Origin of the sequence: Streptococcus sp. FSL R7-0212 (genome assembly GCF_038007985.1) — a bacterium.
Classification (GTDB): domain Bacteria; phylum Bacillota; class Bacilli; order Lactobacillales; family Streptococcaceae; genus Streptococcus; species Streptococcus parauberis.
Map to the genome: position 1 here is coordinate 1 of NZ_JBBOYF010000001.1, position 57,671 is coordinate 57,671.

The following is a 57,671-nucleotide window of genomic DNA, read 5'->3' on the forward strand; positions in this document are numbered from 1 at the left end:
ATGACAGAAAATGAACAAATTTTTTGGAATCGAATCTTGGAATTAGCTCAAAGCCAATTAAAACAAGCAACATATGAATTTTTTGTTCTAGATGCACGCTTAATAAGTGTTGATAATCAAATTGCGACTATTTATTTAGAACGAATGAAAGAATTATTTTGGGAAAAAAATCTTAAAGATGTTATTCTCACCGCTGGCTTTGAAGTCTATAACCAACAGATATCAGTCCAATATGTTTTTGAAGACAGTTTAGAAAATGAAATTATAACTGAATTACCAGGAAGGATGACACCTAGTAGTCAAACAATATCTAGGTTACCTGCTATTAATCCTGATTTAAATCCCAAATATGGATTTGATAATTTCATTCAAGGTGATGAGAACCGTTGGGCAGTAGCAGCGTCAATTGCTGTTGCTAATACTCCTGGGTCTACTTATAACCCATTGTTTATTTGGGGAGGTCCTGGATTAGGTAAAACTCATTTGTTAAATGCTATTGGTAATTCTGTTTTGCAGGATAATCCGCATGCTCGAGTAAAGTACATATCAGCTGAAAACTTTATTAATGAATTCGTAACTCATATTAGACTTGATAAAATGGATGAATTAAAAGAAGTTTTTAGAAATTTAGACTTACTCCTTATTGATGATATTCAGTCACTTGCTAAAAAGACTTTAGCAGTTACCCAAGAAGAGTTCTTTAATACCTTCAATGCTCTTCATAACAATAATAAACAAATTGTATTAACTAGTGATAGAACTCCTGATCATCTTAATGACTTAGAAGAAAGATTAGTTACGCGTTTTAAATGGGGTTTAACTGTTAATATTACGCCTCCTGATTTTGAAACACGGGTCGCTATCTTAACTAATAAAATTCAAGATTATAGTTTTACTTTTCCACAATCAACAATTGAATATTTGGCTGGTCAATTTGATTCGAGTGTTCGTGACCTAGAAGGGGCACTTAAAGACATTAGCTTGGTGGCCAATTTCAAACAAATTGATGTTATCTCTGTTGAGTTGGCTGCGGAAGCTATTCGGGCAAGAAAACAAGATAGTCCAAATAAAATTAGAGTCATTCCAATTGAAACCATTCAAGAGCAAGTTGGCAAGTTTTATGATGTCACAGTTAAAGAAATTAAGGCTACAAAGCGGACTCAGGACATCGTTTTAGCCAGACAGGTAGCTATGTATCTGGCACGTGAAATGACAGATAATTCCTTACCGAAGATTGGTAAAGAATTTGGTGGTCGTGACCATTCAACTGTTCTTCATGCTTATAATAAAATCAAAAATATGATTGTCGATGATGAAAGTCTCCGGATTGAAATTGAAACAATTAAAAACAAGATTAAATAAGCTTGTGGATAAGTCACTGAAAAGTGACAGACTTATTAACATTTTATGAACAGGCTTTAAGTCAAAGTATTTCTTATTTCAGCATAGTTTTCCACCTTATACACAAGACCTACTATTACTACTAACTATTATACTTAATAACTAAAGGAGTTTCCATGATTCAATTTTCTATTAATCGTTCCCTTTTTATCCAAGCATTAAATGCAACTAAAAGAGCTATTAGCAGTAAAAATGCTATTCCAATTCTTTCTACTATTAAGATTGAAGTTAACCAAGAAAATATTACATTAACTGGTTCTAACGGACAAATCTCTATTGAAAATACTATTCCTGTAAGTAATGAAAATGCTGGTTTATTAATTTCTTCTACTGGTTCTATTTTGTTAGAAGCAAATTTCTTCATCAATATCATTTCAAGTCTTCCTGATGTTTCTTTAGATTTTAAAGAAATCGAACAACATCAAGTTGTTTTAACTTCTGGTAAATCTGAAATTACCCTTAAAGGAAAGGATGTTGAACAATATCCTCGTTTGCAAGAAGTTTCAACAGATAATCCACTTGTATTAGAAACAAAATTATTAAAATCAATTATTTCTGAGACTGCTTTTGCTGCAAGTTTACAAGAAAGTCGTCCAATTCTGACAGGTGTCCACATTACTTTAAGTAATAACAAAGATTTCAAAGCGGTAGCTACAGACTCTCATCGGATGAGCCAACGTCTCCTATCACTTGAAAAATCAGCTAACAATTTTGACGTTGTCATTCCTAGTAAGTCATTAAGAGAGTTTTCTTCTGTTTTTGGTGATGACATTGAAACTGTAGAAATCTTCTTTTCACCAAGTCAAATTTTATTTAGAAGTGAACACATTTCTTTCTACACAAGACTTTTAGAAGGAAATTACCCTGATACTGATCGTCTTTTGATGAATCAATTTGAAACAGAAGTTGTTTTCAATACGCAATCTCTTCGTCATGCAATGGAACGTGCGCATTTGATTTCTAATGCTACTCAAAATGGAACAGTTAAACTTGAAATTGCAGCTAATGAAGTTACAGCACACGTTAATTCTCCAGAAGTTGGTAAAGTTAATGAAGAATTAGATACTGTTGAAAAATCAGGTAATGATTTAACGATTTCATTTAATCCAACTTATTTGATTGAATCTCTAAAAGCACTTAAAAGTGATACTGTTCGTATTCGTTTCATTTCGCCAGTAAGACCATTTACACTGACACCAGATGATAATCAAGAAGGCTTTATTCAATTAATTACCCCAGTTAGAACTAACTAAAGAAAAACTCCTACTAAGGAGTTTTTTTTGGTATGATAATTACAAAAGAAATCTTTACAAGGGAGTTAAGATGTATCAATTAAATTCTTTAGTAGAAATGAAAAAACCTCATGCATGTATTATTAAGGAAACAGGTAAGAAAGCTAATCTGTGGAAAATTATTCGCCTAGGAGCAGATATTAAGATTCAGTGTACAAATTGTGATCATATTGTTATGCTTAGTCGACATGATTTTGAACGAAAGTTAAAAAAAGTGATGCAACCATAAAAAGCTTGTTTAAGTCACTGTTTAATAACGGTTTGCTACTTATGGTTGCTTAAAAAAGTGCTAGATTTTCAAGAGAATACTTATTATGATAGAGTTATCAACAGAAAGGAACATCTATCGATGAATAAGTTTTCAGAGCAGTTAAAACATTTTCGTCTTGAAAAAAATTTTTCACAAGATTATTTGGCAGATCAATTATTTATTTCTAGACAAGCTATTTCAAAATGGGAAAATAATGAAGCATATCCAGATATGACAAATTTAATTAAACTATCTACTATTTTTGAAGTCAGTTTAGATCAATTAATATTGGGGAAAAAACCAGAAAAAACTGTGGAGCGGATTGTTGAGAAGAAGACCCTTAATATTAAATCTCTTATCATAAATTTTTGGTTAATTTTTGGCAATTTATTAGTAGCCATATTTATATTACATGTGATTTATCTTTTTCTTGATTATTTAGGAATAGTTCCTCATTTCTTAGAATAATTATTTTGGTAATTGATAATTTAGTCTGTCATTTGACAGGCTTTTTCTTATATTTTTATGCTATAATAATACTGATTGAAATTTTGAACGGAGATTATTCATTTATGGCTTTAACAGCTGGAATTGTCGGTTTACCTAATGTTGGTAAATCAACTTTATTTAATGCAATTACAAAAGCAGGAGCAGAGGCTGCTAATTATCCTTTTGCAACGATTGATCCTAACGTTGGTATGGTTGAAGTACCTGATGAACGTTTAGATAAATTAACTGAACTGATTACACCTAAAAAAACAGTTCCAACAACTTTTGAATTCACAGATATTGCTGGTATTGTTAAAGGTGCCTCAAAAGGTGAAGGATTAGGTAATAAATTTTTAGCTAACATCCGTGAAGTAGACGCTATTGTTCACGTGGTTCGTGCTTTTGATGACGAAAATGTTATGCGTGAACAAGGTCGTGAGGATGCATTTGTGGATCCTCTTGCGGATATTGATACTATCAATCTAGAACTTATTTTAGCAGATTTAGATTCAATCAATAAACGGTATGCGCGTGTTGAGAAAATGGCCCGTACTCAAAAAGATAAAGAGTCACTTGCTGAATTTAATGTTTTACAAAAAATTAAACCAGTCCTTGAAGATGGTAAATCAGCTCGTACAATTGAATTTAATGAAGAAGAAGCAAAAGTTGTAAAAGGTCTATTCTTATTAACAACTAAACCAGTTCTTTATGTAGCTAATGTGGATGAAAATCGAGTTGCTGATCCAGATGATATTGATTACGTTAAACAAATTCGTGAATTTGCTGAGACTGAAAATGCAGAAGTGGTGGTTATTTCCGCACGCGCAGAGGAAGAGATTTCAGAACTTGATGATGAGGATAAGGCAGAATTTTTAGAAGCTATTGGTCTTACAGAATCGGGTGTGGATAAATTAACACGCGCAGCTTATCATCTATTAGGCTTAGGAACTTACTTTACAGCTGGTGAGAAGGAAGTTCGTGCATGGACATTTAAACGTGGTATTAAAGCTCCACAAGCTGCGGGTATTATTCACTCTGACTTTGAGCGAGGATTTATTCGTGCAGTAACAATGAGTTATGATGATTTAATGGCTTATGGTAGTGAAAAAGCTGTTAAAGAGGCAGGTCGTTTACATGAAGAAGGAAAAGAATATATTGTTCAAGATGGCGATATTATGGAATTCCGTTTCAATGTGTAATTGATAAAGAAATAAGTCAGAAGGTTGGAAGTTAATTCCAGCCCTTTTACTATTTATAGAAAGAGTATATTATGGTAAAAATGATTGTTGGTCTAGGAAATATTGGATCAAAATATGATATGACAAAACATAATGTTGGGTTTATGGCAATTGATAGAATTGTTAAAGATTTAAATATTAATTTTTCTGAAGATAAAAATTTTAAAGCTTTAATTGGTTCAAGCTTTCTTAATCAGGAAAAAGTCTATTTTGTTAAACCAACAACTTTTATGAATAATAGTGGTATTGCTGTCAAAGCTCTCCTAACTTATTACAATATTGCCATTGATGATTTAATAGTAATCTATGATGATTTGGATATGGAAGTCGGCAAAATAAGATTCCGTCAAAGAGGATCAGCAGGCGGTCATAATGGGATTAAGTCAATTATTGCTCATATTGGTAGTCAAGAATTTGACCGTATAAAAATTGGAATTGGTCGTCCTCAAAATGGGATGACTGTTATTAATCATGTCTTAGGAAAATTTGATAAAGATGATGCCATTACCATCGACTTAACACTAGATAAAGTTACTGATGCTGTTGATTTCTATTTGAAAGAAGCAGACTTTGAAAAAACTATGCAGAAATATAATGGGTAGCAATGAATATATTAGAATTAGTAAGTAAAAATAAAGCCATTCAATCATGGTTTTCTGGAACTAGAACTTTAGGTCGACAATTAGTAATGGGCTTATCTGGTTCCAGTAAAGCTCTAGCTATTGCAGCCAATTTTATTGATCAACCAGAAAAAATTGTTATTGTGACAGCAAGTCAAAATGAGAGTGAAAAATTGAGTAGTGATTTAGCTGCCCTTTTGGGAGAAGAAAATATTTTTCAATTTTTTTCTGATGACGCTGTTGCAGCTGAATTTGTTTTTTCTTCTTTGGATAGAGCTATTTCAAGAATTGAAGCAATCAATTTCTTAGTTAATCAAGAACAATCTGGTATTTTAGTAACTAATGTTATTGGATTACGAACTTTATTACCAAATCCAAAGGTCTATCAACATAGTCAATTAACATTTGAAGTAGGTATGGAATATAGCCTCGCTCAATTAGTTAAACAATTGACTAATATTGGTTATCAAAAAGTTTCGCAAGTGATTAATCCAGGTGAATTTAGTCGCCGTGGAGATATTCTTGATATCTATGAAATCACCGAAGAAAACCCCTACCGGATTGAATTTTTTGGTGATGAAGTAGATGGCATTCGACAATTTGATAGTGAGAATCAAAAGTCTATTCTGCAAAAAGAATTAATCACGATTATTCCTGCAAGTGATGTCATTCTTGAGGAAAAAGATTATGCGCGTGGTATTGAAAAGTTAGAAGCTGCAATAAAATTAGTTAATGAAGAAACAAAATCGTATCTCCATGATCTAATTTCTGTTTCAAAAGATGGATACCGTCACAAAGATCTTCGACAATTTTTATCTGTTTTTTATGAAAAGGAATGGACTCTTTTAGATTATATACCAAAAGGGACCCCACTCTTTTTCGATGATTTTCAAAAGATATTAGATAAAAATGCTAAATTTGATTTAGAAGTAGCCAATCTTTTAACTGATCATTTACAACAAGGTAAAGCAATTCCTAGTTTAAATTATTTTGCTGATAACTATCGTGATTTTCGAAATTACAAACCAGCGACATTTTTCTCTAATTTTCATAAAGGTCTTGGAAATATAAAATTTGACAAATTGCATCAGTTGACACAATATGCGATGCAAGAATTCTATAATCAATTCCCACTTTTGGTTGATGAAATAAAAAGGTATCAAAAAGCACAGGCTACTGTACTTGTTCAAGTAGAGTCACAACAAGCCTATGAAAAATTACTAAAAAATCTAGAAGATTATGATTTTACTTTACCTTTAGTTGACATTAATGCTATTGAAACTAAGCAGGCTCAAATGGTTATTGGTCAAATTTCAAGTGGCTTTTATTTTGCTGATGAAAAAATCGCTTTAATTACAGAACATGAAATTTATCATAAACGGATTAAGCGTCGTGTTCGTAAATCCAATATTAGTAATGCCGAACGTCTAAAAGATTATAATGAATTAGCTATAGGTGATTATGTTGTTCATAATGTTCATGGGATTGGTAAATTTTTAGGGATTGAAACCATTGAAATTCATGGTGTCCATCGAGATTATGTAACTATTCAATATCAAAATTCAGATCGTATTTCTTTACCAGTCGAACAAATTGAGAGTTTATCAAAATATGTTTCTGCTGATGGCAAAGAACCTAAAATTAATAAACTCAATGATGGTCGTTTTCAAAAAACCAAACAAAAAGTTACTAAACAGGTCGAAGAAATTGCTGATGATTTATTGAAATTATATGCTGAACGAAGTCAGTTAAAAGGCTACCAATTTTCACCAGATGATGAATTACAGGCATCTTTTGAAGATAATTTTGCTTTTGTTGAGACAGATGATCAAATCAGATCAAGTAAAGAAATTAAAAGGGACATGGAAAGTAGTCATCCTATGGACCGATTACTTGTTGGTGATGTTGGCTTTGGTAAAACTGAGGTTGCCATGCGTGCGGCTTTTAAAGCAGTCAATGATCATAAGCAAGTAGCAATCCTAGTGCCAACTACTGTACTTGCTCAACAACATTATGAAAATTTTAAAGAGCGTTTCGAAGATTATCCAGTTGAAGTTGATGTTTTAAGTCGTTTTAGAAGTAAAAAAGAACAAACAGCAACTTTAGATAGATTAGCTAAAGGGCGTGTGGATATTATTATTGGGACACACCGTCTCCTATCAAAAGATGTTATCTTTTCTGATTTAGGCTTGATCGTCATTGACGAAGAGCAACGTTTTGGTGTTAAACATAAAGAAAAATTAAAAGAGTTAAAAACTAAAGTCGATGTATTAACCTTAACAGCAACGCCTATTCCAAGAACTTTACACATGTCTATGCTTGGTATCCGGGATTTGTCAGTTATTGAGACGCCTCCAACCAATCGTTATCCTGTCCAGACTTATGTGATGGAAACTAATCCTGGGATTGTCCGCGAAGCAATTATTCGAGAAATGGACCGTGGGGGACAAGTTTTCTATGTTTACAATAAGGTTGACACCATCGATAAGAAAGTTGCACAGCTGCAAGAGTTGGTTCCAGAAGCAACAATTGGTTTTGTGCATGGACAAATGAGTGAAATCCAATTGGAAAACACCTTGATTGACTTTATAAGCGGTGATTATGATGTTTTAGTGGCGACGACAATCATTGAGACAGGGGTTGATATTTCAAATGTAAATACTCTCTTTGTCGAAAATGCCGACCATATGGGGCTTTCCACTCTTTATCAGTTGCGTGGTCGCGTTGGCCGTTCCAACAGAATTGCTTACGCTTATTTGATGTATCGTCCAGATAAAGTCTTAAGTGAAATTTCAGAGAAACGACTTGAGGCGATTAAAGGCTTTACGGAATTGGGGTCCGGCTTCAAAATTGCCATGCGTGACTTGTCCATTCGAGGAGCAGGTAATATCTTAGGTGCTTCGCAGAGCGGCTTCATTGATTCCGTAGGGTTTGAAATGTACTCACAACTTTTAGAAGATGCTATTGCTAATAGGCAGGGCAAAACAAGTGTTCGTAAAAAAGGGAATGCGGAGATTAATCTACAAATTGATGCCTATTTACCACTTGAATACCTCAGCGATGAGCGTCAAAAAATTGAAATCTATAAACGGATTCGAGAAATTGATAATCGTCAAGATTATACAGAATTACAAGAAGAATTAATTGACCGATTTGGTGAATATCCAGATCAAGTTGCCTATTTATTAGAAATTGGTCTCTTAAAAGCCTTTATGGATCAGGCTTTTGCTGAATTAGTCGAAAGAAAAGATAATCAAGTGACAGTCCGTTTTGAAAAAGCATCACTCAAATACTATATGACACAGGATTATTTTGAAGCTTTATCAAAAACAAGCTTAAAAGCAAGAATCAGTGAAAATAATGGTAAAATTGATATAATTTTTAATGTCAAAAATGTGAAAGATTACAGCATTTTAGAAGAAATGATGTTATTTGGAGAAATGTTAAGTGAAATTAAAAATCGAAAAGAGTCAAAATCTGACCAGTAAATCAAGCTTAGCAATTACCATCAGTGGTTTTTTAGCTAAAATCCTTGCGGCTATTTACCGAGTACCCTATCAAAACCTAGTTGGTGATAGGGGCTTTTATGCTTATCAACAAGTTTATCCTATCTTAGCAATCATAAGTGCTTTAAGTTTGACAGCTTTTCCAAATGTGATTGCTAGTATTTATCAAAAAAGTAAAAAAACAGATTTATATCTGTTATTTAAATTTCAAGTACTATCAAGTCTGATTTTAGCTAGTCTTTTGTTACTTGCTAATCAGCCTTTAGCTAGAATTATTGGCAGTATTGAATTGGCACCGAGTATTATCCTAACTGCTTTTGTTTTGTTAACAGTTCCATTCATGTCTTTTTACAGAGGTTTAGCTCAAGCACATGGTGATATGATACCAACTGCCGTTAGTCAGGTGTTGGAACAGAGTGTTCGTGTCATTATCATTATTTTAGCTGCTTTTGCTTATTACCTTTTTGATTGGAATGTCTATTTTACAGCAAATGTAGCAGCTTCAGGTAATTTATTGGCCAGTCTAGCTATATTAGCTTACTTTGTCTGGAAGTCACCAACAACCCTCTTATTCCTCTTCAAAAAGCATAAAACCTCATTTAAGAATTTAGGACAAATTGGTTGGGCTGCGACAGTTTTTATCCTTTTCACCGTCTATCTCTTAATCTTTCAATTTCTTGATGCGTTATTTGTGAAGCAATCATTGCAATCCAGTGGCTTAACATCAATTCAGGCAGAAATTACCAAAGGTATTTATGATCGTGGGCAGCCTTTACTACAATTTGGATTGATATTCTCGAGCGCCTTTTTCACTACTTATTTACCTAAATTGTCAAAAAGTTATCATCAAAAAGATGCTAATTATGAAGAAGATAGTCAGACATTCTTTGATTTTATTACTTATCTCAATCTGACTTTAACAGCTGGCTTTATGTTAATTCTTCCGGCGATGAACATGGTTTTATTTGAAGATAAAAAGGGTAGCGTAGCTTTGGAAGTATACTTGCTGATGATTTTATTAGCTAGTCTCATCCAGTATTGCCACCAAAAATTCTTTATTGAAAATCATCAAAAGAGATCTTTCATCATCCTTGTGTGTGGTTTGATACTGAAACTGCTTTTAACGCCTATCATGACCTTCCATTTTGGCATCATTGGCGCGTCCTTGTCAGGGGTTATTCCACTTTTTATCATTCTCCTTTTATATATCAAAGTAAGTCGTGTAAGAATTAGAAGTTTAAAAAATATCAGATATTTTCTTGCTTTAAGCTTAATGCTTATTGTTGTGGCAATCAGCCAAGGCTACTTACCACAAGAAGAACGATTAGATAGTCTGTTAAATATTTTTATTTCGACAGGCCTAGGGCTTCTTGTCTTTATTCTGTCCAGTATTAAGCTAAAGGCCTTCAGTCAGAATTTATGGTCCTATCTACCATTTAAGAAAGAAAAGTGATAGAATAAAATGGACTGTGAGGTAAATTATGAGATTAGATAAATATTTAAAAGTATCCCGTATCATCAAACGCCGTCCTGTTGCAAAAGAAGTTGCAGACAAAGGAAGAATTAAGGTTAATGGTGTACTAGCAAAAAGTTCAACAGATTTAAAAATAAATGACCAAGTTGAAATTAGATTTGGTAATAAAATATTAACTGTCCGTGTCTTAGAAATGAAGGATAGCACTAAAAAAGAAGACGCTACCAAAATGTATGACATTATTAAAGAAACAAGGGTAGAAAGCAATGAAGAAGCCTAGTATTGTTCAATTAAATAATCAATACATCCATAGTGAAAAGTTAAAAAAACGTTTTGAAGAAGAAGAAGACAAAAAACGCAATCGATTTATTGGTTGGATTTTAGTGGTAATGATTTTTCTTTTTATTCTTCCAACATTTAATTTGGTAAAAAGTTATGTTGGTTTGGAACAACAAAATCAACAAATTATCAAATTGAAAAAAGAATATAAAGCTTTGGAAAAAAGTACCAAAAAAGAACAAAGTTTTGCAAAGCAATTAAAAGATGACGATTACGTCAGAAAATATGCGCGTGCAAAGTATTATCTATCTAGGGAAGGGGAAAAAATTTATCCTATTCCAGGATTATTACCAAAATAATATGGATGATATGATTAAAAAAATCGAAACATTTTTAGCCTATTCTGATCAAAAATTAGAAGAGTTACATGCTGAAAATCAAAAACTAAAAGAAGATACCTATCAGGAAAATAAATAAGGGAAAGGAGATAAAATGAAGAAATTACTAGCTATTTTTGTAATATTTTTTTTCATGTCTCCAATTCCAATTATTTCTACTGAGAAGACGCTTCACTTAAGTAAAGAAAAAATTTTTCAATTAGGTCAATCAGTGATTACCAAGGTCACTTATTTTAATTCAATACCTAGTAATCCTAATGTTTTCTCGGAAGTAAATAGTTACAAAGATTTAGAATTAAGTCAATTTGCTAAAGTAATTGTTCCCAATGAAGATTTCAAAATTACAGATTTACTGATTAATGCTAACGGGAAACCCGTCTTTCATTTAACTGATGGTAATTACATTGAAGCTAATAAGCAATTGATTTTTGATGACACCTTAATCAATCAACTAGAAGTCAATCAAGATTTTTGGACACAACCAAATCTTACAGTATATGATCAACCTTATGTTAAGGGAATTCCAGCTTCTAAAAAGACAATTGACAGTTATCAGAAAGTCCATGCTAGTAAGCTAGCACAAACACAACAAGGTAATTATTATTATATTGATGATAAAGGTTGGGTTTCTGCTAGTGGCTTGTCGACCTCAGATAACCGGATGATTAAAGTTCAAGAAATGCTTTCTGAAAAATATAATAAAGATAATTACTCTGTTTTTGTGAAACAGATTAATACACAAGCAAGTGCAGGAATTAATGCTGACAAACAAATGTATGCAGCTAGTATTGCTAAATTAGGAACTTTATATTTTGTTCAGGAAAGAGTCAATAATGGACAATTAAGATTTGATAGCAAATTTAAGTATGTCGATCAAGTCAATCATTTTAATGGTGACTATGATCCTTCAGGTTCCGGTCAAATTAGTAAAAAAGCTGACAATAAAGAATATAGTGTAGATAACTTATTACAAGGTGTTTCCCAGCATTCAGACAATGTGGCTACTAATATTTTAGGATATTATGGTGCTGATAAATATACTTCAAATTTTTCTACCCAAATGCAAGCTTTATCTGGAGCACCATGGGATATGGAAAAACGCAATTTATCTTCACGACAAGCAGCTAGTGTAATGGAAGCTATCTATTATCAAAATGGCAAGATAGTATCTTACTTATCCCATACTGATTTTGATGATCAACGTATTTCTAAAAACATCAAAGTTCCAGTAGCTCATAAAATTGGAGATGCTTATGATTATAAGCATGATGTCGCCATTGTTTATGCTGATTCTCCATTTATTCTTTCTATTTTTACTGATAAGTCAGATTATGATGATTTAAGTAAAATTGCCGATGACGTTTACTCTATATTAAAATGACATATCAAAAAATTTATAATTATATCAAAAATAAAGGCTTATTCGACCAACATCAACGGGTATTAATAGCAGTATCTGGTGGAGTAGATTCAATGAATTTACTGCACTTTTTGCATGTTAACCAGAAAAATTTGGAGATTAATATTGCAATTGCACATGTCAATCACAAACAACGTTTGGAATCTGATCAAGAAGAAGCCTATCTCGAATCTTGGGCAAAAAAAAATAATATTCCTTTTTATCAAACAGCTTTTTCAGGTCATTTTAGTGAAAGCAAAGCCCGTGATTTTCGTTATGCTTTTTTTAAGAAAATCATGGAAACTGAAAATTATTCTGCCTTGGTGACAGCTCATCATGCTGACGATCAAGTTGAAACAGTCTTTATGCGTCTGCTCAGAGGAACGAGATTAAGACACCTTTCTTCTATTAAAGAGTGTCAATCTTTTGGAAGTGGTCAACTAATCCGGCCTTTTCTAACCATGGCTAAAGCTGACTTGCCAGATATCTTTCACTTTGAAGATGCTTCTAATCAAACAAATGACTACTTAAGAAATCGGATTAGAAATCAGTATCTTCCGGAACTACGACAGGAAAATCCGCAGTTTGATTTTGCTTTGCGAGATTTAGCTCAAGAATCTCACTTGCTTGTTCAAGCTTTGAAAGATTTAATCTATACTGATAAACTCAATCAATTTTCGTATTTTTTGGGGAATAGCAAAGCTGTTCAATTTTTTTGTTTTCAAGAATATCTCGAACGCTTTACTGATTTAGTGATCTCAAAAAGTCAATTTGAGGATTTGTTATCATTAGTTAGACGTAAAAAAATTGGGACATATCCGATAAATCAAAGTTATCAATTAGACATTCAAGAAAATCAATTTGTTTTTGAAAAATTCAGTCCAAAGACGGAGGGAAATCTCAGTCATGTTCTGATAGAATATGGTACTAGTAATAAGTACAATAATTTTACTTTTACCTTTAGTCCCTTATCTCAAGAACAAGATAGTGTATTTCAAATACCAGTCTATCAGATGACACCAATTACCTTGCGTGGACGACAGGCTGGTGATAAAATTGATTTTGGTCAATTTTCAAAAAAAATCAGAAGACTCTTTATAGATGACAAATTCACTGCTAAAGAGCGAGAAAATGCTATAATTGGATTACAAGATGACCAGATTATATTTGTTATTATTGCTGATAAAACATATTTGAGAAAAGCATCTAAACATGATATAATGTTGGCTAAACTGTATGTTGAAAAATTAGAAAAAAGGTGACATCATGCTGGAGCAAGATATTAAAAGAATCCTCTATTCAGAAGAAGACATTATTAACAAAACAAAAGAACTAGGTCAAAAACTAACTGAAGATTATCAAGGGAAAAATCCTTTAATGGTTGGTGTTTTAAAAGGATCAGTTCCATTTATGGCTGAATTAATGAAGCACATTGATACTCATGTTGAAATTGATTTCATGGTCGTTTCTAGTTATCATGGCGGTACTACAAGTAGTGGTGAAGTTCAAATCTTAAAAGATGTGGACACAAATATTGAAGGTAGAGATATTATCTTTGTCGAAGATATTATTGATACTGGACGTACTTTGAAATATTTACGTGATATGTTTAAATACCGTCAAGCTAATTCAGTAAAAATTGTTACTTTGTTTGACAAACCTGAAGGTCGTGTTGTCGATATAGATGCGGACTATGTTTGTTATGATGTACCAAATGAATTTATTGTAGGATTTGGTTTAGATTACGCGGAAAACTATCGTAATCTACCGTACGTTGGAGTATTAAAAGAAGAAGTCTATACAAAATAGAAAAAGGTCAATTATCACTATATGAAAAATAATAAGAATAACGGATTTGTGAAAAATTCTTTCATTTATATTTTATTGATTGTTGTGGTTATCACAGGTTTTCAATATTATTTAAAAGGAACAAGTACACAAAGCCAACAGATTAGTTATTCAAAGCTAATCAAACAAGTTAAGGCTGGTGATGTTAAAAGCATAACTTATCAACCAAGTGGCAGTATCATCCAAGTTAAGGGTGAATATGATAAGCCAAAAAAAGTAAAATCTGATCCCAATATTTCCTTTTTTGGACCTGGTTCAGCTAGAGAAGTTTCTGAATTTAATGCTTTAGTATTACCTACAGATTCTACACTAAAAGAGGTTACGAGTGCAGCTGATAAATCTGGTACAATAATTACTGTTAAGCCAGAAAGTTCAAGCGGCACTTGGATTTCATTGCTGATGAGTTTCCTACCTATTGTCATTTTCGCTGGTTTTATGATTATGATGATGAATCAAGGTGGCGGTGGCGCTCGTGGTGCAATGAGTTTTGGTAAAAATAAAGCTAAATCACAAAATAAAGACGATGTTAAAGTTCGTTTTACTGATGTAGCAGGAGCAGAGGAAGAAAAACAAGAACTTGTTGAAGTTGTTGATTTTCTTAAAAATCCAAAAAAATATAAAGCTTTGGGTGCTCGTATTCCGTCTGGTGTTCTTTTAGAGGGGCCTCCCGGAACTGGTAAAACTTTACTTGCAAAAGCTGTTGCTGGTGAAGCAGCTGTTCCTTTCTTTAGTATTTCTGGTTCTGACTTCGTTGAAATGTTTGTCGGGGTCGGTGCTAGCCGTGTCCGTTCTCTTTTTGAGGATGCGAAGAAAGCTGAACGTGCAATTATCTTTATCGATGAAATCGATGCTGTTGGTCGTCGTCGCGGAGCTGGTATGGGTGGCGGTAACGATGAACGTGAACAAACTTTGAATCAACTATTGATTGAAATGGATGGATTTGAAGGTAATGAAAGCATCATCGTTATTGCAGCAACTAACCGTAGTGATGTATTAGACCCTGCACTGCTTAGACCAGGTCGTTTTGACAGAAAAGTCTTAGTTGGTCGCCCAGATGTTAAAGGACGCGAAGCAATTCTTAAAGTCCATGCAAAAAATAAACCACTTGATGAAGACGTTAATCTTAAAGTTGTTGCCCAACAAACCCCTGGTTTTGTGGGTGCAGATTTAGAAAACGTTCTGAATGAAGCTGCGCTTGTAGCTGCTCGTCGAAATAAGACGAAAATTGATGCTTCTGATATTGATGAGGCTGAAGATCGTGTTATTGCTGGACCTTCTAAGAAAGATCGTACGATTTCGAAACGCGAACGTGAAATGGTTGCATACCATGAGGCTGGGCATACAATTGTTGGTTTAACATTATCAAATGCGCGTGTTGTTCATAAAGTTACAATTGTTCCTCGTGGTCGTGCGGGTGGTTACATGATTGCCCTTCCTAAAGAAGATCAAATGTTACTATCTAAGGATGACTTAAATGAACAATTAGCTGGTCTTATGGGTGGACGTGTTGCTGAGGAAATTATCTTTAATGCCCAAACTACTGGTGCATCAAATGACTTTGAACAAGCAACTCAAATGGCCCGTGCTATGGTTACTGAATATGGTATGAGTGAAAAACTTGGACCAGTTCAATATGAAGGTAATCATGCTATGATGCCTGGTCAAATGACTACTGAAAAATCATATTCTGCTCAAACAGCACAAATGATTGATGATGAAGTAAGAGAATTATTAAATCAAGCTCGTAATAAAGCAGCCGACATTATTAATGAAAATAGAGAAACTCATAAGTTAATTGCAGAAGCATTATTAAAATATGAAACTCTTGATGCTGCTCAAATTAAATCTATCTATGAAACTGGTAAAATGCCAGAGGATAAAGATGGAGATAATGATGATGTTCATGCATTATCATATGAAGAAATTAAAGATAAAATGATTACTGAAGATGAAAATCCATCATCACAGGAACATTCAACAGAAGAATAGTGAAAAAAGCCATTAGAAAAAGTTTAAAATCCTATTTCAATGGCTTTTATTATGGAATTTACTTTCCTTGTGAGCTGTGATAAACTATTAGAAATCAAGTAAAGAAGGAAAAGAACATGACAATTTTTCGAAAAAAGAATAATAGTGTAAGTAAAACTGAAATGAGAAGGCATTTAAAAGTAAATGACTTGATATTTTTAGGCCTAGGTTCGATGGTTGGAACGGGTATATTTACAATAACAGGTATTGGTGCTGCACAGTATGCAGGACCAGCATTGATGATTTCAATTGTAATTTCAGCACTAGCCATAAGTATTTTAGCTTTATTTTATGCTGAATTTGCTTCTCGTATACCTGCAAATGGTGGAGCTTATAGTTATGTCTATGCAACTTTAGGAGAATTTCCTGCTTGGATAGTAGGCTGGTATATCATAATGGAATTTTTAACTGCAATTTCAAGTGTTGCAGTGGGATGGGGAAGTTATTTAAAAGGCCTTCTTAGTAGTTATGGAATAGTGATTCCTAAGGTGTTAAATGGGACTTTTAATCCCAGTCAAGGAACTTATATTGATATTCTTCCTGTACTTGTTATGCTCGCCGTAATGTCTGTTGTTTTAATGAATAGTAAAACTGCATTAAGATTCAATAGTTTATTAGTAATTCTAAAGTTTTCAGCATTGTTCTTGTTTATAATTGTTGGTATCTTCTTTATTAAACCTGAAAATTGGTCTAATTTTGCACCATTTGGTTTAGGAAAAATTTACGGTGGTCAGTCTGGTATTTTTGCAGGGGCATCAGTTATGTTTTTTGCCTTTTTAGGATTTGAATCAATTTCTATGACTGTTGATGAAGTTAAGGATCCACAAAAAACAATTCCAAAAGGAATTGCTCTATCTTTAATGATAGTAACTGTTCTCTATATAATTGTAACAATGATTTTAACAGGAATTGTTCATTACACCAAACTGAATGTTCCTGATGCAGTTTCGTTTGCTCTTAGAAGTATTGGAATAGGTTGGGCTGCTAACTATGTATCAATTGTTGCAGTTCTAACATTAATCACTGTTTGTATATCAATGACTTTCGCTCTTGCTAGGATTGTGTATTCAATTAGTCGTGATGGCCTCCTACCAAGAAGTCTTAGTAAGATTACAAAGAAAAGCTTTGTTCCAAAAAATGCGACAATTTTAGTTTGTATTTTAGCTATGGTATGTGCAGGTTTAGTTCCATTAGCAAGCTTGGCAGAATTTGTAAATATCTGTACCTTGGCATATTTGATTATAATGTCCATCGCAATTATTAAATTAAGAAAAGATATGGGAAATCCCAAAAAAGGAGAATTTAAAACACCGTTTGTACCTTTTCTTCCTATATTGGCAATTATTATTTGTTTGTCATTCATGAGTCAATATATGAAAGTAACATGGATTGCATTCATTACGACAACGGTTATTGGGACACTAATTTATATCATATACGGTTATAAAAATTCAACAGAAAATAAATAAAAATCCCGATAGGGATTTTTTTGTGAAATCGTTTTGTAAAAAAATGAAATATTAAGAAAAAAGTATTGACAAACTATTGAAATATAGCTATACTTATAAAGCTGTCAAAACAACTCCGAGTCATAGTTTTAAAACAAACAAAAGTAGTAAAAAACTATTGACAAAGGCATTGTGACCTGATAGAATATAATAGTTGTCTCGTAAGAGATAAGAAGACCTTTGAGAACTGAATAAGACAAAAACCAAACGTGCAGGGTGATATGTTTATGCATATTACCTGTCAATTAAGTAACAAAAAAACAATAAATCTGTCAGCGACAGATAAGAATGAGTTAAACATCAAATTAACATATAAATGAGAGTTTGATCCTGGCTCAGGACGAACGCTGGCGGCGTGCCTAATACATGCAAGTAGAACGCTGAAGACTGGTGCTTGCACTAGTCAGATGAGTTGCGAACGGGTGAGTAACGCGTAGGTAACCTACCTCATAGCGGGGGATAACTATTGGAAACGATAGCTAATACCGCATGACAATTAAGTACTCATGTACTAAATTTAAAAGGAGCAATTGCTTCACTATGAGATGGACCTGCGTTGTATTAGCTAGTTGGTGAGGTAACGGCTCACCAAGGCCACGATACATAGCCGACCTGAGAGGGTGATCGGCCACACTGGGACTGAGACACGGCCCAGACTCCTACGGGAGGCAGCAGTAGGGAATCTTCGGCAATGGGGGCAACCCTGACCGAGCAACGCCGCGTGAGTGAAGAAGGTTTTCGGATCGTAAAGCTCTGTTGTTAGAGAAGAACGGTAATGGGAGTGGAAAATCCATTACGTGACGGTAACTAACCAGAAAGGGACGGCTAACTACGTGCCAGCAGCCGCGGTAATACGTAGGTCTCGAGCGTTGTCCGGATTTATTGGGCGTAAAGCGAGCGCAGGCGGTTATTTAAGTCTGAAGTTAAAGGCCGTGGCTCAACCATGGTTCGCTTTGGAAACTGGATAACTTGAGTGCAGAAGGGGAGAGTGGAATTCCATGTGTAGCGGTGAAATGCGTAGATATATGGAGGAACACCGGTGGCGAAAGCGGCTCTCTGGTCTGTAACTGACGCTGAGGCTCGAAAGCGTGGGGAGCAAACAGGATTAGATACCCTGGTAGTCCACGCCGTAAACGATGAGTGCTAGGTGTTAGGCCCTTTCCGGGGCTTAGTGCCGCAGCTAACGCATTAAGCACTCCGCCTGGGGAGTACGACCGCAAGGTTGAAACTCAAAGGAATTGACGGGGGCCCGCACAAGCGGTGGAGCATGTGGTTTAATTCGAAGCAACGCGAAGAACCTTACCAGGTCTTGACATCCCTCTGACCGTCCTAGAGATAGGACTTTCCTTCGGGACAGAGGTGACAGGTGGTGCATGGTTGTCGTCAGCTCGTGTCGTGAGATGTTGGGTTAAGTCCCGCAACGAGCGCAACCCCTATTGTTAGTTGCCATCATTAAGTTGGGCACTCTAGCGAGACTGCCGGTAATAAACCGGAGGAAGGTGGGGATGACGTCAAATCATCATGCCCCTTATGACCTGGGCTACACACGTGCTACAATGGTTGGTACAACGAGTCGCAAGCCGGTGACGGCAAGCTAATCTCTTAAAGCCAATCTCAGTTCGGATTGTAGGCTGCAACTCGCCTACATGAAGTCGGAATCGCTAGTAATCGCGGATCAGCACGCCGCGGTGAATACGTTCCCGGGCCTTGTACACACCGCCCGTCACACCACGAGAGTTTGTAACACCCGAAGTCGGTGAGGTAACCTAATAGGAGCCAGCCGCCTAAGGTGGGATAGATGATTGGGGTGAAGTCGTAACAAGGTAGCCGTATCGGAAGGTGCGGCTGGATCACCTCCTTTCTAAGGAAATGGAAGCACGTTAGGAAAAGTCTTATTTAGTTTTGAGAGGTCTTATTAAAGTAATGAGATAGAAACACCACTAATAATGTAACAACCAGTTTATTAGTCGGGGCCTTAGCTCAGCTGGGAGAGCGCCTGCTTTGCACGCAGGAGGTCAGCGGTTCGATCCCGCTAGGCTCCATTATCTAGGATACAAAGAGATGTTCGGCTTGCCGAAATTTCTTAAGAAATTAATCTCGTGTTCAACTAGATAAGTAGGATAAAAATCCTAACATAGTCCATTGAAAATTGAATATCTATATCAAATTCCACAATTAAGAAATTAATTGTAGAAAAAAGTAACAAGAAATAAACCGAAAAAAAGATAAACGCGAACATATTAAAAAAAATTAAAAGAAGGTCGAAAGACTGGAAATAAGGTTAAGTTAATAAGGGCGCACGGTGGATGCCTTGGCACTAGAAGCCGATGAAGGACGTGACTAACGACGAAATGCTTTGGGGAGCTGTAAGTAAGCTTTGATCCAGAGATGTCCGAATGGGGGAACCCGGCATGTAATGCATGTCATCCATGACTGTTAAGGTCATGAGAAGGAAGACGCAGTGAACTGAAACATCTAAGTAGCTGCAGGAAGAGAAAGCAAACGCGATTGCCTTAGTAGCGGCGAGCGAAACGGCAGAAGGGCAAACCGAGGAGTTTACTCCTCGGGGTTGTAGGACTGCGACGTGGGATCAAATACTATAGAAGAATTACCTGGGAAGGTAAGCCAAAGAGAGTAATAGCCTCGTATTTAAAATAGTAAATGACTCTAGCAGTATCCTGAGTACGGCGAGACACGCGAAATCTCGTCGGAATCTGGGAGGACCATCTCCCAACCCTAAATACTCTCTAGTGACCGATAGTGAACCAGTACCGTGAGGGAAAGGTGAAAAGCACCCCGGAAGGGGAGTGAAATAGAACCTGAAACCGTGTGCCTACAACAAGTTCGAGCCCGTTAATGGGTGAGAGCGTGCCTTTTGTAGAATGAACCGGCGAGTTACGATATGATGCGAGGTTAAGTTGAAGAGACGGAGCCGTAGGGAAACCGAGTCTTAATAGGGCGACTTAGTATCATGTTGTAGACCCGAAACCATGTGACCTACCCATGAGCAGGTTGAAGGTGAGGTAAAACTCACTGGAGGACCGAACCAGGGCACGTTGAAAAGTGCTTGGATGACTTGTGGGTAGCGGAGAAATTCCAAACGAACTTGGAGATAGCTGGTTCTCTCCGAAATAGCTTTAGGGCTAGCGTCGATGTTAAGTCTCTTGGAGGTAGAGCACTGTTTGGGTGAGGGGTCCATCCCGGATTACCAATCTCAGATAAACTCCGAATGCCAACGAGATATAATCGGCAGTCAGACTGCGAGTGCTAAGATCCGTAGTCGAAAGGGAAACAGCCCAGACCACCAGCTAAGGTCCCAAAATAATTGTTAAGTGGAAAAGGATGTGGGGTTGCACAGACAACTAGGATGTTAGCTTAGAAGCAGCTATTCATTCAAAGAGTGCGTAATAGCTCACTAGTCGAGTGACCCTGCGCCGAAAATGTACCGGGGCTAAAACAATTTACCGAAGCTGTGGATTACCTTTAGAGGTAATGGTAGGAGAGCGTTCTATGTGTGAAGAAGGTATACCGTGAGGAGTGCTGGAACGCATAGAAGTGAGAATGCCGGTATGAGTAGCGAAAGACAGGTGAGAATCCTGTCCACCGTAAGACTAAGGTTTCCAGGGGAAGGCTCGTCCGCCCTGGGTTAGTCGGGACCTAAGGAGAGACCGAAAGGTGTATTCGATGGCCAACAGGTTGATATTCCTGTACTAGTATGTAAAGTGATGGAGGGACGCAGTAGGCTAACTAAAGCGTGCGAATGGAAGAGCACGTTCAAGCAGTGAGGTGTGGTATGAGTCAAATGCTTATACCTAATACATTGAGCTGTGATGAGGAGCGAAATTAAGTAGCGAAGTTAGTGATGTCACACTGCCAAGAAAAGCTTCTAGCGTTTAATTACATACTACCCGTACCGCAAACCGACACAGGTAGTCGAGGCGAGTAGCCTCAGGTGATCGAGAGAACTCTCGTTAAGGAACTCGGCAAAATGACCCCGTAACTTCGGGAGAAGGGGTGCTGGCGTTAGCGTCAGCCGCAGTGAATAGGCCCAAGCAACTGTTTATCAAAAACACAGCTCTCTGCTAAATCGTAAGATGATGTATAGGGGGTGACGCCTGCCCGGTGCTGGAAGGTTAAGAGGAGTGCTTAGCGTAAGCGAAGGTATGAATTGAAGCCCCAGTAAACGGCGGCCGTAACTATAACGGTCCTAAGGTAGCGAAATTCCTTGTCGGGTAAGTTCCGACCCGCACGAAAGGCGTAATGATTTGGGCACTGTCTCAACGAGAGACTCGGTGAAATTTTAGTACCTGTGAAGATGCAGGTTACCCGCGACAGGACGGAAAGACCCCATGGAGCTTTACTGCAGTTTGATATTGAGTATCTGTACCACATGTACAGGATAGGTAGGAGCCATTGAAGACGGGACGCCAGTTTCGTCTGAGGCAATGTTGGGATACTACCCTTGTGTTATGGCTACTCTAACCCAGATAGGTTAACCCTATCGGAGACAGTGTCTGACGGGCAGTTTGACTGGGGCGGTCGCCTCCTAAAAGGTAACGGAGGCGCCCAAAGGTTCCCTCAGATTGGTTGGAAATCAATCGTAGAGTGTAAAGGTATAAGGGAGCTTGACTGCGAGAGTTACAACTCGAGCAGGGACGAAAGTCGGGCTTAGTGATCCGGTGGTTCCGCATGGAAGGGCCATCGCTCAACGGATAAAAGCTACCCTGGGGATAACAGGCTTATCTCCCCCAAGAGTTCACATCGACGGGGAGGTTTGGCACCTCGATGTCGGCTCGTCGCATCCTGGGGCTGTAGTCGGTCCCAAGGGTTGGGCTGTTCGCCCATTAAAGCGGCACGCGAGCTGGGTTCAGAACGTCGTGAGACAGTTCGGTCCCTATCCGTCGCGGGCGTAGGAAATTTGAGAGGATCTGCTCCTAGTACGAGAGGACCAGAGTGGACTTACCGCTGGTGTACCAGTTGTCTTGCCAAAGGCATCGCTGGGTAGCTATGTAGGGAAGGGATAAGCGCTGAAAGCATCTAAGTGCGAAGCCCCCCTCAAGATGAGATTTCCCATGATTTTATATCAGTAAGAGCCCTGAGAGATGATCAGGTAGATAGGTTAGAAGTGGAAGTATAGCGATATATGAAGCGGACTAATACTAATAGCTCGAGGACTTATCCTAAGATAAGTATGAACAAATAGTTTATTGACAGTTTTGGTCAAACTTGTTAGAATATAGATATTCAATTTTGAGTGGACTCAAAGTTAAGTGACGATAGCCTAGGAGATACACCTGTACCCATGCCGAACACAGTAGTTAAGCCCTAGAACGCCTGAAGTAGTTGGGGGTTGCCCCCTGTTAGATACGGAAGTCGCTTAGCTTAAAGAATACTCATTGGGAGTTTAGCTCAGCTGGGAGAGCATCTGCCTTACAAGCAGAGGGTCAGCGGTTCGAACCCGTTAACTCCCATAAAGGTCCCGTAGTGTAGCGGTTATCACGTCGCCCTGTCACGGCGAAGATCGCGGGTTCGATTCCCGTCGGGACCGTTGAAATCGATATTAATCTGGTTTCATTTTTAATTGGATTTAGATTCAATGAAGACTCGTTAGCTCAGTTGGTAGAGCAATTGACTTTTAATCAATGGGTCACTGGTTCGAGCCCAGTACGGGTCATCTTAAGCGGGTTTGGCGGAATTGGCAGACGCACCAGATTTAGGATCTGGCGCTTAACGGCGTGGGGGTTCAAGTCCCTTAACCCGCATAAAGATAATAAGCCGGCTTAGCTCAGTTGGTAGAGCATCTGATTTGTAATCAGAGGGTCGCGTGTTCAAATCATGTAGCCGGCATTTTTTTAAATAGTTGCGAACGTAGTTCAGTGGTAGAACATCACCTTGCCAAGGTGGGGGTCGCGGGTTCGAATCCCGTCGTTCGCTTTAGAGGTATAGCCGGGGTGGCGGAACTGGCAGACGCACAGGACTTAAAATCCTGCGATGGTTATCATCGTACCGGTTCGATTCCGGTCCTCGGCATTAATTTAATAAGTAGCACCCTTAGCTCAACTGGATAGAGTACCTGACTACGAATCAGGCGGTTAGAGGTTCGACTCCTCTAGGGTGCATCAATTCGGGAAGTAGCTCAGCTTGGTAGAGTACTTGGTTTGGGACCAAGGTGTCGCAGGTTCGAATCCTGTCTTCCCGATGTTATTTATTTAAAAAGAATAAATAAGAAGACCTTTGAGAACTGAATAAGACAAAAACCAAACGTGCAGGGTGATATGTTTATGCATATTACCTGTCAATTAAGTAACAAAAAAAACAATAAATCTGTCAGCGACAGATAAGAATGAGTTAAACATCAAATTAACATATAAATGAGAGTTTGATCCTGGCTCAGGACGAACGCTGGCGGCGTGCCTAATACATGCAAGTAGAACGCTGAAGACTGGTGCTTGCACTAGTCAGATGAGTTGCGAACGGGTGAGTAACGCGTAGGTAACCTACCTCATAGCGGGGGATAACTATTGGAAACGATAGCTAATACCGCATGACAATTAAGTACTCATGTACTAAATTTAAAAGGAGCAATTGCTTCACTATGAGATGGACCTGCGTTGTATTAGCTAGTTGGTGAGGTAACGGCTCACCAAGGCCACGATACATAGCCGACCTGAGAGGGTGATCGGCCACACTGGGACTGAGACACGGCCCAGACTCCTACGGGAGGCAGCAGTAGGGAATCTTCGGCAATGGGGGCAACCCTGACCGAGCAACGCCGCGTGAGTGAAGAAGGTTTTCGGATCGTAAAGCTCTGTTGTTAGAGAAGAACGGTAATGGGAGTGGAAAATCCATTACGTGACGGTAACTAACCAGAAAGGGACGGCTAACTACGTGCCAGCAGCCGCGGTAATACGTAGGTCTCGAGCGTTGTCCGGATTTATTGGGCGTAAAGCGAGCGCAGGCGGTTATTTAAGTCTGAAGTTAAAGGCCGTGGCTCAACCATGGTTCGCTTTGGAAACTGGATAACTTGAGTGCAGAAGGGGAGAGTGGAATTCCATGTGTAGCGGTGAAATGCGTAGATATATGGAGGAACACCGGTGGCGAAAGCGGCTCTCTGGTCTGTAACTGACGCTGAGGCTCGAAAGCGTGGGGAGCAAACAGGATTAGATACCCTGGTAGTCCACGCCGTAAACGATGAGTGCTAGGTGTTAGGCCCTTTCCGGGGCTTAGTGCCGCAGCTAACGCATTAAGCACTCCGCCTGGGGAGTACGACCGCAAGGTTGAAACTCAAAGGAATTGACGGGGGCCCGCACAAGCGGTGGAGCATGTGGTTTAATTCGAAGCAACGCGAAGAACCTTACCAGGTCTTGACATCCCTCTGACCGTCCTAGAGATAGGACTTTCCTTCGGGACAGAGGTGACAGGTGGTGCATGGTTGTCGTCAGCTCGTGTCGTGAGATGTTGGGTTAAGTCCCGCAACGAGCGCAACCCCTATTGTTAGTTGCCATCATTAAGTTGGGCACTCTAGCGAGACTGCCGGTAATAAACCGGAGGAAGGTGGGGATGACGTCAAATCATCATGCCCCTTATGACCTGGGCTACACACGTGCTACAATGGTTGGTACAACGAGTCGCAAGCCGGTGACGGCAAGCTAATCTCTTAAAGCCAATCTCAGTTCGGATTGTAGGCTGCAACTCGCCTACATGAAGTCGGAATCGCTAGTAATCGCGGATCAGCACGCCGCGGTGAATACGTTCCCGGGCCTTGTACACACCGCCCGTCACACCACGAGAGTTTGTAACACCCGAAGTCGGTGAGGTAACCTAATAGGAGCCAGCCGCCTAAGGTGGGATAGATGATTGGGGTGAAGTCGTAACAAGGTAGCCGTATCGGAAGGTGCGGCTGGATCACCTCCTTTCTAAGGAAATGGAAGCACGTTAGGAAAAGTCTTATTTAGTTTTGAGAGGTCTTATTAAAGTAATGAGATAGAAACACCACTAATAATGTAACAACCAGTTTATTAGTCGGGGCCTTAGCTCAGCTGGGAGAGCGCCTGCTTTGCACGCAGGAGGTCAGCGGTTCGATCCCGCTAGGCTCCATTATCTAGGATACAAAGAGATGTTCGGCTTGCCGAAATTTCTTAAGAAATTAATCTCGTGTTCAACTAGATAAGTAGGATAAAAATCCTAACATAGTCCATTGAAAATTGAATATCTATATCAAATTCCACAATTAAGAAATTAATTGTAGAAAAAAGTAACAAGAAATAAACCGAAAAAAAGATAAACGCGAACATATTAAAAAAAATTAAAAGAAGGTCGAAAGACTGGAAATAAGGTTAAGTTAATAAGGGCGCACGGTGGATGCCTTGGCACTAGAAGCCGATGAAGGACGTGACTAACGACGAAATGCTTTGGGGAGCTGTAAGTAAGCTTTGATCCAGAGATGTCCGAATGGGGGAACCCGGCATGTAATGCATGTCATCCATGACTGTTAAGGTCATGAGAAGGAAGACGCAGTGAACTGAAACATCTAAGTAGCTGCAGGAAGAGAAAGCAAACGCGATTGCCTTAGTAGCGGCGAGCGAAACGGCAGAAGGGCAAACCGAGGAGTTTACTCCTCGGGGTTGTAGGACTGCGACGTGGGATCAAATACTATAGAAGAATTACCTGGGAAGGTAAGCCAAAGAGAGTAATAGCCTCGTATTTAAAATAGTAAATGACTCTAGCAGTATCCTGAGTACGGCGAGACACGCGAAATCTCGTCGGAATCTGGGAGGACCATCTCCCAACCCTAAATACTCTCTAGTGACCGATAGTGAACCAGTACCGTGAGGGAAAGGTGAAAAGCACCCCGGAAGGGGAGTGAAATAGAACCTGAAACCGTGTGCCTACAACAAGTTCGAGCCCGTTAATGGGTGAGAGCGTGCCTTTTGTAGAATGAACCGGCGAGTTACGATATGATGCGAGGTTAAGTTGAAGAGACGGAGCCGTAGGGAAACCGAGTCTTAATAGGGCGACTTAGTATCATGTTGTAGACCCGAAACCATGTGACCTACCCATGAGCAGGTTGAAGGTGAGGTAAAACTCACTGGAGGACCGAACCAGGGCACGTTGAAAAGTGCTTGGATGACTTGTGGGTAGCGGAGAAATTCCAAACGAACTTGGAGATAGCTGGTTCTCTCCGAAATAGCTTTAGGGCTAGCGTCGATGTTAAGTCTCTTGGAGGTAGAGCACTGTTTGGGTGAGGGGTCCATCCCGGATTACCAATCTCAGATAAACTCCGAATGCCAACGAGATATAATCGGCAGTCAGACTGCGAGTGCTAAGATCCGTAGTCGAAAGGGAAACAGCCCAGACCACCAGCTAAGGTCCCAAAATAATTGTTAAGTGGAAAAGGATGTGGGGTTGCACAGACAACTAGGATGTTAGCTTAGAAGCAGCTATTCATTCAAAGAGTGCGTAATAGCTCACTAGTCGAGTGACCCTGCGCCGAAAATGTACCGGGGCTAAAACAATTTACCGAAGCTGTGGATTACCTTTAGAGGTAATGGTAGGAGAGCGTTCTATGTGTGAAGAAGGTATACCGTGAGGAGTGCTGGAACGCATAGAAGTGAGAATGCCGGTATGAGTAGCGAAAGACAGGTGAGAATCCTGTCCACCGTAAGACTAAGGTTTCCAGGGGAAGGCTCGTCCGCCCTGGGTTAGTCGGGACCTAAGGAGAGACCGAAAGGTGTATTCGATGGCCAACAGGTTGATATTCCTGTACTAGTATGTAAAGTGATGGAGGGACGCAGTAGGCTAACTAAAGCGTGCGAATGGAAGAGCACGTTCAAGCAGTGAGGTGTGGTATGAGTCAAATGCTTATACCTAATACATTGAGCTGTGATGAGGAGCGAAATTAAGTAGCGAAGTTAGTGATGTCACACTGCCAAGAAAAGCTTCTAGCGTTTAATTACATACTACCCGTACCGCAAACCGACACAGGTAGTCGAGGCGAGTAGCCTCAGGTGATCGAGAGAACTCTCGTTAAGGAACTCGGCAAAATGACCCCGTAACTTCGGGAGAAGGGGTGCTGGCGTTAGCGTCAGCCGCAGTGAATAGGCCCAAGCAACTGTTTATCAAAAACACAGCTCTCTGCTAAATCGTAAGATGATGTATAGGGGGTGACGCCTGCCCGGTGCTGGAAGGTTAAGAGGAGTGCTTAGCGTAAGCGAAGGTATGAATTGAAGCCCCAGTAAACGGCGGCCGTAACTATAACGGTCCTAAGGTAGCGAAATTCCTTGTCGGGTAAGTTCCGACCCGCACGAAAGGCGTAATGATTTGGGCACTGTCTCAACGAGAGACTCGGTGAAATTTTAGTACCTGTGAAGATGCAGGTTACCCGCGACAGGACGGAAAGACCCCATGGAGCTTTACTGCAGTTTGATATTGAGTATCTGTACCACATGTACAGGATAGGTAGGAGCCATTGAAGACGGGACGCCAGTTTCGTCTGAGGCAATGTTGGGATACTACCCTTGTGTTATGGCTACTCTAACCCAGATAGGTTAACCCTATCGGAGACAGTGTCTGACGGGCAGTTTGACTGGGGCGGTCGCCTCCTAAAAGGTAACGGAGGCGCCCAAAGGTTCCCTCAGATTGGTTGGAAATCAATCGTAGAGTGTAAAGGTATAAGGGAGCTTGACTGCGAGAGTTACAACTCGAGCAGGGACGAAAGTCGGGCTTAGTGATCCGGTGGTTCCGCATGGAAGGGCCATCGCTCAACGGATAAAAGCTACCCTGGGGATAACAGGCTTATCTCCCCCAAGAGTTCACATCGACGGGGAGGTTTGGCACCTCGATGTCGGCTCGTCGCATCCTGGGGCTGTAGTCGGTCCCAAGGGTTGGGCTGTTCGCCCATTAAAGCGGCACGCGAGCTGGGTTCAGAACGTCGTGAGACAGTTCGGTCCCTATCCGTCGCGGGCGTAGGAAATTTGAGAGGATCTGCTCCTAGTACGAGAGGACCAGAGTGGACTTACCGCTGGTGTACCAGTTGTCTTGCCAAAGGCATCGCTGGGTAGCTATGTAGGGAAGGGATAAGCGCTGAAAGCATCTAAGTGCGAAGCCCCCCTCAAGATGAGATTTCCCATGATTTTATATCAGTAAGAGCCCTGAGAGATGATCAGGTAGATAGGTTAGAAGTGGAAGTATAGCGATATATGAAGCGGACTAATACTAATAGCTCGAGGACTTATCCTAAGATAAGTATGAACAAATAGTTTATTGACAGTTTTGGTCAAACTTGTTAGAATATAGATATTCAATTTTGAGTGGACTCAAAGTTAAGTGACGATAGCCTAGGAGATACACCTGTACCCATGCCGAACACAGTAGTTAAGCCCTAGAACGCCTGAAGTAGTTGGGGGTTGCCCCCTGTTAGATACGGAAGTCGCTTAGCTTAAAGAATACTCATTGGGAGTTTAGCTCAGCTGGGAGAGCATCTGCCTTACAAGCAGAGGGTCAGCGGTTCGAACCCGTTAACTCCCATAAAGGTCCCGTAGTGTAGCGGTTATCACGTCGCCCTGTCACGGCGAAGATCGCGGGTTCGATTCCCGTCGGGACCGTTGAAATCGATATTAATCTGGTTTCATTTTTAATTGGATTTAGATTCAATGAAGACTCGTTAGCTCAGTTGGTAGAGCAATTGACTTTTAATCAATGGGTCACTGGTTCGAGCCCAGTACGGGTCATCTTAAGCGGGTTTGGCGGAATTGGCAGACGCACCAGATTTAGGATCTGGCGCTTAACGGCGTGGGGGTTCAAGTCCCTTAACCCGCATAAAGATAATAAGCCGGCTTAGCTCAGTTGGTAGAGCATCTGATTTGTAATCAGAGGGTCGCGTGTTCAAATCATGTAGCCGGCATTTTTTTAAATAGTTGCGAACGTAGTTCAGTGGTAGAACATCACCTTGCCAAGGTGGGGGTCGCGGGTTCGAATCCCGTCGTTCGCTTTAGAGGTATAGCCGGGGTGGCGGAACTGGCAGACGCACAGGACTTAAAATCCTGCGATGGTTATCATCGTACCGGTTCGATTCCGGTCCTCGGCATTAATTTAATAAGTAGCACCCTTAGCTCAACTGGATAGAGTACCTGACTACGAATCAGGCGGTTAGAGGTTCGACTCCTCTAGGGTGCATCAATTCGGGAAGTAGCTCAGCTTGGTAGAGTACTTGGTTTGGGACCAAGGTGTCGCAGGTTCGAATCCTGTCTTCCCGATTGATGGCGGTGTAGCTCAGATGGCTAGAGCGTCCGGTTCATACCCGGAAGGTCGGGGGTTCGATCCCCTTCGCCGCTATTATTTTTATGGATTACTTGGACCTTTAGCTCAACTGGTTAGAGCACTCGGCTCATAACCGAGCGGTCGTAGGTTCGAGTCCTACAAGGTCCATAAACATGGAGGATTACCCAAGTCCGGCTGAAGGGAACGGTCTTGAAAACCGTCAGGCGTGTAAAAGCGTGCGTGGGTTCGAATCCCACATCCTCCTTTTTAATATCGCGGGATGGAGCAGTTAGGTAGCTCGTCGGGCTCATAACCCGAAGGTCGTAGGTTCAAATCCTGCTCCCGCAATAAACATAGATTTGTTGATGGCTCGGTAGCTCAGTTGGTAGAGCAATGGATTGAAGCTCCATGTGTCGGCGGTTCGATTCCGTCTCGCGCCATTATTAGCGGGTGTAGTTTAGTGGTAAAACTACAGCCTTCCAAGCTGTTGTCGCGAGTTCGATTCTCGTCACCCGCTTTATAGTTTTACCCAAGCTATAGGCTTGGGCGCGTAGCTCAGGTGGTTAGAGCGCACGCCTGATAAGCGTGAGGTCGGTGGTTCGAGTCCACTCGTGCCCATTATTATTTTGGAGAATTACTCAAGAGGCTGAAGAGGACGGTTTGCTAAATCGTTAGGTCGGGTAACTGGCGCAAGGGTTCGAATCCCTTATTCTCCGTATTAATAAACGAGAATATCTTATAGATATATCGTTTTTTTTTTATCATTTTTAGGAGGCATCAGTGAATAAGCATAAACTATCAAAATTTTTCTTTTGGATGACAACAGTTAGTATATTATTAGCTATTCTGTTTCTTGTATTTTCATCTAAAGTCTCGCCTTATGTCTCATCATATACTAGTAGTGGGTTATCAAAAGTAGATAACATTATTTCAATTCCATTTAACAAAACAAAATCATCTATAGGAAAAGTTCAACATTTATTTAGTACCTATAAGGACAATAGAAGCTTAAAGTTGAAATTAGAAAATGAGTCAACAAATGTAGAACAACTAAAAAGCTTGAAAAGAAAAAATGCTTCTTTGAGGGCAATATTAAATCTAGAAACGAATGCATCTTTTAAAAAAGTAAGTGAAATATTAGTCAGAAATCCGTATAGTTGGTCTGACTCTCTTATTATTAAGGGTGGCAAACAAGATGGAATAAATAATTCCATGACTGTGGTTAATGGTAAGTATTTAATAGGTAGTATTAGTAATATTTCGGACGATAGCTCACATGTTAACTTATTAACAAGTGGAAAAAATTTCAACTTACCAATAAAAATTGTTGGAAAAAAAGAAACTATTTTCGGCAATTTAAAAACTTATAATAAAGAGACAAAGCTAATGGTTGCAAGCGAATTCAATTCTAATGTAACTATAACAAAAGGTGATAAAGTTTATACAAGCGGTTTAGATGGAGTTACAGTTCCCGATATTTCAATCGGGAAAGTGAAAAATGAGATGAAAGCTAATGATAAATTGGATCGAAGAATTTATATATCTTTAGGTGCTAATTTTAAACAAATTGATTATTTATATGTATTAGGAAGAGATAACTAAACATGAATAAGTTAAAACTAACTATATATTTTTTATTACTGATTCCAATAATGCTTATTGATCCACACATTTCGGAATTAATTAATACATTTTTTACGAGTGAGACTCACATATCTATCTTCCTATTTTTTATTTTTATCTTTTATTTGTCTCAACAAATTGGATATTTTATAGCATTTCCTTTATCTCTAATATTGGGTATGATTTATGATTATTATTATTTTGATTATTTAGGAATCATGGTTATTGCCTTTCCAGTTTCAATATCATTTTTGTATATTTTTACAAAATATTTGGAAAAAAATTCAAAAATTCAATCCACATTATTGTTTTCGATTTACTTATTTTTAGTTAATTTTATTTGTTTTTTAATAGTTCGATCTCTAGATTTTACAAGCCTTTCATGGACATTTTTTATCACTTACGAATTACTTCCAAGTTTAATTGTGAATATTTTCCTTTTTGTAACAATTAATACATATTTGAACCGATTTATTTATTAATTATTACACAGAACTGTAACACATGCGTAATATTATTTCATGTATTTTCTGATACAATATAATATGTCTTATCGAAAAAGGAGTAGTTTTTTTAAATGAAAAAGAGAATTTTATCAGCCGTTCTTGTAAGTGGTGTTACCCTTGGAGCAGCAACAACTGTCGGAGCAGATGATTTTGATTCAAAAATTGCTGCGCAAGATACGATTATCACAAACTTAAATGCAGAACAAACAGCTGCACAAGAACAAGTAACTGCAATTCAAGGTCAAATTGGTACTTTGCAAACTCAACAAGATAGTTTGGCACTTGAAAATGAAGCACTTCAAGCTAAATCAGCTAAATTAGCAGAAGAAATTCAAGCACTATCTAGTAAAATAGTTGCACGTAACGAAGCCTTGAAAAAACAAGCACGTAGTGCACAAAAAGGAAATACTACAACTAGCTATTTAAATACACTTTTAAACTCTAAAACTGTATCTGATGCTATTAATCGTGTTGTAGCTATTCGCGAAGTTGTTTCTGCGAATGCCAAAATGTTAAATCAACAAAAAGCAGATAAAGTTGCTCTTAATAAAAAGCAAACTGAAAATCAAAATGCAATTAATACTGTAGCTGCTAATATGGAAACTATTTCTGCTAATAAAGTTTCATTAGAAACTCAACAAGCAGATTTAGAAGTCGCTAAATTAGATTTATCAGCTAAAATGGCAACAGCTCAAAATGATAAAGCAACATTGGTTTCTCAAAAACATGAAGCTGAAGTTAAAGCTGCAGAAGCTGCTAAAGCACAAGCTGAAGCACAAGCACAAGCTGAAGCACAAGCTGAAGCACAAGCAGAATCTGTTGCTAAAGCACAAGCTGCTGTAGAAGCACAACAAGCTGCTGAATCTGCTGCACCTGCTCAATCACAAGCATCAGCTGCACCTGCACAAGCACCAGCTGCACCTGCACAAGCACAAGCACCAGCTGCACAATCAGCTGCGCCTGCTCAATCACAAGCACCAGCTGCACAATCAGCTGCGCCTGCTCAATCAACAGCACCAGCTGCACAATCAGCTGCACCTGTGCAATCAACAACACCACAACAAACAACAACTGTGTCAACACCAAAAGTATCATATGGAACAGCAAATACATATCCAGTTGGACAATGTACTTGGGGCGTTAAATCAATGGCACCTTGGGTTGGCGACTATTGGGGTAATGGTGGACAATGGGCATCCTCTGCAGCAGCAGCTGGATACAGAATTAGTTCAACACCAGTAGCTGGCGCAGTAGCAGTTTGGGGTGGTGGATATGGACACGTAGCTTTAGTTACATCTGTTCAAAGTTCTTCAAACATCCAAGTTATGGAATCAAATTATAATGGAAATATGTCAATCGGCAACTATCGTGGATGGTTTAATCCAAGTGGTGCTGTATACATCTTACCAAACTAAAAATAACGACCAGCTTCAGCTGGTCTTTTTTTATGAAATCCTAAAATCATTTGAAATATTAAAGCAAAAGGGTTAAAATGGTATAGGATTAAAACTTTGGAGGAAATAATGTCTTATTCGGATTTAAAATTGTTTGCGCTGTCTTCTAACAAAGAACTAGCTGAACGTGTAGCATCATCAATGGGTATTCAAATGGGAAAATCTACAGTTCGTCAGTTTTCTGATGGGGAAATTCAAGTAAACATTGAAGAGTCAATTCGTGGTCATCATGTTTTTATTTTACAATCAACAAGTTCACCAGTAAATGATAACTTGATGGAAATATTAATTATGGTTGATGCACTTAAACGGGCAAGTGCTGAAAAAGTAAGTGTAGTTATGCCTTACTATGGTTATGCACGTCAAGATAGAAAAGCTCGCTCTCGTGAACCGATTACTTCTAAATTAGTCGCTAATATGTTAGAAGTTGCTGGTGTGGATCGTCTTTTAACAGTAGATTTGCATGCTGCTCAAATTCAAGGCTTCTTTGATATCCCAGTAGATCATTTAATGGGTGCACCTCTAATTGCCGAGTACTTTGATCGTCATGACTTAGTTGGAGATGATGTAGTAGTTGTCAGTCCGGACCATGGTGGTGTTACAAGAGCACGTAAATTGGCACAATTCCTTCAAACACCGATTGCAATTATTGATAAACGTCGTAGTGTTGATAAAATGAATACATCTGAAGTTATGAACATTATTGGGAATGTTGCAGGTAAAAAATGTATTCTGATAGATGATATGATTGATACGGCTGGTACGATTTGTCATGCAGCTGACGCACTTGCTGAGGCTGGTGCAACTGAAGTATATGCTTCTTGTACTCACCCTGTTTTATCAGGCCCTGCGATGGATAATATTGAAAAATCAGCGATTAAGAAATTAATTGTTCTTGATACGATTGCAATATCTGAAGAACGTTTAATTGATAAGATTGAAATGATTTCAATCGCTGATTTGATTGCCGATGCAATTATTAGAATCCACGAAAAACGTCCTTTATCACCTCTTTTTGAAATTGAAAAATAAGCAAGGGGTAGTCAATATGACTACTCTTTTTTGATTTCTTTTCAGAAGTGCTATAAAAGTATCAGAATTTTGTGTATAATGGTAGTATTATTTTTTGGGGGAGGTCCCATATGGATTTAAGTAATCGTTTTAATAAGAATTTAGGTAAGATAGAAATTTCTTTGATTCGTCAATTTGATCAATCGATTTCTGATGTACCAGGTATTTTAAAATTAACTTTAGGTGAACCAGATTTTGCAACTCCTGACCATGTCAAAGAAGCAGCCAAAAAAGCTATAGATGACAATCAATCTCATTATACAGGTATGAGTGGTCTTCTTGCATTAAGACAAGCAGCCGCTGATTTCGTTAAAGTGAAATACAATTTGAATTATAAACCTGAAACAGAGGTTATGGTAACTATTGGTGCAACAGAGGCTTTGTCAGCTTCTCTGATGACTATCTTGGAAGAGGAGGATGTTGTTTTACTTCCTGCGCCAGCCTACCCTGGCTATGAACCAATTGTGACACTTGCGGGAGCTAGGATTGTCGAAATAGATACCACTCCAAACAACTTCGTATTAACTCCTGAGGTTTTAGAGGAGGCCCTTATTGCCCAAGGAGATAAAGTAAAAGCTGTATTACTCAACTATCCAACAAATCCCACTGGGATGACCTATTCTAGAGAGCAGATCAAGTCTTTTGCTGAAGTCTTGGCAAAATATAATGTTTTTGTGGTTAGTGATGAAGTTTATTCTGAATTAAATTATACTGATCAAAATCATGTTTCCATTGCAGAGTACCTTCCTGAACAAACTATTTTAGTTAATGGCTTATCTAAATCGCATGCTATGACTGGGTGGCGTATTGGGTTTATCTTTACGCATGAGACGATTGCAGCACAGGTTATCAAGAGTCACCAGTATCTGGTAACTGCTGCCACAACTATGGCTCAATATGCGGGCATTGAAGCATTAACCGTTGGTAAAAATGATACTCAACCAATGAAGGAACAGTATATCAGACGTCGTGATTATATCATTGAAAAGATGATTGAGATGGGCTTTTCGATGATTAAGCCAGATGGTGCTTTTTATATATTTGCTAAAATTCCACAAGGATTTGGTGAAAATGACTCCTTCAAATTCTGTCAGGAATTAGCGAGACAGCAAGCTCTTGCTTTTATTCCAGGGATTGCTTTTGGTCCATTTGGTGAGGGCTATGTACGTCTGAGCTATGCAGCTAGTATGGAAACAATTGAAACTGCTATGGAACGTTTGAAAGACTATATGACACATTATGGAAACTAGTCAGTCACATGGTATTGTTCTATATAATAAGAACTTTCGAGAAGATGATAAGTTAGTTAAAATCTTCACTGAGCAAGCTGGCAAACGGATGTTTTTTGTTAAGCATGCAGGGAAATCCAAGTTAAGTTCAGTGATTCAGCCCCTAACAGCCGCTGATTTTATCTTAAAATTAAACGACATTGGCTTATCTTATATAGAAGATTATAATCAAGTGGAAACTTATAAAAAAATTAATCAAGATATTTTTACCTTGTCTTATGCCACTTATATTACGGCTTTAACCGATGCAGCTTTAAAAGATAATGAGATTGATGCACAACTCTTTGCCTTTCTTAAAAAGACTTTAGATTTAATGGAAGAGGGTTTAGATTATGAAGTAATGACTAACATCTTTGAGGTTCAAATATTGGATCGCTTTGGGGTCAGATTAAATTTTCATGATTGTGTCTTTTGTCACCAGACAGGACTGCCTTTTGATTTTTCGCATAAATATTCAGGTGTACTTTGTCCACAGCACTATCATGAAGATATTCACAGAAATCACTTAGATCCAAATGTAGTTTACTTATTAGATCAGTTTCAAGCCATTCACTTTGATGAGTTGAAAGTTATTTCTTTAAAACCGGAAATGAAGGAAAAACTCCGTTTGTTTATTGATGAATTGTATGACGATTATGTCGGAATTCATCTAAAGAGTAAAAAATTTATTGACGACTTGTCCACATGGGGACAAATTATGAAGCCCAGCTCAGAGGATAATTAATTTTGGGAGTTTAGCATATGCTAGGCTCTCTTTTGGTGGGGCTGCGCAGCAATTCCCCATTAGTCTAGATGGTGTCAAACTCCTACAGATTGTGCTATAATAATTACATTGTTTTATCTTAATATGATACGGTAAAAAGGAGCAAGGATGAAAAGAATTGCAGTTGATGCTATGGGTGGCGACAATGCCCCGAAAGCAATTATAGAAGGTGTCAATCAAGCTATTGAAGTTTTTTCAGATATTGAAGTTCAACTTTATGGTGACCAAACTAAGATTAAAGAGTATTTAAAAGAGTCTGATCGAGTGACAATTTTCCATACTGATGAAAAAATCAATTCTGATGATGAGCCCGCTAAGGCAATTAGACGTAAGAAAAATGCCTCAATGGTGTTAGCAGCGCGAGCAGTCAAAGATGGAGAGGCTGATGCAGTTCTCTCAGCCGGCAATACAGGTGCTTTATTAGCCGCAGGTTTATTTGTTGTTGGTAGAATTAAAGGTGTTGATCGTCCAGGCTTATTGTCTACTTTGCCAACCACAAACCAAGCAGGCTTTGATATGTTAGATTTAGGTGCTAATGCTGAAAATACAGCTTCACACCTGCACCAATTTGCTATCTTGGGTTCTTTCTATGCTAAAAATGTCCGTGGACTTGCCAATCCTCGTGTTGGTTTATTAAATAATGGAACTGAAGAAATGAAAGGTGATCCCTTACGTAAGGAAACCTTTGCACTTCTATCAGAAGAAAAAGAAATCAATTTTGTTGGAAACGTTGAAGCACGTGACTTGATGTCAGGTGTTTGTGATGTTGTGGTTGCTGATGGTTTCACGGGAAACGCTGTTTTGAAATCAATTGAAGGAACGGCTAGTGGTATTATGTCACAACTAAAAACATCAATTAAATCAGGTGGTTTTAAGGCTAAACTAGGTGCATTACTGTTAAAAGGCAGTTTAAAAGATATGAAAAATTCCTTAGATTACTCTGGCGCCGGTGGTGCCGTACTTTTTGGTTTAAAAGCACCAGTTGTAAAATCACATGGTTCTAGTGACGCGAAATCAATTTTTTATACTATTAAACAAATCCGTACTATGTTGGAAACAGATGTTGTTGGACAATTAGTTGAGGAATTTGCTAAGGAGACACAAACTGATGACGAGAAATGATATTTTAGAAAGACTAACAAGAATCATTCAAGAAATTGAAGCGAATGAATTACCTGAAATTAATGAGTCAACTAATTTTGAAAAAGATTTAGATGCTGATTCAATCAAATTAACAGAATTTATTATTAATGTTGAAGATGATTTCAACATTAGTATCCCAGATGAAGATGCGGAAGATATGAAAACTGTTGGTGATATGATTACATATATTTCTAATCGTTTGAACTAAATTACCAAAGAGGAGCTTATGCTCCTCTTTTTTTATCTAAAAACGAACGTTATATTTATTCTTTTGTAATTCATTAATAAAATGTTGAATATGTTGCTGATATATGTTATTCTTTATAAAAAAGCATATGAAAGGCGAACAATTCATGCCAGAAGAACTAATTTATACAGGCAAAGCAAAAGATATCTACTCTACAGAGGATGATAATGTCATAAAGTCTGTGTATAAGGATCAAGCAACAATGTTGAATGGAGCACGGAAAGAAACCATCGAAGGAAAAGGTGTTTTAAATAATAAAATATCATCCCTTATTTTTTCTCGTCTGAATGAGGCTGGAATTGCAACGCATTTTATTAAGCAGGTTTCAGATACGGAACAATTAAACAAGAAGGTAACGATTATTCCTTTAGAAGTGGTTTTACGTAATATAGCTGCGGGTTCTTTTTCAAAACGTTTCAGCATTGAAGAAGGTAGTTCGCTGGCAAATCCTATTATTGAGTTCTACTATAAAAATGATGAACTTGATGATCCTTTTATGAATGATGACCACGTGAAGCTATTAGGCATTGCGACTGCTGAGCAAGTTGACTATATTAAAGAAGAAACTCGTCGTATTAATGAGCTCTTAACGAAATGGTTTAATGCCATTGAGTTACATCTGATTGATTTTAAACTTGAGTTTGGTTTTGACAAGGATGGCAAAATTATTTTGGCTGATGAGTTTTCACCAGATAATTGTCGCTTATGGGATGCCCAAGGAAATCATATGGATAAAGATGTTTTCAGAAGAAATCTTGGTAGTCTAACAGATGTTTATCAAGTTGTTTACGAAAAATTAAAAGCATTAAAATAAGAAGAAATCAGTGATGGATTAGGCTAACTAGTTGCTACGGTCTGTAGGACTATTTGGATTGGAGATAAAATGGATAAACGTATTTTTGTAGAGAAAAAAGAAGATTTTCAGGTAAAGGCAGAGTCACTTGTAAAAGAATTAAATCATAATCTGCAATTAGAAACTTTAAAAGATCTTAGAATCATTCAAGTTTATGATGTTTTCTCAATAGACGAGGGTTTAATTGAAAAAGCTGAAAAACACATTTTTTCAGAACAAGTAACAGATAATCTTTTAGATGGAGCATTTCTCTTAAATGATTTAGACAGTTATTCTTATTTTGCTATCGAATCTCTGCCTGGTCAATTTGATCAACGTGCAGCTAGTTCTCAAGAAGCAATATTATTATTAGGTAGTTCAAGTAAAGTAACAGTTAATACAGCTCAACTTTATCTTGTAAATAAAGATATCGATGAGACAGAATTAACAGCTCTTAAACACTACCTGCTTAACCCAGTTGATTCAAGATTTAAAGATATCACACATGCAATTGCGAAACATAATTTTTCAGAATCTGATAAAACTATTCCAAATCTCGATTTCTTTACTTCATATACTGCTGAGGATTTTAAAGCTTATAAATCAGAGTCTGGTCTTGCCATGGAAGTTGATGATTTACTTTTCATCCAAGATTACTATAAAACAATTGGGCGCGTGCCTACTGAGACAGAACTTAAAGTATTAGATACTTACTGGTCTGACCATTGTCGTCACACGACTTTTGAAACTGAATTAAAGGCTATTGATTTTTCAGAATCTAAATTTCAAAAACAATTACAAGCAACTTATGATAAGTATATCCAAATGCGTAATGAATTGGGTCGTTCAGAAAAACCTGAAACTCTAATGGATATGGCAACTGTCTTTGGACGTTATGAACGTGCTAATGGTCGCCTTGATGATATGGAAGTTTCAGATGAGATCAATGCTTGTTCTGTTGAAATCGAAGTCGATGTCAATGGTGTGAAAGAACCCTGGCTTTTGATGTTCAAAAATGAAACACATAATCACCCAACAGAAATTGAACCTTTCGGTGGAGCGGCAACTTGTATCGGAGGGGCTATTCGTGACCCATTATCTGGTCGCTCTTATGTTTATCAAGCTATGCGTATTTCAGGCGCAGGCGACATCACTATGCCAATTGCGGCAACTCGTAAAGGTAAATTACCGCAACAAGTTATTTCAAAAACAGCGGCGCACGGCTATTCTTCATATGGAAACCAAATTGGTTTAGCAACAACTTATGTTAAAGAATACTTCCATCCAGGTTTTGTAGCTAAACGGATGGAACTTGGGGCTGTCGTCGGGGCTGCTCCAAAGGAAAATGTTATTCGTGAAAAACCTGAAGCTGGTGATGTGGTAATCCTCTTAGGTGGAAAAACCGGTCGTGATGGTGTTGGTGGAGCAACTGGCTCTTCAAAAGTGCAAACTGTTGAATCAGTTGAGACAGCTGGTGCAGAAGTTCAAAAAGGTAATGCTATTGAAGAACGTAAGATTCAACGACTCTTCCGCAATAGTCAAGTTACTCGTTTAATTAAAAAATCAAATGACTTTGGTGCTGGTGGTGTCTGTGTTGCCATCGGTGAATTAGCAGATGGTCTGGAAATTGATTTAGATAAAGTTCCATTAAAATATCAAGGATTAAATGGAACAGAGATTGCTATTTCAGAATCTCAAGAACGGATGTCAGTTGTTGTTCGTCCAGAAGATGCTGATCAGTTTATCGAGGAATGTCGTAAAGAAAACATTGATGCTTTGATTGTAGCTATTGTCACTGAAAAACCAAACTTAGTAATGACTTGGAATGGCCAAACAATTGTTGATATTGAACGCTCTTTCTTAGATACAAATGGAGTACGCGTGGTTGTTGATGCCAAGGTTGTTGATAAAGAAACTACTATTCCTGAGCAACGTCAAACTTCAGAAGCTAACTTAGAAGCAGATACATTAGCTTTACTTGCTGAACTTAATCATAGTTCACAAAAAGGACTTCAAACTATTTTTGACAGTTCGGTTGGTCGTTCAACAGTTAACCATCCTCTAGGCGGTCGCTACCAAATGACACCGACTGAAAGTTCAGTTCAAAAACTACCTGTTCAAAATGGAGTGACACAAACAGCGTCAGCCATTGCCCAAGGCTATAATCCAGCTATTGCCGAATGGTCTCCTTATCATGGTGCAGCTTATGCTGTGATTGAAGCAACTGCCCGTTTAGTAGCTTCAGGTGCAGAATGGGATAAGGCTCGCTTCTCATATCAAGAGTATTTCCAAAGAATGGATAAGATTGCTGAGAACTTCGGTCAACCTGTTGCAGCACTACTTGGTTCTATTGAAGCCCAAATTCAACTTGGTTTGCCATCAATTGGTGGTAAAGACTCCATGTCAGGTACTTTTGAAGAGCTGACTGTTCCACCAACCCTTGTAGCCTTTGGAGTTACCACAGCTACTGTTGGGAAGGTTCTTTCACCAGAGTTTAAAGCTGTTGGTCAAAACATTTACTACATGCCAGGTCAAGCCATCTCACAAGAAATTGACTTTGAGCTCATCAAAGCCAACTTCACTAAATTTAAAGCAATCCAAGAGCAACATACAATTACTGCAGCCTCAGCTGTTAAGTACGGTGGCCCAATTGAAAGCCTCGCATTGATGAGTTTTGGAAACCAAATTGGTGCAGAAGTGACCTTGTCAGACCTCTCCTTAGGGCTTAATGCGCAGCTTGGAGGTTTTATCTTCACGTCTGCCGACGACATTGCTGGCGCAGAAAAAATTGGTCAAACCACTGCTAACTTTAGCTTAGTGATTAACGGCCAAGAACTAACAGGTGCTAAGCTTCAAAGTGCATTTGAAGGCACACTTGCAAGCATCTATCCGACAGAATTTGAACAAACTTCAAGCCTTGCGGAAGTACCAGCTGTTAACAGCTCTGCAATTATCACAAGAATAGAAAGAATTGACCAACCATTAGTTTACATTCCAGTATTCCCAGGTACCAACTCAGAATATGATTCAGCTAAAGCCTTTGAAAAAGAAGGTGCTAGAGTTAATTTAGTCCCATTTGTAACCTTAAATGAAGAAGCAATTGTAGAGTCAGTTGAAACAATGGTCGCAAATATTGAAGAAGCTAATATCATCTTCTTTGCTGGGGGATTCTCAGCTGCTGATGAACCAGATGGATCTGCTAAATTTATTGTTAACATTCTTTTGAATGCAAAAGTTCGCCAAGCTATTAATGCCTTTATTGCTAATGGTGGTTTGATAATTGGTATCTGTAATGGCTTCCAAGCATTAGTTAAATCAGGTTTACTACCATATGGTAATTTTGATAGTGCAACTGAAACAAGCCCAACACTTTTCTACAACGATGCTAATCAACACGTGGCTAAAATGGTTGAAACACGCATTACCAATACTAACTCACCTTGGTTAAGTGGAGTTAAAGTTGGTGATATCCATGCTATCCCAGTCTCACATGGTGAAGGTAAATTTGTTGTCACCGAAGAAGAATTTAAGGAACTCCGTGATAATGGACAAATCTTCAGTCAATATGTTGACTTCCAAGGAAAACCAAGCATGGATTCTAATTATAATCCAAATGGCTCAGTAAATGCCATCGAAGGGATTACAAGTAAGAACGGACAAATTATTGGGAAAATGGGACATTCAGAACGTTATGAAGATGGTCTCTTCCAAAATATTCCTGGTCAGAAAGATCAATTCTTATTTGCATCAGCCGTTCACTATTTCACAGGTAAATAATAAAATGGGCTTTCGGCCCACGACAAGCTGACCAGAGTGCTGTCCCAAAGAATCATTCTTTTGAGACAGGCACTCTTTAGGTCTTATAACGAGGTAATCATGACATACGAAGAAAAATCTCTTAATGAAGAGTGTGGTGTATTTGGGATTTGGGGCCATCCTCATGCGGCTCAAGTAACCTATTTTGGTCTTCATAGCTTACAACACCGCGGGCAAGAAGGAGCTGGTATTGTTTCCAATGACAATGGTCGCTTACTTCAACACCGTGACACTGGACTTTTATCAGAAGTATTTAGCAACCAAGCCGACCTAGCGAAATTAACAGGTCATGCGGCTATTGGCCATGTCCGTTATGCTACTGCTGGGACAGCTTCTATCAATAATATTCAGCCTTTCCTTTACAATTTCACAGATGAACAATTTGGACTCTGCCATAATGGTAATCTGACCAATGCTTTATCTCTCAAGAAAGAGTTGGAACGAGAAGGAGCTATTTTTAATGCTTCGTCTGATACAGAAATACTAATGCATTTAATCAGACGCAGTCATCACCCAGACTTTATGGGCAAGGTCAAAGAGGCTCTCAATACTGTTAAGGGTGGCTTCGCCTATCTTTTAATGACTGACGACAAGTTAATTGCAGCTTTAGATCCTAATGGCTTCCGCCCACTGTCGATTGGGCAATTACCCAATGGCGCCTGGGTGGTATCAAGCGAGACCTGCGCCTTTGAGGTGATCGGGGCCAAGTGGATTCGTGATGTCATGCCTGGTGAATTAATTATCATTGATGACTCTGGAATCACAGTTGGTAGTTATACCAAAGATACACAACTGGCCATTTGTTCCATGGAATATGTTTATTTTGCAAGACCTGACTCAACAATCTACGGTGTTAATGTCCATACAGCTCGTAAAAATATGGGGCGTCGCTTAGCCCAAGAGTTCAAACATGAGGCAGATATTGTCGTTGGTGTACCTAATTCATCACTTTCAGCAGCCATGGGTTTCGCTGAAGAATCTGGTCTACCAAATGAAATGGGCTTGGTTAAAAATCAATATACTCAGAGAACTTTCATCCAACCAACACAAGAATTGCGTGAACAGGGTGTCCGCATGAAATTATCAGCTGTCTCTGGTGTTGTTAAAGGTAAGCGCGTGGTGATGATTGATGATTCGATTGTTCGTGGAACAACATCACGTAGAATTATTAATCTGCTTCGTGAAGCTGGAGCGACTGAAGTTCACGTGGCTATTGGTAGCCCAGAACTGAAATATCCATGTTTCTATGGGATTGATATTCAAACCCGTCGTGAGCTGATCTCTGCAAACCATGATGTAGATGAGGTTTGTCAAATCATTGGGGCAGACTCATTGACTTATCTTTCTCTTGATGGGATGATTGATGCCATTGGCTTGGAAACAGATGCACCAAATGGTGGTCTCTGTGTTGCTTACTTTGATGGTAATTACCCAACACCACTTTATGACTATGAAGAAGCTTATCTCAAGAGTCTAGAAGAAAAAGTTAGTTTCCATATTGATAACGTTGCTAAATAGCACAGCTATTTTAAAGAAATGAAAGGAAAAGAAGGTCAAAAATTGGGGCATTAAATCCACTATTTGGCTTTCTAAAATCAATTATTATGACTAAAAATGCTTATGCAAAATCAGGTGTAGACGTTGAAGCAGGCTATGAAGTTGTTGAAAGAATTAAAAAACATGTCGCTCGCACAGAACGTGCAGGTGTGATGGGTGCTCTTGGTGGCTTTGGTGGTATGTTTGATCTTAGCCAGACTGGAGTTAAAGAGCCAGTGCTTATCTCCGGAACTGACGGGGTCGGAACAAAATTAATGCTTGCTATCAAATATAATAAGCATGACACAATTGGTCAAGACTGTGTGGCCATGTGTGTTAATGATATCATTGCTGCAGGGGCAGAACCACTTTATTTCCTTGACTATATCGCAACAGGTAAAAATGAACCAGCTAAATTAGAACAAGTTGTAGCTGGAGTTGCTGAAGGCTGTGTCCAAGCAGGAGCTGGACTAATTGGTGGGGAAACGGCTGAAATGCCAGGCATGTATGATGCAGATGATTATGATCTTGCGGGCTTTGCTGTTGGTGTTGCTGAAAAATCACAAATTATTGATGGATCAAAAGTAGCCGAAGGTGATGTTCTCTTAGGGTTAGCCTCAAGTGGGATTCATTCTAATGGGTACTCACTCGTGCGTTCTGTCTTCCAAGATTACACTGGTGAAGAAGTCTTACCAGAACTCGAAGGCAAAGTCTTAAAAGATGTTCTCTTAGAACCAACTCGTATCTACGTTAAAGCAGTTCTACCATTAGTTAAGGAGAACTTGGTTAATGGTATTGCTCACATCACGGGTGGTGGTTTTGTAGAAAATGTTCCGCGCATGTTTGCAGATAACTTAGCTGCTGAAATTGAAGAAGACAAGGTGCCAGTTCTACCTATTTTCAAAGCCCTTGAAAAATATGGGGAGATCAAGCATGAAGAAATGTTTGAAATCTTTAATATGGGGATTGGTCTTATGATGGCTGTTAAACCTGAAAATGTTGACCGCATTAAAGAACTTTTGGATGAACCAGTTTATGAAATTGGGCGTATCGTTGCCAAAGAAGATAAGGGTGTTATTATCAAATGACAAAACGTTTAGCAGTTTTTGCCTCTGGGAATGGGTCAAATTTTCAGGTCATTGCAGAGCAGTTTCCCGTAACCTTTCTGTTTACGGATAAGAGACAGGCTTATGCTGTCGAGCGAGCTAACAACTTAGGCGTGGCGCATTATAGCTTTGAATTGAAAGAATTTGCAAGTAAAGAAGCCTATGAAGAAGCCATCGTGGCTCTGCTTGATGAGCATGAGATTGACTTAATTTGTTTGGCTGGTTACATGAAAATTGTTGGTCCAACCTTGTTAGATGCTTATGAAGGTCGGATTATCAATATTCACCCAGCCTATTTACCTGAATTTCCTGGTGCCCATGGCATTGATGATGCTTGGGATGCTGATGTTGACCAATCAGGTGTAACTATTCATTGGGTCGATAGTGGCGTGGATAGTGGACAAGTGATTAAACAAGTTCGCGTCCCACGTTTACCAGAAGACACTATTGAGACTTTTGAAGCCAGAATCCATGAAATGGAATACCAGCTTTATCCTCAAGTATTGGATAGTTTAGGCGTTGAACGAAAATAGATAGACAAGAGTTAGAGGAGAATAGAATGAAACGTGCACTAATTAGTGTTTCAGATAAAGCGGGCATTGTCGAATTTGCTCAAGCATTAAAAGACTTAGGTTGGGATATTATCTCAACAGGTGGAACAAAAGCTGCTCTTGATGAAGCGGGTCTCGAAACCATTGCCATTGATGATGTGACAGGTTTTCCTGAAATGATGGATGGCCGTGTTAAAACCCTTCATCCTAACATCCACGGTGGTCTTCTAGCTCGCCGTGACTTGGATACTCACCTGACAGCTGCCAAAGAAAATAATATTGAACTGATTGACTTAGTCGTTGTTAACCTTTATCCATTCAAAGAGACAATTATCCGTCCGGATGTGACTTATAGCAAAGCTGTCGAAAACATTGACATCGGTGGTCCATCAATGCTCCGTTCAGCAGCCAAAAACCATGCTAGTGTAACAGTTATTGTCGATCCAGCTGACTACGAGGTAGTACTGAAAGAATTAACTGAGGTTGGTGAAACCAACTACGCAACTCGTCAGCGTTTAGCAGCTAAAGTTTTCCGCCACACGGCAGCATATGATGCCTTGATTGCTGAGTATTTTACAGCTCAAGTTGGTGAAGACAAACCAGAAAAACTGACCTTGACGTATGATTTAAATCAGTCAATGCGTTACGGGGAAAACCCTCAACAAGATGCTGACTTCTACCAAAAAGCCATTCCAACCGATTACTCCATTGCTTCAGCTAAACAATTGAACGGCAAAGAATTGTCCTTTAATAATATTCGTGATGCTGACGCAGCCATCCGTATTATCCGTGACTTCAAAGACCGTCCAACAGTTGTTGCCCTTAAACACATGAATCCATGTGGGATTGGTCAGGCTGATACAATAGAAGAAGCTTGGGACAATGCTTATGAAGCTGATTCTGTTTCTATCTTTGGTGGTATCATTGTTCTGAACAGAGAAGTTGATGCCGCGACAGCTGAGAAGATGCATCCTGTCTTCTTAGAAATAATCATTGCACCAAGTTATTCTGAAGAAGCGCTAGCTATTCTTACCAATAAAAAGAAAAATCTGCGTCTCTTGGAATTGCCATTTGATGCTCAAGATGCTAGTCAAGTAGAGCCTGAATTCACTGGTGTTGTTGGTGGTATATTGGTTCAAAACCAAGATGTTGTGGAAGAAAATCCAGACACTTGGGAAGTGGTGACTGAGCGTCAACCAAACGATCAAGAAAAAGAAGCTCTTCTTTTTGCTTGGAAAGCCATTAAATATGTTAAATCAAATGGTATCTTGATTGCCAATGACCACATGACCCTTGGCGTTGGTCCTGGTCAAACAAACCGTGTAGCCTCAGTGCGCATTGCCATCGAACAAGCCAAAGATCGTCTTGAAGGAGCGGCCTTGGCTAGTGATGCCTTCTTTCCATTTGCTGACAACATTGAAGAAATTGCCGCAGCTGGTATCAAGGTCATCGTGCAACCTGGTGGTTCAGTCCGTGACCAAGATTCTATCGACGCTGCCAACAAACATGGCATTGCCATGGTCTTCACTGGCGTACGCCACTTTAGACATTAAAATTAAATAAGTGACCAAAGACCAAGCCTTGGCTTGGTCTTTTCCTTATGCTTTTTTTGCGCGTGCCATAGTTACCCAGGTAGCGCGTGAGCCAATTTGGACCCTGATACCATTTGTTTTCTGATCAATTTGTAGAATTTTGAATTTTCCAGGGATGATAAAGTACTCCCCTGGATTAAGGAATTGATCACCGGCTTTTTGTCCTTGTTGATTGGATTCATCTACAGGAGTTGGGTCAATCCAGTTGAGACTTGTTGGACTGCCACCGGCCAAATCGACACTGGAAATTAGGGAACCATGATGCTGATTCACTTTAAAGACCCCAGGGAAAGTGACCTGATCACCCACCTTGAACTGACTTGGCTTTGCTTCTGGGTCTTTCGGTTTTACCGAACTTGCTAATTTCTTTATTGCCACATAACGACGGTTGCCACTTCCTCCTATATAGGAGAGCCATTGGTAGCCCTCTGCAGTCAGCACTCGATCATAGATAACGGATTGACCTTTTTCATAATGAGTTAAGGCATGACTATTTAGTTTGGCTTCAGGGCGAACAGCGGTGCGTTCAGTAAAGTAGTAGGTACCACTAGGTGCTAAGTTGGCTGGTGCGGCGGTAGGCGTTGGGTTACTGTGACTTTGCCCAAGGTCCTTAAAATGAATGTAGCCGCTGACGGCTCCCATAGCAATCGTTCTGCGGTGATACTTCTCTGGCCCTTGGCCAGCATTATAATTGTATTCTTCTAGGGTCACCTGATTGCCATTGACTTCTGCTACCCAGGCCACATGTCCGTAGTCTTGGTGAGAGTAATTGACACCCTTGTCAAACCAAGCAACAGCACCTACTGTTGCTTGCATATCAACGGAATAGCCTTGGCTACGGGCAATGTGGCCCCATGAATCCGCATTACGATAACCTGTTGGTAACGTGAAACCATTAGCCGAACTTAGCCGAAAAGCGACGAAGGATGTACACTGCCTTTTGTACATGCCCCAAGTGTCGGGACCCCAACCCGTCTGCCACTGGCTAGGGTAATTGTCACCGAGAACAGCAGCCTTTGTATTTAGTGTGAAGGGGTTAACTAATTGACTGACAATAACAGCCAAAACAATAAGTGTTTGAAATTTTTTCATAAGTTTACCTCCTTACCTAAGTTATTCGAAAAAACCTGCCTTTCATGGCAGGTTTTTTAATCTTTTCGCTTTTTAGGAGGAGAGAAAAGCAAAATGGAAAGAAGGCTGATAAAAAGCATGAATGTAGGTTCCAGATAGATTGACAAACCACAAAGTATTTCCAAACAATAGATTAGAGAGAAAATACTACATAAAAGGGTCAGTTGTTTTTTGGTCATAGGTGTTAGCTTAAACCTCCATTTGACTTTATTAAAACAGTATAGCAGAAGTATTGGGTGAGAGCGTGTTTTAATAGTAAATTTGATGTTCAATTTTTAAAGCACAAGTAAAAAAGTTGATTTGACCAGCTTGAAGTAAAAGGATAGTTTAAAATTATTCAGAGAAAATTGGTTTTCTTATTAGATAAATACCTCTTGCTGAAAAGAAAGGAATCAACATGTCATTCTTAAAAAATACTCAAAAAAATTAACAGAATGTTACTTTATCATGGTTGGTATTTATGTCTGTATAAAAAATATTATGGGTCAAGAACCAGTTGTGGTGCATCAAATAGTTATCTCAAGAATCTTTATGGTTTCATTAATTCTTGCTTTATTTTATACCCTGAAAGATAAAATAGGGAGTAGTATCATGAGAAATTTGAAGAGACAAGATTATATTGATGGAATCTCTGCTTTTATAAAGATGTCATTAGTTACTATTCCAGTGGTAGTGCTCTTTTCTTATCTATTTCACAACTTTTATGGATGCTCCCATTTTCTTTTTATTTTACCTTTGTCCGATATACCATATCTTGTAAAGAGATGTAAGAGTAATGCCTATCTGTCAATCATGCTCATGATGGCTTTGACAAGTCTCAGAGACTTGCGACATATTCCAAATTTTAGAATTTCTATCTGGGTAATATTGGGGAACTTGTTATTATTGGTCATTTTATATTGTGTCAAAAAGTATCTTATTATAATATGTGAGAATAACAATAAAGGTGACTCAAATGAATAAAGATAGACTTTTAGAACAAATTCAGTGGTATTTTCTATCAGTTAGTATTTTTTTAGGGGGAATTTTAATTCACGCTTATTATTATCATGAACTTCCTCTAGTAAATTACATACTCTTTCTAATGATGACCGTTCTTTATTTTCTGGCTGATAGAATTAAAAGCATAAAACAATTTCTAGGTTGGTTAATCATGATATTCATCATGGATTATTTTGTTTGGGAATTGTTGAGAGGTACATTTTTTGAGATAAGATTAAATCTGCTTATTCTACTTAGTCTCTTTGCAATTTGTCTCTTGCTTTTTCTAATCATTTTATGGATTCGAAAATCTCATAAAGAATCAAAGTAAGCTTTCTCTACTATTGTCATTAAAAAGATATACTAATTTTCGTATATCTTTTTTAATTGACGAACAAATATGTTATAATGACAATACAAAATTCGCTTTTATGAGGTGTAGAATGAAATTATTGGTTGTCGGTTCGGGTGGTCGTGAGCATGCTATTGCTAAGAAATTACTAGAATCTAAGGATGTTGAGACAGTCTTCGTTGCTCCAGGTAATGCTGGGATGACGCTTGATGGACTGACTTGTGTAGATATTGCTATTTCCGAACATTCAAAATTAATTGACTTTGCTCAAAAGAATGACATTTCTTGGAGCTTTATTGGCCCAGATGATGCGCTAGCTGCGGGGATTGTTGATGATTTTAACAAGGTTGGTCTGAAAGCTTTTGGTCCAAGTCGTTTGGCCGCAGAGCTTGAGTGGTCAAAAGATTTTGCTAAGGAAATTATGGTTAAGTACCAAGTTCCGACAGCTGCCTATGGCACATTCTCCGATTTCGAAGAAGCAAAGGCTTACATTGAAAAAGAAGGTGCACCGATCGTTGTTAAGGCCGACGGTTTGGCTTTGGGGAAGGGTGTTGTGGTTGCTGAGACGGTGGAAGAAGCTGTTGAAGCGGCGCATGAAATGCTTCTCGACAACAAGTTTGGCGATTCTGGGGCGCGCGTGGTTATTGAAGAATTCCTAGCTGGCGAGGAGTTCTCACTCTTTGCATTTGCTAACGGCGACAAATTTTACATCATGCCAACAGCTCAGGACCATAAACGTGCTTATGATGGAGACAAGGGCCCCAACACAGGTGGTATGGGAGCCTACGCACCGGTTCCACATTTATCACATACTGTCATTGACCAGTCTGTAGAAACAATCATTAAGCCTGTTCTGGAAGGAATGATTAAAGAAGGTCGTCCTTACCTAGGTATCCTTTATGCTGGTCTTATTTTGACGGCAGATGGTCCCAAAGTCATTGAGTTCAACGCTCGCTTTGGTGATCCAGAGACGCAAATCATCTTGCCTCGCTTGACCTCTGATTTTGCTCAAAACATTTCCGATATTCTTGACGGCAATGAACCTGAGATTACTTGGGTAAATGGCGGTGTAACTCTTGGCGTGGTCGTCGCTTCAAATGGCTATCCACTGGCCTACGACAAAGGCGTGACTCTTCCAGCAAAAACAGAAGGCGAGATTATCACTTATTATGCTGGGGCTAAATTTGACCAAGATGGCAAAGCATTGCTCTCAAACGGCGGTCGTGTTTACATGTTAGTCACCACAGAGAACAGCGTCCAAGCTGCGCAGAGTGTCATCTACAAAGAACTAAAAGAACAAAACACTGATGGTTTGTTCTACCGAAATGACATTGGCAATAAAGCAATAAAATAAGATAAAATGATAAAGATAAGCAACCGAAGGTTGTAGAAACAGATACTTTTTATGTAGTGAAAAGATAAGTAATGATAAAATCATTACTTATCGGGGGAATTTTTGAGACAAAGACTCAAAAATTAGTAATGGAATCACGAAGTGAGTCGCTTACGACCCCACCAATACAAAGTATCAAAAAAGAAATAATTCAAAAAGGAGAGAAGCATGACACCTCAAATTTCAATCATCATGGGTTCTAAATCAGATTGGGCGACCATGAAAAAAACAGCTGATATCTTGGACCAATTTGGTGTGGCCTATGAGAAGAAAGTTGTTTCTGCTCACCGCACACCAGATCTCATGTTCAAGCATGCCCAAGAAGCGCGTGGACGGGGTATCAAAATCATCATTGCTGGTGCAGGTGGGGCGGCTCACTTGCCAGGGATGGTAGCTGCTAAGACAAGCTTGCCAGTTATTGGTGTGCCTGTCAAATCACGTGCCCTTTCTGGAGTTGATTCTCTCTATTCAATCGTTCAAATGCCAGGCGGCGTGCCGGTGGCAACCATGGCTATTGGGGAGGCAGGAGCTACCAATGCTGCGCTCTTTGCTCTTCGAATCTTGTCCATTGAAGACAGTAAGATTGCGGATGCGCTAGCTGATTATACAGCAAAACAAGGAAAAATGGCAGAGGAGTCGACTGATGAACTCATCTAAAACTATTGGAATTATTGGTGGTGGCCAGTTGGGTCAGATGATGGCTATTTCGGCTATTTATATGGGTCATAAGGTGGTGACCTTGGATCCGTCGGCGGATTGTCCGGCTTCGCGGGTCAGTGACATGATTGTGGCAGCTTATGATGATGTGGCTGCACTCAAAGAATTGGCTGATCGTTGTGACGTCCTCACTTATGAATTTGAAAATGTTGATGCGGATGGTTTGGATGCCGTTATCAAAGAGGGTCAATTGCCGCAAGGGACTGACCTGCTTCGCATTTCCCAAAACCGTATCACTGAGAAAAACTTTTTGGCTAACAAGGCTGGGGTTCAGGTTGCTCCTTATCAAGTGGTTAAATCGGCTGCTGATTTGGACGAGATTGACTTGTCGAAAAACTATGTCCTCAAAACAGCAACGGGTGGCTATGATGGGCACGGTCAAATTGTTATTAAGTCTGAGGCTGACCTTGCTGCTGCAAGGGAATTAGCTGACGCTTGTGACTGTGTCTTGGAAGAATTTGTTGCTTTTGATTTGGAAGTGTCTGTTATCGTTTCAGGAAACCAGAAAGAATTCACGGTCTTCCCAGTCCAAGAAAATATCCACAGAAATAATATTTTGTCTAAGACAATTGTGCCAGCCCGCATCTCTGAGGAGCTTGCTGAGAAAGCTAAGGCAATGGCCTTGGAAATTGCTAAGCATCTGGATTTAGCTGGGACGCTCTGCGTGGAAATGTTTGCCACACCAGATGATATCTTGGTCAATGAAATTGCACCCCGTCCGCATAATTCTGGGCACTACTCGATTGAAGCCTGTGATTTCTCACAGTTCGACACACATATCCTAGGTGTGCTTGGTCAGCAGCTACCAGCTATCCACTTGCACGCTCCAGCAGTCATGCTCAATGTCTTAGGGCAACATGTGGACAAAGCGCAAGCCTATGTCCAAGAAAACCCTAGCGCCCACCTTCATCTTTATGGTAAACTAGAAGCGAAACAAAACCGCAAGATGGGACATGTGACGCTGTTTGCGGAGGATGCTGAAGAGTTTGGCAAAGGAATTGATTTTAATTAAGGAGAAAAGATGCTAGAAAGATATTCACGCCCTGAGATGGCGGAAATTTGGAGTGAAGAAAATAAGTACCGTGCTTGGTTAGAGGTTGAAATTTTGGCTGATGAAGCGTGGGCTGAGCTTGGTGAGATTCCTAAGGAGGATGTGGCTAAAATTCGTGCTAATGCCGATTTTGATGTGGACCGGATTCTTGAGATTGAGAAAGAAACGCGTCATGACGTGGTGGCTTTCACCCGTGCTGTTTCGGAAACACTTGGTGAAGAGCGCAAGTGGGTTCACTACGGGCTGACATCAACAGACGTTGTAGATACGGCTTATGGCTACCTCTACAAGCAAGCTAACGACATTATCCGTCGTGATCTTGAAAATTTCACTAACATTGTCGCTGAAAAAGCTAAAGAGCACAAAATGACCATCATGATGGGCCGTACCCACGGTGTCCATGCCGAACCAACCACTTTTGGGCTTAAGTTGGCTACTTGGTATAGCGAAATGAAACGTAACCAAGAACGTTTTGAACATGCTGCGGCTGGGGTAGAGGCTGGTAAAATCTCTGGCGCGGTAGGCAATTTCGCCAATATCCCCCCATTTGTTGAAGAGTATGTTTGCGACAAACTTGGCATCCGCCCCCAAGAAATTTCAACACAGGTTCTACCTCGTGATTTACATGCGGAATATTTTGCAGTGCTTGCAAGCATCGCAACATCTATCGAACGTATGGCAACTGAAATCCGTGGTTTGCAAAAATCTGAACAACGTGAAGTGGAAGAGTTCTTTGCCAAAGGGCAAAAAGGTAGTTCAGCTATGCCACATAAACGTAACCCAATTGGTTCTGAAAACATGACTGGTCTTGCGCGTGTGGTTCGTGGTCACATGATTACTGCTTATGAAAATGTACCATTATGGCATGAACGTGATATCTCACATTCATCTGCTGAACGTATCATTACACCAGATACAACTATTCTTATCAACTACATGCTTAACCGTTTTGGAAATATTGTTAAGAACTTGACAGTCTTCCCAGAAAATATGGTTCGCAACATGGGATCAACATTTGGTTTAATTTTTAGCCAACGTGTGATGTTGAAATTGATTGAAAAAGGGATGACTCGTGAACAAGCTTACGACTTAGTACAACCTAAGACAGCTTATTCATGGGATAACCAAGTTGATTTTAAACCATTACTTGAAGCTGATGAAGAAGTCACATCACGTCTTAATCAAGATGAAATTGATGAACTCTTCAATCCAATTTACTACACACAACGTGTGGATGACATCTTTAACCGTTTAGGATTATAAATCTTTAAAAAAGACCTTCGGGTCTTTTTTATTTTAATAATAGAACTTTTATAATAATATTATTATCAAATTATAAACATGTTATAATGGGAAAAAATAGGTTAAGGGGTCTTTAAATGCCAGAGCTCGGGGATAAAATCAAAGCTATTCGACTGGGAAAAAAGTTAACTAGAGAGTCTATTTGCGGTGATGAGACAGAATTGTCTGTGCGTCAATTGGTACGAATTGAGCAAAATCAATCTCTGCCTACTCTTGCAAAATTAGTTTATCTTGCTAAAGTTCTAGATATTAGACTTGATAAGTTAATTAACCCAAAAACAATTTCAATCCCACATGATTATCTTGCCCTTAAATATCAAATTATCCGGACACCGTTGTATATGAATGATCAAGTTATGGCAATTAGAGAAGGGCAGTTTGATGCTATTTTTGAAAAGTACTATGACTATTTGCCAGATGAAGAAAAACTCATTATTGATTTTTTACAATCTAAATTTGATGTCTATCAAAGTGGAGATGCAAATTTTGGCCGTCCCCTCTTACAAGATTACATCAGACAAATCAGTAAGAAAAAACGCTATCAAATTAATGATATCTTCTTAATTGATCTCTATTTAACCTGTGCGATTGTCAGTTCTTTTAAAGCTGAGTTTTTTGACTTGGACCTTTATCGTCGCTTTCTGTCCAAGTTATTGTTAATGGAGAAGACATTAGCCTTAAGTGATTTATTCTTACTTAATAATGTCCTTTTAACCTGTATTGATGTTGGTATTAGGATAGGTCATTTTGAAGTCATTCAACCGGCTTTAAAGGCAAGTCATCGCATTATGTACAAGGTTCAAGATTTCCAACGCCTGCCAATTTACTGCATGCATGCCTGGAAAAATGCTCTTTTTTATACTAAGTCTGTAAAAAGAGGAGAGGATTACTTTCATCAGGCGCAGCTATTTGCCAAATTGATTGGTGATAAAAATTTGGAAGGGAAATTAGCTCGTGAATGGCAAAAAAATTTGGCAGAAAGTGAAAAAACATGACATAGATGTCATGTTCAAATAGATCATTTTGACTTATAATAATCAAAAAAAGAAAGGAGAACCTTATGTTCAAAAAACACAAATACCGTATTTTATTTGCCATCATGGCACTTTTGCCCTTGCTAGCAAAAGTGGATCCCAATGATTGGTGGTACATCGGATAACCAAGCTTCCTAAACACTTCCTAATAAAGTCAGAAAAGAGAAAGTCCTACGTGACTTCTCTTTTTTAACTTAAAAAGAAAATGGACAAGTGATTACAGCTGATAAAACTAAAAAAATCATGCTATAATATAAGCATGACTAGAATTTTAGATGAAGAATTAATGGGTGATGAAGCTTTAGTTGAGCGCACCCTTCGTCCTCAATATTTAAGAGAGTATATCGGACAGGATAAGGTGAAAGACCAGCTGACTATTTTTATTGAAGCCGCCAAAATGCGTGATGAATCACTAGACCACGTGCTCTTGTTTGGGCCTCCTGGACTTGGTAAAACAACCATGGCTTTTGTGATTGCTAATGAACTAGGTGTCAACCTCAAGCAAACGTCTGGTCCAGCAATTGAAAAGGCTGGTGATTTGGTAGCTGTTTTGAATGACTTGGAACCAGGAGATGTGCTTTTCATTGATGAAATCCACCGGATGCCAATGGTAGTTGAAGAAGTCCTCTACAGTGCTATGGAAGACTTCTATATTGATATTATGATTGGGGCTGGTGATACAAGCCGTAGTGTCCATTTGGATTTACCTCCTTTTACCTTAATTGGAGCAACTACAAGGGCAGGGATGCTCTCTAATCCTTTGCGTGCCCGTTTTGGAATCACTGGACACATGGAATATTACCAAGTTGATGATCTCACAGAAATTGTCGAACGGACAGCTGATATCTTTGAAATGGAAATTGTCCATGAAGCAGCCCATGAATTGGCCCGCCGAAGTCGAGGAACACCTCGTATAGCCAATCGTTTATTGAAGCGCGTGCGCGACTATGCCCAAATTATGGGTGATGGGGTAATTACAGATACTATTACTGACAAAGCTTTAGATATGCTTGATGTTGACCATGAGGGATTGGACTACGTCGATCAGAAAATTTTACGTACGATGATTGAAATGTACAATGGTGGACCTGTTGGTCTTGGGACACTGTCAGTGAATATTGCTGAGGAAAGAGACACAGTTGAAGATATGTATGAACCCTATCTGATTCAAAAGGGCTTTATCATGCGAACACGGACTGGTCGTGTTGCGACAGAAAAAGCATATCGTCATTTGAATTATCCTTACCTTGAAAAATAAAGGAAAAAAGTCTCGGCGTTAGTCGAGACTTTTTGAGAGATTTATGACGATTAAGACAAAGTCAAAATCGGGATAAAGGAATTGTACTTTTTATTTCTTAAACTTTGCTTAAATAAAAAATACTTATTATGAAGTGATATAATATAAGTTTAAAGTAAAAAATTAGGTAGGATTTTGCTAAGTAATTCTAATATTCTGATATAATAAACAAGAGGAGTTTACCATGAAGAAAGTATGTTTTGTATGTTTAGGAAATATATGTCGTTCAACAATGGCGGAATTCGTCATGAAATCATTAGATGACAACGCAGTTATCCATGTTGAAAGCAGAGGAACATCTAATTGGGAACATGGTAATCCAATTCATAGTGGAACTAAAAAGATTTTAAAAAAATATCATATTGACTATAGCAAGCATAAAACCTCGCAACAAATCACCAAAGATGATTTACATCAGTTTGACTATATTATTGGAATGGATTCTGATAATGTCGCAGATTTGTTAGACTTGTCAAATGGTCAATGGGATGATAAAATCCATCTCTTTATAGAAGGTGGCGTACCTGATCCGTGGTACACAGGTGATTTTGAAGAAACTTACTCCTTAGTTACTAAAGGCTGTCAAAATTGGCTAGAACAAATAAGTAGATAGAATAGAAATAGTAAACGAGAAGACATAAATGGAACAGATAAAGCAATTTTTCAAGAGATTTAATATTACACGAGCACAGATCGAAATTTTTTCAGTAATTATCCTCTTGGTTTTAGGTCTATCAGTTTTTATGATTAATCATAAAAGTAAAACTGCCTTAACTTATGATCAAGGACATATCAAATACACTGGTTATGTTATCAACCACCGCATGAATGGTCAAGGAACTCTAGTTTATGCCAATGGTGATAAGTATGAGGGAGATTTTAAACAAGGTGTATTT

General features: G+C 38.9%; 41 protein-coding genes, 28 tRNA genes and 6 rRNA genes (1 of these 75 running past the window's edge). 74 read left to right on the forward strand and 1 reads right to left on the reverse strand.

The window, feature by feature from the left end:
• The 64 genes from dnaA to purH form a co-directional block, all read left to right on the forward strand.
• The coding region (dnaA, locus tag MKY69_RS00005; protein WP_003107956.1) for a chromosomal replication initiator protein DnaA at positions 1 to 1,362 on the forward strand (1,362 nt) is incomplete at its 5' end.
• A 155-nt stretch (positions 1,363 to 1,517) separates the two neighbouring features.
• Positions 1,518 to 2,654 (forward strand): DNA polymerase III subunit beta, encoded by a 1,137-nt coding sequence (dnaN, locus tag MKY69_RS00010; RefSeq protein ID WP_003103000.1) that lies wholly within the window; start codon positions 1,518 to 1,520, stop codon positions 2,652 to 2,654.
• Between the two features lie 70 nt (positions 2,655 to 2,724).
• Positions 2,725 to 2,922: a DUF951 domain-containing protein gene (locus tag MKY69_RS00015; RefSeq protein ID WP_003104619.1), complete on the forward strand. Its 198-nt coding sequence runs from the start codon at positions 2,725 to 2,727 to the stop codon at positions 2,920 to 2,922.
• 120 nt (positions 2,923 to 3,042) lie between these two features.
• A complete protein-coding gene (locus MKY69_RS00020; RefSeq protein WP_003107958.1) occupies positions 3,043 to 3,411 on the forward strand; it encodes a helix-turn-helix domain-containing protein in 369 nt (122 codons plus the stop codon).
• 104 nt (positions 3,412 to 3,515) lie between these two features.
• Positions 3,516 to 4,631 (forward strand): redox-regulated ATPase YchF, encoded by a 1,116-nt coding sequence (gene ychF / locus MKY69_RS00025; protein WP_340790738.1) that lies wholly within the window; start codon positions 3,516 to 3,518, stop codon positions 4,629 to 4,631.
• A gap of 71 nt (positions 4,632 to 4,702) precedes the next feature.
• A complete protein-coding gene (gene pth / locus MKY69_RS00030) occupies positions 4,703 to 5,272 on the forward strand; it encodes an aminoacyl-tRNA hydrolase (RefSeq protein WP_003105422.1) in 570 nt (189 codons plus the stop codon).
• A gap of 2 nt (positions 5,273 to 5,274) precedes the next feature.
• On the forward strand, positions 5,275 to 8,778 hold the full coding sequence (gene mfd / locus MKY69_RS00035) for a transcription-repair coupling factor (protein ID WP_062806457.1): 3,504 nt from the start codon (positions 5,275 to 5,277) through the stop codon (positions 8,776 to 8,778).
• Positions 8,738 to 10,249: an oligosaccharide flippase family protein gene (locus MKY69_RS00040; RefSeq protein WP_340790740.1), complete on the forward strand. Its 1,512-nt coding sequence runs from the start codon at positions 8,738 to 8,740 to the stop codon at positions 10,247 to 10,249. Before mfd ends, MKY69_RS00040 begins: the two co-directional genes overlap by 41 nt.
• Positions 10,250 to 10,277: 28 nt before the next feature.
• On the forward strand, positions 10,278 to 10,550 hold the full coding sequence (locus tag MKY69_RS00045) for an RNA-binding S4 domain-containing protein (protein ID WP_003105662.1): 273 nt from the start codon (positions 10,278 to 10,280) through the stop codon (positions 10,548 to 10,550).
• Complete coding sequence (locus tag MKY69_RS00050) at positions 10,537 to 10,908, forward strand: FtsB family cell division protein (RefSeq protein ID WP_003105764.1); 372 nt, start codon at positions 10,537 to 10,539, stop codon at positions 10,906 to 10,908. The genes MKY69_RS00045 and MKY69_RS00050 overlap by 14 nt, the downstream gene beginning before the upstream one ends.
• 1 nt (position 10,909) lies before the next feature.
• Positions 10,910 to 11,026: an SP_0009 family protein gene (locus MKY69_RS00055; protein WP_003103229.1), complete on the forward strand. Its 117-nt coding sequence runs from the start codon at positions 10,910 to 10,912 to the stop codon at positions 11,024 to 11,026.
• A 15-nt stretch (positions 11,027 to 11,041) separates the two neighbouring features.
• Positions 11,042 to 12,328 (forward strand): serine hydrolase, encoded by a 1,287-nt coding sequence (locus tag MKY69_RS00060; protein ID WP_076751568.1) that lies wholly within the window; start codon positions 11,042 to 11,044, stop codon positions 12,326 to 12,328.
• Complete coding sequence (gene tilS, locus MKY69_RS00065) at positions 12,325 to 13,608, forward strand: tRNA lysidine(34) synthetase TilS (RefSeq protein ID WP_003108839.1); 1,284 nt, start codon at positions 12,325 to 12,327, stop codon at positions 13,606 to 13,608. The genes MKY69_RS00060 and tilS overlap by 4 nt, the downstream gene beginning before the upstream one ends.
• Before the next feature lie 4 nt (positions 13,609 to 13,612).
• On the forward strand, positions 13,613 to 14,155 hold the full coding sequence (gene hpt, locus MKY69_RS00070) for a hypoxanthine phosphoribosyltransferase (RefSeq protein ID WP_003105926.1): 543 nt from the start codon (positions 13,613 to 13,615) through the stop codon (positions 14,153 to 14,155).
• 21 nt (positions 14,156 to 14,176) lie between these two features.
• Positions 14,177 to 16,183: an ATP-dependent zinc metalloprotease FtsH gene (gene ftsH, locus MKY69_RS00075; protein WP_003103251.1), complete on the forward strand. Its 2,007-nt coding sequence runs from the start codon at positions 14,177 to 14,179 to the stop codon at positions 16,181 to 16,183.
• A gap of 116 nt (positions 16,184 to 16,299) precedes the next feature.
• Complete coding sequence (locus MKY69_RS00080; protein WP_003104347.1) at positions 16,300 to 17,691, forward strand: APC family permease; 1,392 nt, start codon at positions 16,300 to 16,302, stop codon at positions 17,689 to 17,691.
• 351 nt (positions 17,692 to 18,042) lie between these two features.
• Positions 18,043 to 19,591 (forward strand): 16S ribosomal RNA (locus tag MKY69_RS00085).
• 108 nt (positions 19,592 to 19,699) lie between these two features.
• Positions 19,700 to 19,772: transfer RNA gene (locus MKY69_RS00090), tRNA-Ala, on the forward strand.
• A gap of 237 nt (positions 19,773 to 20,009) precedes the next feature.
• Positions 20,010 to 22,913 (forward strand): 23S ribosomal RNA (locus MKY69_RS00095).
• Positions 22,914 to 22,996: 83 nt separating this feature from the next.
• A 5S ribosomal RNA gene (gene rrf / locus MKY69_RS00100) occupies positions 22,997 to 23,112 on the forward strand.
• Positions 23,113 to 23,128: 16 nt separating this feature from the next.
• Positions 23,129 to 23,201: transfer RNA gene (locus MKY69_RS00105), tRNA-Val, on the forward strand.
• A 4-nt stretch (positions 23,202 to 23,205) separates the two neighbouring features.
• A tRNA-Asp gene (locus MKY69_RS00110) sits at positions 23,206 to 23,278 on the forward strand.
• 53 nt (positions 23,279 to 23,331) lie between these two features.
• Positions 23,332 to 23,404: transfer RNA gene (locus MKY69_RS00115), tRNA-Lys, on the forward strand.
• 6 nt (positions 23,405 to 23,410) lie between these two features.
• Positions 23,411 to 23,492 (forward strand) — tRNA-Leu (locus MKY69_RS00120).
• Positions 23,493 to 23,504: 12 nt separating this feature from the next.
• Positions 23,505 to 23,577 (forward strand) — tRNA-Thr (locus MKY69_RS00125).
• Between the two features lie 15 nt (positions 23,578 to 23,592).
• Positions 23,593 to 23,664, forward strand: a tRNA-Gly gene (locus MKY69_RS00130).
• A gap of 11 nt (positions 23,665 to 23,675) precedes the next feature.
• Positions 23,676 to 23,760 (forward strand) — tRNA-Leu (locus MKY69_RS00135).
• A 15-nt stretch (positions 23,761 to 23,775) separates the two neighbouring features.
• A tRNA-Arg gene (locus MKY69_RS00140) sits at positions 23,776 to 23,849 on the forward strand.
• Positions 23,850 to 23,855: 6 nt separating this feature from the next.
• Positions 23,856 to 23,929 (forward strand) — tRNA-Pro (locus MKY69_RS00145).
• A 168-nt stretch (positions 23,930 to 24,097) separates the two neighbouring features.
• Positions 24,098 to 25,646 (forward strand): 16S ribosomal RNA (locus MKY69_RS00150).
• 108 nt (positions 25,647 to 25,754) lie between these two features.
• Positions 25,755 to 25,827: transfer RNA gene (locus MKY69_RS00155), tRNA-Ala, on the forward strand.
• Positions 25,828 to 26,064: 237 nt separating this feature from the next.
• Positions 26,065 to 28,968 (forward strand): 23S ribosomal RNA (locus MKY69_RS00160).
• 83 nt (positions 28,969 to 29,051) lie between these two features.
• Positions 29,052 to 29,167, forward strand: a 5S ribosomal RNA gene (rrf, locus tag MKY69_RS00165).
• The 16S, 23S and 5S rRNA genes sit together here with 28 tRNA genes alongside, the layout of an rRNA operon.
• A gap of 16 nt (positions 29,168 to 29,183) precedes the next feature.
• Positions 29,184 to 29,256 (forward strand) — tRNA-Val (locus MKY69_RS00170).
• A 4-nt stretch (positions 29,257 to 29,260) separates the two neighbouring features.
• Positions 29,261 to 29,333, forward strand: a tRNA-Asp gene (locus MKY69_RS00175).
• 53 nt (positions 29,334 to 29,386) lie between these two features.
• A tRNA-Lys gene (locus MKY69_RS00180) sits at positions 29,387 to 29,459 on the forward strand.
• A 6-nt stretch (positions 29,460 to 29,465) separates the two neighbouring features.
• A tRNA-Leu gene (locus MKY69_RS00185) sits at positions 29,466 to 29,547 on the forward strand.
• A 12-nt stretch (positions 29,548 to 29,559) separates the two neighbouring features.
• Positions 29,560 to 29,632, forward strand: a tRNA-Thr gene (locus tag MKY69_RS00190).
• 15 nt (positions 29,633 to 29,647) lie between these two features.
• Positions 29,648 to 29,719: transfer RNA gene (locus tag MKY69_RS00195), tRNA-Gly, on the forward strand.
• 11 nt (positions 29,720 to 29,730) lie between these two features.
• Positions 29,731 to 29,815, forward strand: a tRNA-Leu gene (locus MKY69_RS00200).
• Positions 29,816 to 29,830: 15 nt separating this feature from the next.
• Positions 29,831 to 29,904, forward strand: a tRNA-Arg gene (locus tag MKY69_RS00205).
• 6 nt (positions 29,905 to 29,910) lie between these two features.
• Positions 29,911 to 29,984, forward strand: a tRNA-Pro gene (locus MKY69_RS00210).
• 5 nt (positions 29,985 to 29,989) lie between these two features.
• Positions 29,990 to 30,063: transfer RNA gene (locus MKY69_RS00215), tRNA-Met, on the forward strand.
• A 19-nt stretch (positions 30,064 to 30,082) separates the two neighbouring features.
• Positions 30,083 to 30,156: transfer RNA gene (locus MKY69_RS00220), tRNA-Ile, on the forward strand.
• A 7-nt stretch (positions 30,157 to 30,163) separates the two neighbouring features.
• Positions 30,164 to 30,253, forward strand: a tRNA-Ser gene (locus MKY69_RS00225).
• A gap of 9 nt (positions 30,254 to 30,262) precedes the next feature.
• Positions 30,263 to 30,336, forward strand: a tRNA-Met gene (locus tag MKY69_RS00230).
• Positions 30,337 to 30,355: 19 nt separating this feature from the next.
• Positions 30,356 to 30,428: transfer RNA gene (locus MKY69_RS00235), tRNA-Phe, on the forward strand.
• Positions 30,429 to 30,434: 6 nt separating this feature from the next.
• Positions 30,435 to 30,505, forward strand: a tRNA-Gly gene (locus tag MKY69_RS00240).
• A gap of 27 nt (positions 30,506 to 30,532) precedes the next feature.
• Positions 30,533 to 30,606, forward strand: a tRNA-Ile gene (locus MKY69_RS00245).
• 10 nt (positions 30,607 to 30,616) lie between these two features.
• Positions 30,617 to 30,704 (forward strand) — tRNA-Ser (locus MKY69_RS00250).
• A gap of 64 nt (positions 30,705 to 30,768) precedes the next feature.
• A complete protein-coding gene (gene mreC, locus MKY69_RS00255) occupies positions 30,769 to 31,590 on the forward strand; it encodes a rod shape-determining protein MreC (RefSeq protein ID WP_003108985.1) in 822 nt (273 codons plus the stop codon).
• Between the two features lie 2 nt (positions 31,591 to 31,592).
• Positions 31,593 to 32,093, forward strand: coding sequence for a rod shape-determining protein MreD (gene mreD, locus MKY69_RS00260; protein ID WP_003105481.1), 501 nt, complete (start codon positions 31,593 to 31,595; stop codon positions 32,091 to 32,093).
• A 95-nt stretch (positions 32,094 to 32,188) separates the two neighbouring features.
• Entirely contained in the window at positions 32,189 to 33,532 is a 1,344-nt protein-coding gene (locus MKY69_RS00265; protein WP_340790747.1) for a CHAP domain-containing protein, read from the forward strand.
• A gap of 108 nt (positions 33,533 to 33,640) precedes the next feature.
• Positions 33,641 to 34,603, forward strand: a complete 963-nt coding sequence (locus MKY69_RS00270) for a ribose-phosphate diphosphokinase (protein WP_003103806.1) — start codon at positions 33,641 to 33,643, stop codon at positions 34,601 to 34,603.
• Positions 34,604 to 34,713: 110 nt separating this feature from the next.
• The gene (locus tag MKY69_RS00275; protein ID WP_003107475.1) at positions 34,714 to 35,892 is read left to right on the forward strand and encodes a pyridoxal phosphate-dependent aminotransferase; all 1,179 of its coding nucleotides are present in this window, start codon (positions 34,714 to 34,716) and stop codon (positions 35,890 to 35,892) included.
• Positions 35,882 to 36,655 (forward strand): DNA repair protein RecO, encoded by a 774-nt coding sequence (gene recO, locus MKY69_RS00280; protein WP_311981543.1) that lies wholly within the window; start codon positions 35,882 to 35,884, stop codon positions 36,653 to 36,655. The genes MKY69_RS00275 and recO overlap by 11 nt, the downstream gene beginning before the upstream one ends.
• A 147-nt stretch (positions 36,656 to 36,802) precedes the next feature.
• The gene (plsX, locus tag MKY69_RS00285; protein ID WP_062806378.1) at positions 36,803 to 37,816 is read left to right on the forward strand and encodes a phosphate acyltransferase PlsX; all 1,014 of its coding nucleotides are present in this window, start codon (positions 36,803 to 36,805) and stop codon (positions 37,814 to 37,816) included.
• Positions 37,803 to 38,045: an acyl carrier protein gene (locus MKY69_RS00290; protein WP_003104799.1), complete on the forward strand. Its 243-nt coding sequence runs from the start codon at positions 37,803 to 37,805 to the stop codon at positions 38,043 to 38,045. The genes plsX and MKY69_RS00290 overlap by 14 nt, the downstream gene beginning before the upstream one ends.
• Positions 38,046 to 38,190: 145 nt before the next feature.
• The gene (gene purC / locus MKY69_RS00295) at positions 38,191 to 38,898 is read left to right on the forward strand and encodes a phosphoribosylaminoimidazolesuccinocarboxamide synthase (protein WP_003105473.1); all 708 of its coding nucleotides are present in this window, start codon (positions 38,191 to 38,193) and stop codon (positions 38,896 to 38,898) included.
• Positions 38,899 to 38,967: 69 nt separating this feature from the next.
• Complete coding sequence (locus tag MKY69_RS00300) at positions 38,968 to 42,693, forward strand: phosphoribosylformylglycinamidine synthase (RefSeq protein ID WP_103345035.1); 3,726 nt, start codon at positions 38,968 to 38,970, stop codon at positions 42,691 to 42,693.
• A gap of 99 nt (positions 42,694 to 42,792) precedes the next feature.
• Complete coding sequence (gene purF, locus MKY69_RS00305) at positions 42,793 to 44,250, forward strand: amidophosphoribosyltransferase (protein WP_340790750.1); 1,458 nt, start codon at positions 42,793 to 42,795, stop codon at positions 44,248 to 44,250.
• A gap of 83 nt (positions 44,251 to 44,333) precedes the next feature.
• Positions 44,334 to 45,356 carry a phosphoribosylformylglycinamidine cyclo-ligase gene (gene purM, locus MKY69_RS00310; RefSeq protein ID WP_180373304.1) on the forward strand — a complete coding sequence of 341 codons (1,023 nt, stop codon included), beginning with the start codon at positions 44,334 to 44,336 and terminating at the stop codon, positions 45,354 to 45,356.
• Entirely contained in the window at positions 45,353 to 45,907 is a 555-nt protein-coding gene (gene purN / locus MKY69_RS00315) for a phosphoribosylglycinamide formyltransferase (protein ID WP_071520233.1), read from the forward strand. Before purM ends, purN begins: the two co-directional genes overlap by 4 nt.
• 26 nt (positions 45,908 to 45,933) lie before the next feature.
• Positions 45,934 to 47,478, forward strand: coding sequence for a bifunctional phosphoribosylaminoimidazolecarboxamide formyltransferase/IMP cyclohydrolase (gene purH, locus MKY69_RS00320; protein ID WP_062806376.1), 1,545 nt, complete (start codon positions 45,934 to 45,936; stop codon positions 47,476 to 47,478).
• A gap of 45 nt (positions 47,479 to 47,523) precedes the next feature.
• On the opposite strand, the gene MKY69_RS00325 is transcribed toward purH, so the two are convergent.
• Positions 47,524 to 48,609 carry a CHAP domain-containing protein gene (locus MKY69_RS00325; protein ID WP_340790751.1) on the reverse strand — a complete coding sequence of 362 codons (1,086 nt, stop codon included), beginning with the start codon at positions 48,607 to 48,609 and terminating at the stop codon, positions 47,524 to 47,526.
• Between the two features lie 994 nt (positions 48,610 to 49,603).
• On the opposite strand from MKY69_RS00325, the gene MKY69_RS00330 reads away from it, so the two are divergent.
• The 10 genes from MKY69_RS00330 to MKY69_RS00375 all read left to right on the forward strand — a co-directional run.
• Positions 49,604 to 49,960, forward strand: a complete 357-nt coding sequence (locus MKY69_RS00330; protein ID WP_037620360.1) for a hypothetical protein — start codon at positions 49,604 to 49,606, stop codon at positions 49,958 to 49,960.
• A gap of 112 nt (positions 49,961 to 50,072) precedes the next feature.
• The gene (purD, locus tag MKY69_RS00335; protein WP_003108972.1) at positions 50,073 to 51,335 is read left to right on the forward strand and encodes a phosphoribosylamine--glycine ligase; all 1,263 of its coding nucleotides are present in this window, start codon (positions 50,073 to 50,075) and stop codon (positions 51,333 to 51,335) included.
• A gap of 207 nt (positions 51,336 to 51,542) precedes the next feature.
• Positions 51,543 to 52,031: a 5-(carboxyamino)imidazole ribonucleotide mutase gene (gene purE / locus MKY69_RS00340; protein ID WP_003107462.1), complete on the forward strand. Its 489-nt coding sequence runs from the start codon at positions 51,543 to 51,545 to the stop codon at positions 52,029 to 52,031.
• Complete coding sequence (purK, locus tag MKY69_RS00345; protein ID WP_311981544.1) at positions 52,018 to 53,103, forward strand: 5-(carboxyamino)imidazole ribonucleotide synthase; 1,086 nt, start codon at positions 52,018 to 52,020, stop codon at positions 53,101 to 53,103. Before purE ends, purK begins: the two co-directional genes overlap by 14 nt.
• Positions 53,104 to 53,112: 9 nt before the next feature.
• A complete protein-coding gene (gene purB, locus MKY69_RS00350; protein ID WP_003108970.1) occupies positions 53,113 to 54,405 on the forward strand; it encodes an adenylosuccinate lyase in 1,293 nt (430 codons plus the stop codon).
• A 116-nt stretch (positions 54,406 to 54,521) separates the two neighbouring features.
• Positions 54,522 to 55,439, forward strand: a complete 918-nt coding sequence (locus MKY69_RS00355; RefSeq protein WP_003107457.1) for a helix-turn-helix transcriptional regulator — start codon at positions 54,522 to 54,524, stop codon at positions 55,437 to 55,439.
• Between the two features lie 65 nt (positions 55,440 to 55,504).
• On the forward strand, positions 55,505 to 55,603 hold the full coding sequence (locus MKY69_RS00360; RefSeq protein ID WP_199764314.1) for a quorum-sensing system DWW-type pheromone: 99 nt from the start codon (positions 55,505 to 55,507) through the stop codon (positions 55,601 to 55,603).
• A 134-nt stretch (positions 55,604 to 55,737) separates the two neighbouring features.
• Complete coding sequence (ruvB, locus tag MKY69_RS00365; protein ID WP_003105437.1) at positions 55,738 to 56,736, forward strand: Holliday junction branch migration DNA helicase RuvB; 999 nt, start codon at positions 55,738 to 55,740, stop codon at positions 56,734 to 56,736.
• A gap of 223 nt (positions 56,737 to 56,959) precedes the next feature.
• On the forward strand, positions 56,960 to 57,388 hold the full coding sequence (locus MKY69_RS00370) for a low molecular weight protein-tyrosine-phosphatase (RefSeq protein ID WP_003107455.1): 429 nt from the start codon (positions 56,960 to 56,962) through the stop codon (positions 57,386 to 57,388).
• Positions 57,389 to 57,416: 28 nt separating this feature from the next.
• A protein-coding gene (locus MKY69_RS00375) for a membrane protein (RefSeq protein ID WP_003105881.1) crosses the window boundary here: on the forward strand, positions 57,417 to 57,671 show its 5' portion. Its footprint extends 147 nt past the window's final position; only the first 255 of its 402 coding nucleotides appear in the window; its start codon is at positions 57,417 to 57,419; its stop codon lies beyond the right edge, outside the window.

Bases quoted from the DNA above. Each gene is read 5' to 3' on its own strand.
- dnaN (WP_003103000.1), top strand. From the start codon at position 1,518: ATGATTCAATTTTCTATTAATCGTTCCCTTTTTATCCAAGCATTAAAT.
- MKY69_RS00015 (WP_003104619.1), top strand. From the start codon at position 2,725: ATGTATCAATTAAATTCTTTAGTAGAAATGAAAAAACCTCATGCATGT.
- MKY69_RS00020 (WP_003107958.1), top strand. From the start codon at position 3,043: ATGAATAAGTTTTCAGAGCAGTTAAAACATTTTCGTCTTGAAAAAAAT.
- ychF (WP_340790738.1), top strand. From the start codon at position 3,516: ATGGCTTTAACAGCTGGAATTGTCGGTTTACCTAATGTTGGTAAATCA.
- pth (WP_003105422.1), top strand. From the start codon at position 4,703: ATGGTAAAAATGATTGTTGGTCTAGGAAATATTGGATCAAAATATGAT.
- mfd (WP_062806457.1), top strand. From the start codon at position 5,275: ATGAATATATTAGAATTAGTAAGTAAAAATAAAGCCATTCAATCATGG.
- MKY69_RS00045 (WP_003105662.1), top strand. From the start codon at position 10,278: ATGAGATTAGATAAATATTTAAAAGTATCCCGTATCATCAAACGCCGT.
- MKY69_RS00050 (WP_003105764.1), top strand. From the start codon at position 10,537: ATGAAGAAGCCTAGTATTGTTCAATTAAATAATCAATACATCCATAGT.
- MKY69_RS00055 (WP_003103229.1), top strand. From the start codon at position 10,910: ATGGATGATATGATTAAAAAAATCGAAACATTTTTAGCCTATTCTGAT.
- MKY69_RS00060 (WP_076751568.1), top strand. From the start codon at position 11,042: ATGAAGAAATTACTAGCTATTTTTGTAATATTTTTTTTCATGTCTCCA.
- tilS (WP_003108839.1), top strand. From the start codon at position 12,325: ATGACATATCAAAAAATTTATAATTATATCAAAAATAAAGGCTTATTC.
- hpt (WP_003105926.1), top strand. From the start codon at position 13,613: ATGCTGGAGCAAGATATTAAAAGAATCCTCTATTCAGAAGAAGACATT.
- ftsH (WP_003103251.1), top strand. From the start codon at position 14,177: ATGAAAAATAATAAGAATAACGGATTTGTGAAAAATTCTTTCATTTAT.
- MKY69_RS00080 (WP_003104347.1), top strand. From the start codon at position 16,300: ATGACAATTTTTCGAAAAAAGAATAATAGTGTAAGTAAAACTGAAATG.
- mreD (WP_003105481.1), top strand. From the start codon at position 31,593: ATGAATAAGTTAAAACTAACTATATATTTTTTATTACTGATTCCAATA.
- MKY69_RS00265 (WP_340790747.1), top strand. From the start codon at position 32,189: ATGAAAAAGAGAATTTTATCAGCCGTTCTTGTAAGTGGTGTTACCCTT.
- MKY69_RS00270 (WP_003103806.1), top strand. From the start codon at position 33,641: ATGTCTTATTCGGATTTAAAATTGTTTGCGCTGTCTTCTAACAAAGAA.
- MKY69_RS00275 (WP_003107475.1), top strand. From the start codon at position 34,714: ATGGATTTAAGTAATCGTTTTAATAAGAATTTAGGTAAGATAGAAATT.
- recO (WP_311981543.1), top strand. From the start codon at position 35,882: ATGGAAACTAGTCAGTCACATGGTATTGTTCTATATAATAAGAACTTT.
- plsX (WP_062806378.1), top strand. From the start codon at position 36,803: ATGAAAAGAATTGCAGTTGATGCTATGGGTGGCGACAATGCCCCGAAA.
- MKY69_RS00290 (WP_003104799.1), top strand. From the start codon at position 37,803: ATGACGAGAAATGATATTTTAGAAAGACTAACAAGAATCATTCAAGAA.
- purC (WP_003105473.1), top strand. From the start codon at position 38,191: ATGCCAGAAGAACTAATTTATACAGGCAAAGCAAAAGATATCTACTCT.
- MKY69_RS00300 (WP_103345035.1), top strand. From the start codon at position 38,968: ATGGATAAACGTATTTTTGTAGAGAAAAAAGAAGATTTTCAGGTAAAG.
- purF (WP_340790750.1), top strand. From the start codon at position 42,793: ATGACATACGAAGAAAAATCTCTTAATGAAGAGTGTGGTGTATTTGGG.
- purN (WP_071520233.1), top strand. From the start codon at position 45,353: ATGACAAAACGTTTAGCAGTTTTTGCCTCTGGGAATGGGTCAAATTTT.
- purH (WP_062806376.1), top strand. From the start codon at position 45,934: ATGAAACGTGCACTAATTAGTGTTTCAGATAAAGCGGGCATTGTCGAA.
- MKY69_RS00325 (WP_340790751.1), bottom strand. From the start codon at position 48,609: ATGAAAAAATTTCAAACACTTATTGTTTTGGCTGTTATTGTCAGTCAA.
- MKY69_RS00330 (WP_037620360.1), top strand. From the start codon at position 49,604: ATGAATAAAGATAGACTTTTAGAACAAATTCAGTGGTATTTTCTATCA.
- purD (WP_003108972.1), top strand. From the start codon at position 50,073: ATGAAATTATTGGTTGTCGGTTCGGGTGGTCGTGAGCATGCTATTGCT.
- purE (WP_003107462.1), top strand. From the start codon at position 51,543: ATGACACCTCAAATTTCAATCATCATGGGTTCTAAATCAGATTGGGCG.
- purK (WP_311981544.1), top strand. From the start codon at position 52,018: ATGAACTCATCTAAAACTATTGGAATTATTGGTGGTGGCCAGTTGGGT.
- purB (WP_003108970.1), top strand. From the start codon at position 53,113: ATGCTAGAAAGATATTCACGCCCTGAGATGGCGGAAATTTGGAGTGAA.
- MKY69_RS00355 (WP_003107457.1), top strand. From the start codon at position 54,522: ATGCCAGAGCTCGGGGATAAAATCAAAGCTATTCGACTGGGAAAAAAG.
- MKY69_RS00360 (WP_199764314.1), top strand. From the start codon at position 55,505: ATGTTCAAAAAACACAAATACCGTATTTTATTTGCCATCATGGCACTT.
- ruvB (WP_003105437.1), top strand. From the start codon at position 55,738: ATGACTAGAATTTTAGATGAAGAATTAATGGGTGATGAAGCTTTAGTT.
- MKY69_RS00370 (WP_003107455.1), top strand. From the start codon at position 56,960: ATGAAGAAAGTATGTTTTGTATGTTTAGGAAATATATGTCGTTCAACA.